Here is a 56599-nt window from a genome sequence, read left to right as displayed (position 1 = left end):
GCCGCCCAGCGTCGACCAGGTGCGACCGTGGAGTTCGACCGTGGCATCGATGGCCTCGGAGCGGGGAAGGCTGTGGCGCATGAGCGCATTCTCCGCGGGAGCATGGATGGCGTCGGGCGCGAAGTCCCAGAATTCGAGACGCACACCTGTCGCAGCACCATAGCGAAGACCGCCCTGGCCGGTCGTCCGCGGCCGGTACAGCCTGACGATGCGGGGATGCTCCAGCTCGGACAATCCCCCTTCGGCGACGAGGGTGGCGGGCTCTGAGCCGACGCGCGCATAGAACGGCTCCGTGGAGAACGCTGCAGACAACGCCGCAGCGATCGCGGAGACCTTTTCCCGGTCGACGGCGATCACGACACGATCGTCATCCCTGCGCACGAGGAGGTGCTGGATGGCTGCAGCGTCGAGGGCATCGTGGATGGCGACGAGGTCGGCGACTGTGGCATCCCTCGGCGAGAGCCTCTGGTTCAGCAGCGTGAAGCGACCCTTCCGCAGCACGACGTCGGGCCGGGCCAGAAGTCGGGCGTGTGCCCCTGAGTTCACGCCACGCAATGACATGCTCACTCCCCGCTCGCCACGGCGGCGGCTGAGGTACGCCGCCGCGTCGATGATCCGGCGCCAGAAGTGATCGCGTCACGAAGAAGGCTCGACAGCGCTTCCAGCTGGATGTTGGACTCGGCGGCGACGTCCTCGTCCGAACCGTCGAGTGCGCGCGCAGCGAGGCCCGCCTTGGAGTCGATGAGCTCTGCGATGCGTGCGTCGATGGTGTGCGCGGCGATGATCCGCCACGCCGTCACGGGCAGCTCCTGGCCGATCCGGTGCACGCGGTCGATCGCCTGCGTCTGCTCTGCGCTCGTCCAGCTGAGCTCAGCGAGCACCACATTGGATGCCGCCTGGAGGTTGAGTCCGACACCGGCGGCCGTCAGCGACGCGACTACCACCGACACCTCCGGGTCATTCGCGAATGAGTCGATCGCGGCCTGTCGGGCCTTCGGGCTCTGGTCTCCGCGGATCGAGACTGACGTGAGTCCCACCTTCGCGAAGTGCTCTTCCGCCTTGTCCATCACATCGATGTGCTTGGCGAAGAAGACCACCTTTCCGACCGAACGTGCGAGCTGGGCCGTGTAGTCGGCGGCCAGGGTCGCTTTGGCCTGCCCGATCCGACGGACCATGGTGAAGACATTTTCCCCGGTGCTCGAGCCTTTCGACTCGTCCAGTTCGGCGTGGGCCACAACGCGGATGAGGTCTGCGTCGCTGGCATCCGGCTTGAGGCTTCGCACTCGCTGGAATCGCTCCACGAGTCGCGCGGTCAGTGCGGCCTCGGCGGCACGGATGGACCGGCCGAGGTCGTCGTCGAGTTCGACGGGGATATCGGCGACGCGGCGTGCAGGAATGTCGGCCGCGACATCCACCTTCTTGCGGCGCACGATCCCCATCTCGACGACCGCGTGCCTGGCCTCGGAGAAGAAGCCCATATCCGCCGGGGTGAGGCCGGTGTCTTCGAGCTTGTCAATGAGCCTCGTGAGAGGCTTCTTGTCGTCGATCCAGCCCAGGAACTGCCAGATGGCGCGGAAGTCTTCGATGGAGTTGATCAGGGGCGTTCCGGTCAGCGCCATGAGCAGAGCTTTAGGGAAGCTGGAGCGGATACTCCGCGAGAGCCCGAGCACATGCTTGGACCGTTCTGACTTGAGGTTCTTGATGAAGTGGGCCTCATCGACGACCATGCCCTTGAACCCGAACCTGCCGAGCCAGCCGACGTGCCGGTCGAGGATCTCGTAGTTCACGATGACCACATCGCTGAACGCGTCGACGTCTTTGCCGTCACCGTGGACGACGGTCGCCGTGCGACCGGGCGTCCACAAGTCCACCTCGCGCGCCCAGTTCGTCTTCACGACGTTGGGCACGACGACCAGCAACGGATAGGAATTCGATGCCTCTGCCGCGAGCAGCGCCTGGGCCGTCTTGCCCAGCCCCGGCTCATCGGCGAGCAGGAAGGTGCGGTGGCCTGACCTCACCTCTTCGACGAATCGTGCCTGGTGCCGCATCATGTCGAGGTCTCCGCGAGTGCGCAGCGATGTCGCCTCAGGGAGATCCATCGTGGCGGCGCCACCACCGGCGCCGTACTCGAATGACCGGAACAACGGCTCGATGAGCTCCCAGTTGCCGAGCCTGTTCACGCGCGCGGGAGCGGTCGTCATGTTGCTGAAATCGGGGGCGAGGAACGGGTTGGACATCTGCATCTGGCGCACCGATGCTGGCACCACCTGCTTCTCGACCTGCTTGTCGACGGGTTTGGGTTCCGTGGCGATCACGAGCTCATCCGGGCTCAACTCGACACCCGCGGCGAGCAGCAGGTCGCGCCGCAATGCTTTCGCGGCGGCGGTGACGGGGGCATCGTCGCCCAGCATGATGATCAGGCTCGTGTCGCGTGCTGCGGTCTTCGCGAGAATTCCCGCGAGGCCATCCAGTCGCTTCTGCTCATTGGAACGTTCCGAGTCCGTCAGGGTCTTATCGGCCTTCACCCTCGCACGCTCTTCCCTGAGCAGGAGCGTCGCCACCTGGAACCTGGCGCGATTGGCCGGCTTCAGCGGGCCTTTCTGCACCGCGGTTTCGACTTCTCGCGCAGCCCTCGCAAGAACCGGGATGACACCGACATCATCGCCGGGGCGAGCACGACGACGCTGCTGGCCGCCAGACTGCTTCTGCCCCGTGTTCTGCTGCCCGCCACCCTGTCGTGAGGATCGCTGGCGCTTCTGGCGCTGGCCGGGTTCGGTCTGTCCCGAAGATGTCAATTCGTCTCCTGTGCAGGCACTGCCTGTGGGTTATTGCCTGGTGGTCTGAAACTGATGCAGTGGGCTGAGCCCCTGCATGTGCGACTCCCGCGAATCGAGCGATCCGACGACGGCGCCAACCGAGTGATCCAGACCCAGTCACGATGCGATTGGTGGGCCCGGCGGGCGATGCACCTATTCTACGCTTGTTTTGTCTGAAATCTTGATCAGGATGCCCGCGGCGATGAAAATCGCGGCGGCGACGAACTGTAATGCGAGCCACACGTCAGGCAGACCCAGGTCGATCGGAAGCACCGGATTCCACAGCACAGCGATCGGCGCGAGTCCGATGATCCACCACCACTGGCCGGACTGCCACGCGAAAACTGCCACGATCATGGCAAAGATACTCACGACGAACTGGATGATCGTGAACGTGTCGCTCGTGATGAGCGCGCTGCCGATGAGCAGTGCCAGCGCTCCGATCATGGCGGGAACGAGGGCCGTGCGGCGCGTCGTCGTCGGATATTGTGCGCTCACCTCACGATCCTACCGACCTCGCGGAAGGGTCGGCGATCCGGCCCGTTAGTCGCGCGCGTGGCATCTGGCTAGAGTCGGAACATGCCACACGAAGCAGCGATCGCGCGATTCCAGGCCCTGCTGCGCATTCCGACCATCTCGCGCATCGATGAGTCCGAGGTGGAGTGGGAGCACTTCGACGCCTTCGTGACCCAGTTGCAGGAGCTGTTCCCTCTCGTCCACCGCAAGCTCGACCGCGAGATCGTCGCTGGTCATTCCCTGCTCTTCCGCTGGCCGGGGCGCTCATCGACCGAACCCAGCGTCCTGATGGGTCACTACGACGTCGTCGCGGCCACCGACTTCGGCTGGAAGCATCCACCGTTCGCTGCCGAGCTGAGCGGTAAGGGTGAGGACCAGCTGATCTGGGGTCGCGGGACCATCGACGACAAGGGCGCCGTCGTCGCCATTCTCGAAGCCATCGAGGCGCAGATCGAGGCCGGACTGCAGCCAGCACAGGACATCTACCTCTGCTTCGGGCATGACGAGGAGACCAACGGGACCGGCGCTAAGGCCGTCGCCGACCTGCTCGACACTCGAGGCATCCGGCCTGCCCTCGTGCTCGATGAGGGCGGTGCGATCGTCGAAGGAGCCTTCCCCGGCGTGACCATGCCCGTTGCCGTGGTGGGGGTCACCGAGAAGGGGAGCACCACGCTGCACCTCATCGTCGACCAGCAGGGCGGACATGCCTCCACTCCCCCGAAACTGAGCGCAACAGCACGACTCGCTACGGCAATCGTCAGGCTCAACGGCAGGCCATTTCCTGCGTCCTTCAATCCGGTGACCATCGACATGTTCCGCACACTGGGCGTGCACGCGACAGGCTTCATCGGATTCCTGTTTCGGAATATACGGTTCACCAGGCCCATTCTGCTCCCCGTGTTCGGTCGGCAGGGCGACGAATCCAACGCCATGATCCGCACCACCCAGGCGGTGACGATGCTCGACGCCGGCCAGGCCGTCAATGCGCTGGCGGAGCGAGCCACGGCGACCGTGAACGTCAGGGTCGCCATCGGATCCACTGTCGATGACGTCGTCAGGCATGTCACGAAAGCGATCGCTGACGACACAGTGCGCGTCGAGGTGGTGACGGCGGGTGAGCCGTCACCCGTCTCGCTTGTCTCCGGCATCGCCTGGGAGCTCGTGCGGTCGACGATCGAGAAGGTCTACCCCGGCACGATCGTGACACCGTACGTGCAAAACGGAGCCACCGACAGCAGGCACTTTACCGGCATCAGCCGGGGCGTGTACCGGTTCACTCCGTTCGAACTCACCGCCGAACAGCGCGAAGCACTTCACGCGAAGAACGAACGGATGCACGTCGCGACCTACCTGCGGGGCATCGAGTTCTACAAGTCCCTCATCGCCTCGCTCTGAGAGCAGACTGGAGCGCGGCCTACCCCTGGTTGCGGATGATGGTGATCGGACGGCTCATGGGTGGCGCGTCGTCGAGTCGCTCGAGGCCGGGGCGTAGTTCGCCGAGCCACCGCTCGTAGCCTGCATGGTTGAGATGGAGCCTGTCGTCGGACAGCGTGGGATCGAGCTCGCCGTCTTCCTGTGCGAGAGCGGGCCAGAGGTCGAGGTACTGCACATTGACTGATGGCGCGAACTGGCGGAGGTGTCGGTTGGCATCCTGGATGCGGGCCGCGAACTCACGTCCCCGCGGCATGATCGACTGCAGCAGCATCCTGGCACCGGGAAGCGACCGACGCAGGGTGACGAGCACGAATTCGATGTTGCGCACGACGTGCTCCACCGATTTGCGCGTGGCGAAGTCATTGGTGCCGATCAGCAGCACGACTGCTTCAGGCTGAAGCGCAATCACATCGTCCAGCCTCGCGACGACGTCATCGGTCGTGTTTCCACCGATTCCGAGATTCTGCGTATCCCTCTCGGGAAACCATTCCGCCCACTTCCCATCCTGGGTGAGGCTGTCGCCCAGGAACACGATGCTGGGTCGTGATTCGATGAACATGTCGTCAGTCATGAGGTGAGTTCCGATCGGAAGCGGGTTTGTCCGCCTCACTTCCATCATGGTGCCTTGCGCCATCCGTTTCCAGTCGATACGCACTGTCGATGGCGGAGCGCAGCGGTATCGATGGCACAGCACCCGGTGTCAGTACGGAGAGGGATGCCGCCGCGCCGGCGAAGCGGAGCGAGTCTTCGAGGGTGGCGCCCTCAGCCAGTCTCGCCGCGAACGCCCCACAGAACGTGTCACCCGCGCCCGTGGCATCCACCGCCACGACACTTCTCGCCGGGATGCTGACATCGTCGACCCCGCGCTGGTGCAACACCGAGCCGGCCGCGCCGAGGGTCACGATCACCACTGGCGCGAGGCTACTGACGGCCGACTCACCCGAGAGGAAGGCAGCTTCATGTTCGTTGACGACGAGGATGTCGACATCGTCGAGAAGTTCGCGAGGCAGATCCATCACAGGCGCCGCATTCAGGATGACCGTGGTTCCGCCCGCCCGGCCTGCCCTCGCCGCCGCCGCCACGGTCTGCAGCGGGATTTCGAGCTGCATGACCAGCACGCCTGCGCCCCCGATCGCCTCGAGATCGGCTGGAGTGAGCCCCAGCAGCCCGGCATTCGCGCCGGCCTCGACGATGATGGTGTTCTCACCGTCAGGCGCGACCGCGATGAGGGCCGTGCCGGTCGGGTCGGCACTCGACCTCAGCAGCGAGACGTCAATCCCATCGTCCCTGAGCCCGTGGAGGGTGGTCTCGCCGAAGCCGTCGTCACCGATCGCGGCAATGAACGTCGTGGATGCACCGGCCCGAGCCGCGGCGACGGCCTGGTTCTGGCCCTTCCCTCCGCGGGCGATCGACAGCCCCGCCGACATCACGGTCTCGCCGGGTGCCGGAATCCGGGCGACGTGGAAGATCTGGTCGATGTTCGCGCTGCCGACCACGATCACGATGTTTCTGACGTCAGAGTCCGGAGTTGCGTTCACCGCCCTACGCTACCGCTCGCGTCCACGCTCGTTGCCCCGCTTGTAGTTGCCCGTGGATTTCGCAAGAACAAGCTGCTGTTCGTCGTCGGTTGATGCTGCATCGAGAGCACGCAGCACTCGAGACGCGGCAGCACCTCCCAGGGTCACCACGACGCGCCCACCACGACTGACCAGCAGCTCGCCCGCCTTCGTCTCACGAAAGCTGAATGGGTCATCCATCGGTTGTTTGCGGAGCCTGCGCCGCGGCTGCCGTGATCCTGTTCGCCATACCGCTGAAGATCACTCCGTGGAACGGGAGAATGGCCATCCAGTACAACCGCCCTCCGAGCCCTGTCGGGAAGAACACCGCTCGCTGCCGGTAGTGGCTTCCGCCGGCCCCGTCGTCGGTCGTGGTCATCTCGAGCCAGGCGAGGCCGGGCACCTTCATCTCGGCGCGCAGCCTGAGAAAACGACCGCGGTCGAGAGTTTCGACCCGCCAGAAGTCGAGGGCCTCACCCACGGCCAGGGTCGTCGCGTTTCGACGACCGCGGCGCAGGCCGACCCCACCGACGAGTTTGTCTGCCCAGCCGCGCAGCGCCCAGGCGAGGGGAAACGAATACCAGCCATTCTCTCCGCCGATGCCCTCGACGACCTCCCACAGCCGTTCGACCGGGGCTGCTGAATGCTGCTCGCGGAGGTCGACGTAGACGGTGTGACCCGACCACTCCGGGTCGCTCGGGATGAGGTTGCTCGGCGCGCCGGCGACCGTCGAGTTCTGCCAGCTCGTCTCGACCTCCCCATCGTTCATCTTCGCGAGTGCGAGACGCACCGCCGTGCGGTAGCCCGTCAGTCCACCCTCAGGATCGGGGATCACTGTGCGGATGTCTGACTCGCTGACCACGCAGTCGAACTGGAGCGATTCGATGATCGGCACGGCCAGCGCGCGCGGGATCGGCGTCACGAGATTCACCCACTGCGAGGCGAGCCAGGGGGTGAGCACGGGAAGACTGGCGATGGGGCGCTGATGGAGTCCGGCCTCGAGGGCATATCCATTCATCATCTGCCCGTAGCGCAGCACGTCGGGGCCCCCGATATCGAAGGTGCGATTGACCTCGCCAGGGACGACAGCGGCTTCGGTCAGGTAGTACAGCACGTCGCGAACGGCGATCGGCTGGATGAAGTTGCGCACCCACTTGGGTGCCGGCATATAGGGCAGCACCTCGGTGAGGTGACGGATCATCTCGAAGGACGCCGAGCCCGACCCGATGACGACTCCGGCCTGGAAGGCGATGGTCGGCACGCCGGATTCCAGCAGCACCCTCCCCACCTTCTCACGGCTGCGAAGGTGACGGCTGAGCGTATCGACCGGCACATCGGGATGCAGGCCACCCAGGTAGACGATGCGCTTCACTCCGGCGGCGGCAGCAGCATTCGCGACGGTGTTGGCGACAGCCATCTCCATGCTCTCGAAGTCACCGCGGATGCCCATGGCGTGCACGAGGTAGTAGAGCACGTCCACGCCCTCGACGGCACGCTCGACATCTCGGGAACGGGAGAGGTCACCCGTCACGACATCGACGTCAGCGGCCCAGGGCGCATCCCGCAACTTGAGCGGGTCGCGCACCAGCACCCTGACGTCATGGCCTGCCTCGGCGAGCCTGGGCGCGAGGCGCCCACCGATGTACCCGGTAGATCCTGTGACGAGGATTCGCATGGGTCCCAGTGTATGGATCCAGCCTGCGCGCAGGCTGGGCCTTGACAGGGTCTATCGCCGCGTCACGCTGGCCACAGTCGTCAGATCAACGACTTGGTGTGCCACACGGTTTTCGTCTCGGTGAAGGCCACGATGCGCTCGAGCGAGGGCGGCGGCGCGCCATCCTCGGGTGCGAGCACGCGCTTCAGCGTGTCTGCGGCGACGACCTGCAGGTCGACCCAGTCGAGCAGCCCTGCCCCGGCGAGGTCGATGGCGTTCACGTCGGCATGCCCAGCGAGCCATGGCGCGATCTCCGCCGGGGATCCCGTGAGGATATTCACGACTCCCCCGGGCACATCGCTCGTCGCGAGCACTTCGGACAGGCTCACCGCGGCGAGCGGCGCGGCCTCGCTGGCCACGACGACGACGGTATTGCCGGTGAGGATGGCCGGAGCGATGACGCTCGCGAGACCGAGCAGGGAGTTGCCGGACTGCGGCGCGATGATCGCGACCACACCGGTGGGCTCCGGTGTCGACAGGTTGAAGTACGGGCCGCTCACGGCATTGGCGTTGCCGGCGACCTGCACGTACTTGTCCGCCCAGCCCGCGTACCAGACCCAGGCATCGATGGCCGTGTCGACCTGGGTTGTCGCCGTAGCTTTCGTCAGGCCCTCGCTCGCGATGAGTTCGTCCACGAACTGGTCGCGGCGTCCTTCCAGCAGTTCGGCGATGCGGTACAGCACTTGCCCACGGTTGTATCCCGTGGCCGACGACCAGCCCGCGAAAGCCGAGCGAGCCGCCACGACGGCGTCCCTGGCATCCTTGCGGCTGGCCAGGGCGGCGTTGGCGAGAAACACGCCATCCTTCGTCGCGACCTCGTAGGTGCGGCCGCTCTCGCTGCGGGGGAACTTGCCGCCGATGTAGAGCTTGTACGTCTTGGGGACTGCGAGTCGGGTCACGACGTGGCCTTCTTCCTGCTCGACGAGCTGGTATTCGAAATCTCCTGTGGCGATGCCCAGCCGGCGCTCTCGAGGTATGCCGCGAGGCCATGGCGACCGCCTTCGCGACCGTATCCGCTCTCCTTGAAGCCACCGAAAGGGCTGGCGGGGTCGAAACGGTTGAAGGTATTGGCCCAGATCACTCCGGCGCGGAGGCCGTCGGCCACAGCCAGGATCTTCGACCCCTTATCGCTCCAGATTCCGGCAGAGAGGCCATATGGCGTGTTGTTCGCCTTCGCGATCGCCTCGGCTGGCGTGCGGAACGTCAGCACACTGAGAACGGGTCCGAAGACCTCCTCCCTCGCGATGGTCGACGAGGTGGAGACGTTGTCGAAGATCGTCGGGGCGAACCAGAATCCCTTTTCGGGGATGTCGCAGGGAGCCGTCCAGCGGTCGGCGCCCTCTTTCTCGCCGATGTCGCTCAGCTCACGGATTCGATCGAGCTGCTCGCGCGAGTTGATCGCGCCGATGTCGGTGTTCTTATCCAGGGGGTCACCGAGGCGAAGGGTCATCAGTCGGGACTTGAGCCGGTCGACGACCTCCTCGTGGATGTTCTCCTGCACGAGCAGCCGAGATCCGGCGCAGCAGACGTGGCCCTGGTTGAAGAAGATGCCGTTGACGATGCCCTCAATGGCCTGGTCGATGGGAGCATCGTCGAAGACGATGTTCGCGGCTTTGCCACCCAGTTCGAGCGTGACTTTCTTTCCCGTGCCCGCGACCGATTTCGCGATGGCCCTGCCGACGGCCGTGGAGCCGGTGAACGCGACCTTATTGACATCGGGGTGATTGACGAGGGCCTCGCCGGTGTCACCCGCGCCGGTGATGATGTTGACCACACCAGCCGGAAGATCGGCCTGCTGCAGGATTTCGGCGAAGATGAGCGCAGACAGGGGGGTCGTCTCAGCCGGCTTGATCACCACGGTGTTGCCCGCCGCGAGTGCTGGAGCTACTTTCCAGGCGAGCATCAGGAGAGGGAAGTTCCACGGGATGACCTGTGCGGCGACACCGAGCGATCGGGGATTGGGGCCGAGGCCCGCGTAGTCGAGCTTGTCGGCCCAGCCCGCGTAGTAGAAGAACCAGGCTGCGACCAGCGGGATGTCGACGTCTCGCGACTCCTTGATCGGCTTGCCGTTGTCGAGGCTCTCGGCGACGGCCAGTTCCCGGGCCCGCTCCTGCACGAGCCGCGCGATCCTGAACAGGTACTTGCCGCGGTCGGCCCCGGACAGCGTGCTCCACGTGCGAGTGTATGCCGAGCGGGCGGCAGCGACCGCGACATCCACGTCTGAAGAATCGGCGTTCGAGATCTCTGCGATCGTCTTCTCCGTCGCCGGGGAGATCGTCCTGAACGACTCACCATGCCCGTCGACGAATTCGCCATCGATGAACAGCCCGTAGCTCGGCTTGAGGTGCAGGATGCTTGTCGACTCCGGTGCCGGGGCGTAGTCGAGGAATCGGCTGGTCGTGGGTTTTTCCAGTTCGGTCATCGTCAGTCCATCGTCACGTAGTCGGGGCCGGAGTAGCGGCCGGTCGTCATTTTCTGTCGTTGCAACAGCACGTCGTTGAGCAGGCTCGACGCGCCGAACCTGAACAGGTGCGGGGTCAGCCATTCTTCGCCCACGGTCTCCGCGACCGTCACGAGATACTTGATCGCGTCCTTGGAGGTGCGGATGCCGCCGGCAGGCTTCACGCCGATGCGCTCCCCCGTCAGGCGGTGCCAGTCGCGCACGACCTCGAGCATGAGCAACGTGACAGGCAGGGTCGCCGCCGGCGACACCTTCCCCGTTGACGTCTTGATGAAGTCTCCGCCAGCGAGGATGGCGAGCCAGGATGCCCGGCGCACGTTGTCGTAGGTGTTCAGTTCACCCGTCTCGAGGATCACCTTGAGGTGGGCGAAGCTGCCGTCTGACCGCCGGCAGGCTTCCTTGACCGCCACGATCTGGTCGAAGACGAGGCCGAAGTTCCCCGAGAGGAAAGCTCCGCGGTCGATGACCATATCGATCTCGTCCGCTCCGGATGCGACGGCCTCAGAGGTATCGGCGATCTTGACCGCCAGCGAAGCGCGGCCGCTGGGGAAGGCCGTGGCGACGGCGGCGACGTTGATTCCGCTGTCAGTGCCGCCGGACCAGGCTCCACCGAGAGCGCTCACCGCGTGGGGAACCATGTCGCCGTACACGCAGACCGCCGCAACCCTGGGGGTTGTGGCATCCGAGGGGTCGGGGTTGACCGCTTTCGCGACGAGCGAGCGGACCTTCCCCGGGGTGTCAGCGCCCTCGAGAGTCGTCAGGTCGATGAGCTCGATGATCGTGTCGAGAGCCCAGGCCTTCGACGTGGTCTTGATGGATCGGGTGCCGAGTGCCGCGGCTCGCTGTTCGAGCCCGACAGCGTCGACACCGGCGAGCCCCTCGAGGTGGAGCCTGAGGCTCTTCTCGGTCAGATCTCCGCCGATCATGCTCAGCGCCCGCTCGGCTGGCGCCAGAGCTTTCGCCTGTATGGCCTGGGCGGGCAGGCCCTGCGTCGTTACATTCACCAAACGATTCTACCCATGAGGATGCCGGACTGAGCCCGGACCCTCCACGTCGACTCCGGTCTCGGCCTGATCGAGATACCCCGTCCACCTCGCGCCGTAGTCGCGATCCCAGTGCTGCCAGTCGACAGGATGCCCGTGCAGCAGGTCGCCGAGCTGGTCGAGGCTGATGAGCCAATCCGCCCTAACCCTCGCGGCGAAGGCCGATTCGATCGAAACCGTCACGCTGACCGTCAGTCGCGTGCTGGAGCCCCGGTTTCCGCCGGGGATCTCGTCGAGTCTCAGGTCGAGAATGGGCCCGGAGTTGCCGGCCACCCCGAGGTGCACGAGCCGCTCGAAGTCGACGATCCGCCCCTCGACGCTGATCGCCGGTCCCGGGGCGATTCCGCGGACGCTGTAGGTGCCCCCGATGTCGGGCTCGACCACCGCGTCACCCAGCCAGCCCTCCACGAGGTCGGCGTCGACAAGCGCGTCCCACACGATGCTCGGGGCGAATTCGTATCGCCGCTGGAGGTCGAGGCTCTGCATGCTCACTCGTTAAGCGTACGCCGCCGAGCCGGAGACGTCCTGAGCGACTGACGGCCGCACAATATGCTGTGTGGGTGAAATCTTCCCCCGACTCGCCCCGTCGACACGTGGGCCGACTCACCATAGACATCGTCGTCTCGGTCATCATCCTGGCGTTCGGGGCTGTGCTCGCGCTCACCGTCCTCACCTATGCCGGCCAGTTCGGCGGCCTGACAGCGGAGTGTGGGAACGGGCCGTTCACGGGCCTCGAGTGCAATTCCACGGCCCTGTCCATCGCGGTCTTCGTGCTGATCGCGGTCACCATCCTCAGCTACTTCCTGGCGATCGGAATGGTCATCGTGTCGCTGATCCGCAAGAAGGTCATCTTTCCGTGGCCGCTCGGAGGCGTCATCCTGATCATCGTCGCCTTTTACATCGCAGCCTGGGTGGCGGGAATGACAGTACCGACAGGAGCGGGTTCATGAGCGACGCAGTCTTCGCCCTCGGAGTAGACCTCGGCGGCACAAAGATCGAAGCAGCACTGGTGGACCCCGCAGGCACGGTGCTTGCCGGGAGTCGATTCAGGGCGCCCACGGGCGGCACATCGACGAGCGAGATGCTGGCAGCAAGCGCCGAGTCCGTCGTGCTGCAGGCCATTGCCACACTCCCGGATGGCGCGACCCTCGTCGGCGTCGGTATCGGCAGCGCCGGTCCGATCACGGTCGCCGAAGGCCGGGTATCGCCCCTGAACCTCCCGAATTGGCGCGAGTACCCGCTGCGCGACCAGGTCGCCGCCCTCGTGCCGGGAGTGCCGGTCGCCCTGCGCATGGATGGAGAGTGCATCGCGCTCGCCGAGCACTGGATCGGTGCAGGCCAGGGAGAGTCCAACCTCATGGGCATGGTGGTCTCGACGGGAATCGGCGGCGGACTGATCCTCGGTGGCAGGGCCATTGCCGGCCACACCGGCAACGCGGGACACATCGGCCACATCGAGGTCGGCGGTTTCGATGACGCGTGCCTGTGTGGAGGAACGGGGTGCGTCGAGGCTGTCGCCTCCGGCCCGAAGACCACGGCCTGGGCCCAGCGACAGGGATGGGTCGGCGCGACCGGCGAGGACCTCGCGGCGAGCTACGCGGCCGGGGATCCCATCGCGATTGCTGCTGTGGCGCGCTCGGGTCGCGCGATAGGCCAGGCGATCGCATCATCCACGGCTCTCGTCGATCTCGACCTCGTCGCCATCGGCGGCGGCTTCTCTCACGTCACACCCGACCTGTTCGACTACATCCGGGATGCCATCGCGCTGCGGGCACCGTTCCCGTTCGTCGCGAAAGTGCGCGTCATCCCGTCCGGGCTCTCGGGTGAAGGCCCCCTGATCGGTGCGGCCGCGCTGATACACCGGGCGGAGTTCGTCGCCTAGCGAACTGGAGGGTTCTGAACCTTCCGTGCGACGCCGAGCACCGACCTGACGGCGACCTCGTCGGCCTGCATCTGCACGATTAGCGCCGCTGTGCCGTCGAATTTACGCATGCCGCGAATGGTGTCGACGAAGGCGATCTCGGCAACCCTGCCATAGAGGTCGACGTCGGCATCGAGAGCATGGGCCTCGACCTGCTTCGCCGGCACACCCTCGAAGGTCGGGTTGTTCCCTATGGATACGGCAGACGGATAGCGCTCCCCGTCCACGGTCATCCAGGCCGCGTAGACGCCATCGGCCGGAACGAGCCCCTCCAGGGAGGGAGAGAGGTTGGCCGTCGGGTACCCGAGAGTGCGACCGCGTTGCGCGCCATGCACGACCGTGCCCCGGATGCGGTGCGGCGCTCCTAGCAGCTCTGCCGCCTCCGCGACGTTCCCCTCGAGGATGAGGTTGCGCACGGCGGTGGACGAGACTCGACGTGAGCCCTCTCGCGCCACGTCGTCGATCACCATGACGTCGATACTGTTGTCGCGCCCGAAGTCGACAAGCGTCTCGACTGTTCCTTCGCCGCGATGCCCGAAGCGGAAATCCGTTCCCACGAGCACCACGACGGCGTGGAGGGCTTCGACGAGGATCTGCTGCATGAATTGCGCAGCGGTCAGTTCGCTGAACTCGTGATCGAAGCGCACGAGGAGCGTGGCATCCACTCCCGCGGCGGCGAGGGATTCCAGCTTCTGCGCGTTGCTCGCCAGGGCCGGCGGACAGATCTCGGGGCGGAGCAGGCTCAGCGGATTGCGGTCGAAGGTCAGGACGGTGGAGGTGAGTCCGCGATCGTGGGCGAGGTCGAGCAATGCTGACACCACGGCACGATGCCCGAGATGCATTCCGTCGAACTTGCCGATCGTGACCGCGCTGGGCCCGAAGCCTTCGGGCACCCCGCTGACGGACGAGAAGGTCTGCATCTCAGCTCGCGGTGCTCTCGACGGCAGCAGCCGGGCGGCGGCGGTAGAGCCAGACCATGCCGAGGATGGGAAGCACGAGCGGGATGAACAGGTATCCACGACCGAAGAACGACCACACGGTGTCGGCGGGGAACAGCACGGGGTCGACGAGGCTCAAGGTGCCGACCGTCACCACGCCCACCAGCTCGAAGATGATCGTGATCCAGGCAATGCGGTACCAGGTGTCTCCGCGACGCAGCAGTGCCACCGTCGCGAGAATGTACACGAGCCCGGCGATACCGCTCAGCACATAGGCGATCGGGGCGACGTCGAACTTGCCGACGATCTGCACAAAGGAGCGCGCCGTCGCCGCGAGCGCGAGAATCGCGTACACGGCGATGAGGACTCGCCCTACACCGACCGCGCGAGAAGATCCGTTATTTGCCATATCGAGTCAACTTTAGGCGAAAGTCGAGCGGCTGCCCGGCTCACGCCACCTGCACGAACCAGATCTGGCCCATCCTGATCACCATGACCGCGACGGCGAGACAGGCGACGCCCAGAATCGCCGTGCTCCAGCGGTTGCGGTCGATGAGCGCCCAGAAGATCGCAGCGGGGGGAATGAGCGCAGCAGACACCAGGTACACCCAGAATTCGAGGCCGCTGCCGGTCGGGAGGTTGCCGGTAGCTGGCGCAATGAGGGAAATGACGACCTGGACGATCAGGAGGATCTCCACGAGGAGGGTGGCGCCCAGCGTGTAGTCATTCGGTTTCTTCCCGGCGAGACCGAGCACGAGGCAGAGAAGCCCCGCGACGACAGCCACCCCGGCCAGCACGTTGACGAACCACTCGATCATCCGCCCACCATATCCGTCGATTCCGAGGCGACTGCCGCCGTAGCGGGCAGGTCCGGCGGGAAGTTCACGAGAACGCGTGCCCTGCCGGCCACATTCTCCACAAGGCCGACGAGCCTGCCATCGGGAGACACCGCCGCGATCGGGCCGGCCGTCTCCACGGAGATGGCGATCCTCTTCCCGTGCGCCAGATCGACGGCCTCGGAGTCGGTGAGGTCGAGCCTGGTGAAGAGCGACGCGGCGACCGAGGCTGGGTCGAGCATGACCGCGGCGAGATCCTCGTCCAGGCTGGAGGCCGCTTCGACCGTGAAGGGTCCGATGCGCGTCCTGCGGAGCGCCGTGAGGTGCCCACCGACGCCGAGCGCTGCGCCCAGGTCGCGGGCGAGGGCGCGGATGTACGTGCCGGTCGAGCACCGCACCCGAACGTCGAGGTCGAGCCACTCCCCCCGGCGCGTCGACAGCACGTCGAAAGCGCTGACCGTGACCGGTCGCTCTGCCAACACCACGGCCTCGCCGGCCCTGGCCAGCGTGTACGCCCGCTTCCCGTCCACCTTGATGGCACTCACGGAGCTCGGTCGCTGGAGGATCTGCCCGGTGAGGGCCTGTACACCGGCCGCGAGCGCGGAGACGGTGACCGCGGCGAGGGCGGCGGCATCCACCGGCTCGTCGATCTCACCGTCGGCATCATCGGTGTTGGACGATGCGCCGAGTCTGATCGTGGCCGTGTACTCCTTGTCGAGTCCGACCACCCAGGTCAGCAGCCGAGTGGAGTTGTTGATCCCCAGGACCAGCAGGCCCGTCGCCATCGGATCGAGAGTGCCGGCGTGACCGATTTTGCGGGTGCCGATCGACTTACGGGCCCGCGCGACCACGTCATGGCTGGTGACGCCCTGCGGCTTGTCGACGAGAACGATGCCACTCGCTGGATTGCTGGGCGGTTTCACTCGTTCTCCGCGGCGTCACACATCACCCCATCAGGCTACAGTCCCGTTCCCCGCGCCCCGACTGCGCGCGGCCCGCATAGGATTCGAAGATGCGAGTAGCCGTGATCGGAGCCGGTGCCGTGGGTGGGGCCATCGCCGCGATGCTCGCCAGAGCGGGCCACGACGTGGAAGTTACGGCCCGCGGTGCGAACCTGGATTCGATCCGCAGCGGCGGCATCCGGCTCTCCGGCGCGTGGGGCGAATACACGGCGACCGTGCTCGCCAATGAGCTGGTGACCCGTGGGGCAGAACTCGTCATCGTCGCCACCAAGGCGAGAGATGCCGCCGATGCGATCTCCGAGAATGCGGCGATGCTGCGTGGTGTTCCAATCGTGGTCATCCAGAACGGTCTCGATGGCATGGCCACTGCCCGGTTGGCGTCGCCGCGCTCGGACATTGCCGGTGGCCTCGCGACCTTCGCGACCTCCTACCTCCTCCCGGGCGAGATCACCGTCACGACGGCCGGTCCCACCTACGTCGGGGTGGAAACCGGATTCAGCGACATCCCTGCGCGGTACGCGGCGAAGGTGCTCAACGAGGTGATGCCCACCTCCGTCGTTTCCAACTTCCCGGGTGCCCAGTGGACCAAACTCGTCATCAACCAGGTCAACGCCCTGCCGGCCATCACCGGGTGGAGCGTGCAGGAGGTCATCGCCCATCGCGGACTCAGGCGCGTCATGACGGCGAGCATGCGGGAGAACGTCAGGATCGGACTCGCGAGCCGCATCCTTTTCGAAAAGCTGCAGGGGCTGTCGCACCGAGGTCTCCGCCTCTTCGCGGCAGTGCCGCCCTGGATGGCGCAGGTGCTTCCGCTGCTCATGAGCAGGCGCATCGGGGCCACCCCGAATCCGGGTTCGACGCTGCAGAGCATCCGACGTGGCCAGCCCACCGAGATCGACTACCTCAACGGAGCCGTCGTGGCTGCAGCCCGCGCGCTCGGTCGCCGGGCTCCCGTCAATGAAGCGCTCGTGGGCCTGGTGCACGAGGTCGAGTCGGCCGGCGAATTCTTTACCGCCGCCGAGGTCGTCGAGCGCGTGCAGATCTAAGCGATCAACAACTGTCGGCGAAGATCCGACGCGGGCGTTCGACGTCCGAGTTATCCACGATCGCCGTCGCTCGAGTGCGGGGAGAAGCCTCGCCGAGATACAGTGCCCGGGCATCCTCGGACCTCGCGGGGACGGCCTCGTCCGCCGTGGCGCGATCCACCTCAAGCCACACCGAATAGTTCCAGAGCGCCCTGAGCTCCGGCCGGTTCAGAAAGATCCCGTCGACGATGAGAGTCGCATCCCTGGGGCCTGTCTTCCAGTCCATCTCGATCTGGGTGTTGCGCTCGTGGTCGAACGCGGCCGTGACGAAACCGGTGCTGCCGCCCATCCTGAACGGCTCGATCAGCACCCTGCGGAACAGGTCGTAGTCGAAGGAGTTCCGGTAGAAGCCCTCGGCCGAGTCCGCTCCACGCGCGTACCGGTCTTCGCGTGGTCGGTGGAAGTCATCGATGGATGCACGGAACACCGAATGCCCGTTGCGGCCCATCCGCGCCGCCAGGGCATCGGCGAACGTGGACGTGCCCGCGCCATCGATGCCGTCGACCGCGAGCAGCGTCCTGCCTCTCGCATAGTTGTGCAGGAACTCCTCACTCTGCGCATCGAGCAGCTCCCGTCGCGCCATCGCGAACGGATCGGGCATGATGCCGGCCGCGCGGAAGAGTGACGGGGAGGGCGGCGCTGGCGGCGGCGTGGGTACTGGTGTTGGCTCAGCCATGCCGCCCAGTCTAGGTTTGCCCAGTGGACATCGCCGAGACCGTTATCGCTAACAGGGTCGGGGAATGGTTCATCGAGAACCAGCGGGACCTTCCGTGGCGCCGCGAGGGATTCGGCGCCTGGGGCATCCTCGTGAGCGAGATCATGCTGCAGCAGACCCCGGTGGTGCGGGTCATCCCCCGCCTCGAGCAGTGGCTTGAACGCTGGCCCACCCCGGCCGCCCTTGCCGCGTCTCCCCCCGGTGACGCGGTGCGGGCGTGGGATCGGCTCGGCTACCCCCGACGCGCATTGCGGTTGCATGCCGCCGCGACGGCCATCACCGAGAACCATGGCGGCGTGGTTCCTTCGGATGTCGCGCAGCTTCTCGCCCTGCCCGGCATCGGCGACTACACCGCGCGGGCCGTCGCTGCGTTCGCGTTCGGGCTGCGGCATCCTGTCGTCGACACCAACGTGCGTCGCGTCATCGCCCGCGCCGTGCTCGGCCAGGGTGAAGCCGGGCCTGCATCGACCCGGCGGGATCTCGCCGCGATGGAGGCACTGCTCCCCCACGACGAGCCAGCCGCCCGGGTATTCAACGCGGGGATGATGGAGCTCGGCGCCCTGGTGTGCACTGCGCGGTCGCCACGCTGTGACGATTGCCCGCTGCTGGAACAGTGTGCGTGGCGGGGGGCCGGGTATCCGGCGTACGACGGCCCGCGGGGCGCCATCCAGGCGAAGTTCGAGGGCAGCGATCGCCAGGTGCGCGGGTTGATCCTGGCCGAACTTCGAGCAAGCGAGATCCCCGTCGCCCCCACCGAGATCGAGGCCCTGTGGCCGGATGCGACCCAGCGCGACCGGGCCCTGGCCAGCCTTGAAGCCGACGGTCTCGTGGTCACCGACGACTCCGGCGGATACCTGCTGCCCTGAACCGCCACGACCGCGGGATAGACGGATGACGTCGATCGGCGCACACTGGGATTCGTGCCAGAACTGCCCGAAGTCCATGCGCTCGTGACCGATCTCGGCTCGCGCCTCACCGGTCGCGTGGTCGAGAGGTTCGACCTGCTGTCGATCTCCGCTCTCAAGACATTCGATCCGCCCGTGTCCGCCCTCCACGGAAGCACCATCGGGCCGATCTCGCGGCACGGCAAGTACCTCGACTTCGCATTCGACCTCCCCCCGGGCGACAGGCTTCACCTGCTGGTGCACCTGGCACGGGCCGGCTGGATCCGCTGGCGGGATGCCGCCCCGAAACCCTCAGCCGCACCTGGGCGCGGACCTCTCGCCGCACGACTCGTACTCGATGACGGTTCGGGCTTCGACATCACGGAAGCCGGCACGAAGAAGTCGCTGGCGATCCACCTCGTCCGGGATGCGGCCGAGGTGCCTCGCGTCGCGAGCCTCGGCCCGGATCCGCTCGACCCCGGCTTCACCGAGAGCGAGTTCGCGGGCATCCTCGCCAGGGCCGGCCGATCGCAGATCAAGGGACTGCTGCGCAACCAGGCGATCATCGCGGGCATCGGCAACGCGTACTCCGACGAGATCCTCCATGTCGCGAAGATGTCGCCGTACACGCCCGCGAGCATGAAAGCCGAGCAGGTGTCCACGCTGTTCGCCGCGATGCAGTCCACGCTGAATGCTGCCATCGCGCGCGCCGACGGGCTGGCCGCCTCAGAACTGAAGCGGGAGAAGAAGTCGAACCTGCGTGTGCACGGCAGGGCCGGGGAGGCATGCCCGGTCTGCGGCGACGTCGTCAGGCAGGTGCGATTCGCCGACTCGAGCCTCGAATACTGCGCGACCTGCCAGACAAACGGCAAGCCGCTCGCCGATCGCGTGCTGTCGCGACTGCTGAAGTGAGTCGCGCGGCCCGACCGTTCAGGCGGCGTCAGGCCTTGTCGTCATCGTCATCGACGTCGTCCTCGACGATGACCCTCGGCTTGACGTAGGGATCCTCGTCGCCGGCGTAGACGGCAGTCTTTTTCTGGTTCTCGACCTCGGCGTCGCGCGCGGCCGCCTCGGCGAGCAGTGACTCGATGAGCGCCGCATTCTCGGGGATCCCATCCGGAATGAATTCGAGGCTCGGGGTCAGTCTCGCCGTGAGGTTCTTGCCCAGCTCACTGCGAAGCATTCCCGTCGCCGACTTGAGTGCAGCTGCACTGTCTGCGCGCTCCTCGTCGGAGCCGTAGACGGTGTAGAACACCGAGGCATGCTGCAGGTCTCCGGTCACTTTGACGTCGGTGATGGTGACGAATCCCATGCGCGGGTCTTTGATGCCACGCTCGAGGGTCTTGGCTACGATCACCTGGATGCGATCGGCCATCTTTGCGGCACGGGCTGCGTCAACCATGATTTCCTCTGTTCCTGCTTAACCAACGTGTACTACAACCAGCGTACGGGCGGGGAGGGATTCGTTCTCCGGGCCGCTGGCTGGGTCTGGCAGCGGCGCCACCCGAAGGGTGACGCCGCCGGAAGCGGCCCGGAGAACGAATCCCGGACCGCCTCACACCACGGGAAACTAGACCCGCGGCTTCTCCTTCATTTCGATCGTCTCGATCTCATCACCGATCTGGATGTCGTTGAACTTACCGAGGCCGATTCCAGCCTCGAAGTCCGCGCGGACCTCGGTGACGTCATCCTTGAAGCGACGCAGTGATTCGATGGCGAGATTGTCGCCGACGACCACACCGTCGCGGATGACCCGCGCCTTGGCGTTCCTGGTGATGATTCCGGAGCGGACGATGACACCGGCGACGTTTCCGAACTTGGAGGAACGGAACACCTCGCGGATCTCGGCGACACCGGACTGCACTTCTTCGAACTCGGGCTTGAGCATGCCCTTGAGCGAGTTCTCGATCTCTTCGAGTGCCGCGTAGATGACCGAGTAGAAACGCACATCCACACCTTCACGCTGCGCACGCTCGCGCGCCTTCGTGTCTGGTCGCACGTTGAACCCGATGATGATCGCGTTGTCGATGGTCGCGAGGTTGACGTCGCTCTCGGTGACAGCACCCACACCGCGGTGGATGATGCGCAGCTGCACGCTGTCGTCGACCTCGATCTTGAGCAGCGAGTCTTCCAGGGCCTCGACGGCACCTGACACGTCACCCTTGATGATGAGGTTGAGCGATTCGACCTTGCCGTCCTCGAGCGCCTTGGTGAAGTCTTCGAGGCTGATGCGCTTGCGGGCCTTGGCCAGCAGCGCGTTCCTCTCGACGGCTTCACGCTTCTCGGCGATCTGGCGGGCGGTGCGGTCTTCCTCGGTGACGAGGAAGGTGTCACCGGCGCGCGGAACACTCGAGAGGCCCTGAACCTGCACGGGGCGGGCAGGGAATGCTTCGAGCACGGGATCGCCGTTTTCGTCCATCATTGCTCGCACACGACCGTATGCGGTTCCGGCGACGATCGAGTCACCGACTCGCAGCGTTCCCGACTGGATGAGCACCGTAGCAACGGCACCGCGACCCTTGTCGAGCTTCGCCTCGATGGCGACACCGCGGGCATCCTTGTTCGGGTTCGAGCGCAGGTCGAGACCGGCGTCTGCCACGAGGAGGACTGCATCGAGCAGCGTGTCGATTCCGACGTTGTTGAGCGCGGAGACGTCGATGAACATCGTGTCTCCTCCGTACTCTTCAGCGACGAGACCGAACTCGGTGAGCTGCTGGCGCACCTTCGCGGGGTTTGCCCCCGGCTTGTCGATCTTGTTCACGGCGACCACGATCGGCACGCCTGCGGCCTGCGCGTGGTTGAGCGCTTCCACCGTCTGCGGCATGATGCCGTCGTCGGCAGCGACCACCAGGATCGCGAGGTCGGTGACCTGCGCGCCGCGGGCACGCATGGCGGTGAACGCCTCGTGACCGGGGGTGTCGATGAAGGTAATGGCGCGCTCGTAGCCCTCGTGTTCTGTCCAGACCTGGTAAGCACCGATGTGCTGCGTGATGCCACCGGCTTCACCTGCCACGACGTTCGCCTGGCGGATCGCGTCGAGCAGCTTGGTCTTACCGTGGTCGACGTGACCCATGACGGTCACGACAGGGGGACGGATCTCGAGGTCTTCGTCGGTTTCGTCTTCGAGTTCCTGGTCCAGGTCGAGGTCGAAGCCCGCGAGAAGCTCGCGATCCTCATCCTCGGGTGAGACCATCTCGATCTTGTAGTTGAGCTCACCGGCGAGGATCTCGAACGTTCCCTCATCGAGCGACTCTGTTGCCGTGGCCATCTGGCCGAGGTGGAACAGTGCCGTCACCAGCGCACCCGGCTGCACCGAGTATCCGGTTATCGTCTCCAGCTTGTCGGCCAGGTCTGAGATGGATGCTCCGCGACGCAGTCGGATGATCGTCTTGCCATCACCGCGAGGGACGCTGACGCCACCCAGCGACGGGGCTTCTCTCAGTTCGAATTCGGCGCGCTTCGTACGCTTCGACTTGCGAGCCTTGCTCTTGCCACCACCGCGACCGAACGCTCCAGCGGTTCCTCCGCCGGGCCCACGCCCACGACCACCGGCGCCACCTGCGGGCGGGCGGTTCGGGCCGAAGTTGTTCGCGGGGGCACCACCCGGTGCACCGCCGGGACGGAAACCGCCGGCACCGGCCGGACGGGGACCGCCGGGGCGCTGCTGGAAGTTGCCACCGGGGCCGCCGGGACGCTGGCCGAAGCCACCCGGGCGTGCTCCCTGGCCTGGGCCGCCCGGACGGGGTGCTCCTGGACGCGGAACTGCACCGGGTGTAGCGGTGCGGCCCATGCCCTGGTTGGAGGCGAAAGGATTGTTGCCCGGGCGCGGGATACCGGGACGTGACATGCCCTGGTTGGAAGCGAACGGGTTGTTTCCGGGTCGAGGCTGCCCGGGGCGCGGGATACCTGAGGGGCTCGGGGCCGCTGTGCCCGGCGTGGCGGGTGCGGTCGGAGCCGCCTGCCCTGCGGCCTTGTCGGCAGCCTGCGCCTGAGCCTGCTCGGCTGCATGCGCCTCGGCCTGGGCCTGGCGCTCAGCAACGGTCAACGGTGGCGCGGCGGGAGCCGGGGTGTCATGATCCGGCTCGACGACCGCGACGGGCGCGGGTGCCGGTGGGGTCGGGTTGACGGGCTTCGGAGCCGCCTTCGGGGCAGCTTTCGGAGCTTCGGCAACGGCCGGCTTCACGCCATCGGCCAGCAGCGCAGCCTTCAGCTTGCGAGCGACCGGAGGTTCGATGCTCGAGGATGGGCCCTTGACGAACTCGCCCATTTCTTTGAGTTTTGCGAGGGCGATCTTGCTGTCGATACCGAGCTCGGCAGCGACTTCGTGTACGCGTGGTTTGGCAGCCACAATTCTCCTGTCTGGGTCTGCACCCGGACAGGGGCAGACCTAATTACGGACGGAACTCATTTCGAGCCGCTCATTAGTTGTCCATAGGTCAATCAGCCTTTGGGTTGGGGAATCTCGGACGAGATCCCGACTGTTTTTTGCTTCACCAGTTCGGTGAGGTGCTGTGTATCCAGCGCCCTGGTCACCCGCAGCGCCCGACCGAAAGCCCTGCGTTTCGCAGCACTTTCGAGACATTCGCCGGTGGGGTGAATCCAGGCGCCTCGGCCAACAAGAGTTGCGGACGGATCCGGAACCACTTCATCATCTCGAGCGACGACCCTCAACAGCAGGGAAGCGTCAGCACGGATGCGGCAGCCGATGCATGTTCTTACAGCCACCATCTTACGCCCTCCGTCGCAGCCGCACACCGACGCGCACCGCTATACGCTAACCAGTATGACGAAAAGCCTCTACGCGGAGTTCACTGCCCTACCGGGCAAGGAGCAGCGAGTGAGCGAGATCCTGCAGATTCTTGCGGCACGGGTGCGCGAGGAAGAAGGCAACGTGGCCTTCCAGCCCTTCACGCACGCAACTGAGCCCCGCAGGTTTTTCGTGTTCGAAGAATACGTCGACGATCGAGCCTTCGAGACTCATATCTCCGCAGAGCATGGAACTCAGTTCAACGCGGAGCTCGCCACCCTCATCGAGGGCGACGGCTCCGACCTGACCTGGCTCGCCAGCATCGAGGGCTAATCCCGCGCGACCGCCAGGTCAGCGAGGGTGGGCGGATTGGCGCCGAAGCGTGACACGGTGATCGACGCGCACAGCGTGGCCCGCTCCACGATCTCCGTCATCGTGGCACGGTCGATCCGGCTGAGCTCCGCCCGGCGGGAGGCGCCGAGCAGGTTCCGCGAAGCGAGGCCGTCGATCAGTCCCGCCATGAATGAATCTCCCGCGCCGATGGTGTCGGCGACGGTCACGGTGAGAGACGGGACGTCGAACGAGTCAGACCGTGTCACGACTATCGATCCGCCAGACCCCTTCGTGATGATGACGAGCGACGGGCCGCTTTCGAGCCAGCGAGCGGCTGCGTCCCGTAGATCAGATCCGGGGTAGAGCCACTCGACATCTTCATCACTGGCCTTTACGACGTCGCTCACGGCGAGATGACGCTCGGTCGCCTCGACGGCCGCAGCGTGGTCGTGGAGGAACTGGGGCCGGATGTTCGGATCGAAACTGATCGACGCCGACTCCGTGGCCTTCGCCAGGATGTGCCTGACCGTTGCCGCGCCTGGCTCGAGAAATGCCCCGATAGAACCGAAATGGACGTGATCGAATCGCTGGGGGTCGAGACCGGCGACGTCGAGACTCCACTCGACGTCGAAGTCGTACTCGGCCGCCCCACTCGAATCGAGGGTGACAGTCGCCGACGACGTCGACTGCCCCTCCAGCAGTCCCGGCTCCAGCTCGACACCGGCATCGCGAAGGTGGCGCTCGATCGCCCGACCACGGTCGTCGGCCCCGAGGCGCGACGCGAAGACGACGGGGACGTCCAGCCGACCGAGCCCGAAACTCACGTTCATGGGGCTGCCACCGGGATGTTCACGCGAGTGTCCATCGCTCACCACGACATCGGTGAGAGCCTCACCCACGACCAGGACCGGTTTAATCATCCTCGACCTTAACCGCGCTGATACTTCCGGTGATAGTTCCGAGCAGTCGATCGGAGTTGAACTCAGAGGTCGGCGCATCCATGACGATCCTGCCCAGTCGCAACACGACGATCCGGTCGGTGACCTCCAGCACGTGCGGAAGCGTGTGAGAGATGAAGATCACTCCGAGCCCCTTGGCTTTGGCAGCCTTGATGACCTCGAGCACCTCTCCCGCCTGCCTCGCCCCCAGGTGGTTCGTCGGCTCATCCAGGATGATCACCTTGCGCGCCCACGAGACCGCGCGACCGATGGCAACGGCCTGGCGCTGACCACCTGAGAGCTGGGAGATCGATCGACTGGAAGCCGGCACCGCGATACCGACCCGCTCGAGATCCTCGTGTGCTTCCTTCGCCATGTTCTTCTTCGCGAGGAATCCCAGTTTCCCGAGGATGCCAGGGACGACGAGTTCACGGCCGAGGAACACGTTCTCGGAGACTGTGAGGTGCGGCGCGAGACCGGAATCCTGGTAAAGGGTTTCGATTCCGGCGTCGAGCGCCTCTCGAGGTGAACTCCAGTGGCGTTCTTCACCGTCGAGCAGGATGCGCCCTGAGTCCGGCTGGTGAGCACCCGACAGCACTTTGACCAGAGTGGATTTTCCCGCGCCGTTGTCGCCGACGAGGCCCACCACCTCGCCGGCGTGGAGCTTGAGGCTCGCACCGTCGAGGGCAACAACCGAACCGTAGTTCTTGGAGACGTTTTCGACTTCGTAGATCAGCTCGCCCGACATTACTTTCTTCCATTCCGATTCTGGAGCACCTGTGCTGACACCGCTGCCGCGATGAGAACTGCGACGACGACCTTTTTCCAGTCTGGAGCGACGCCGACCATGATGAGGCCGGACTGCACTGTGAAGAGGATCAGAGCGCCGAGGATGGTGCCCCAGATCCTGCCGATGCCGCCCATGAGGGATGCGCCACCGATGACGACCGCCGCGATGGCGTCGAGTTCACGGCCCGTACCCGACGATGGTGACCCCGCTCCGAGGCGGATGTATACGAACATCCCTGCCAGCCCGGCAAGTGCACCCGAGAGCGCGTACACCATCGTGAGGTGTCGCTTCACGTTGATGCCGGCTGCGGATGCTGCAAACGAGTTCGACCCGATCGCATAGGTATAGAGGCCGAAGCGTGATTTGTGCAGGAAGAGACCTGCGATAGCTATGACGACGATCACACCGAGAATGGCCCAGGAGAAGGGATTGGCCTTCGGATCCATCGCCGAGATCAGGGAGAAGTCGTTCGCGCTGCCGATCGGGGCACCAGAGGAGATGATGACCGAGAACCCGAGGCAGGCCCCCATCGTCGCGAGTGTTGCGATGAACGGGACGATCTTCAGCACATTGATGAGGAAGGCGTTCACGAGGCCGACGGCGAGACCGACGCCCACGGCGACGAGGCCGCCGACCAGAAGGCCGGGAGCGGCATCCGCTCCCTTGACCGTCTGGTCGAGGCCGAGACCATTCGCCATCGTCCATGCGGCGACCACTCCACTGAGCCCGACGATGGCCCCCACGGAGAGATCGATGCCGCCGCTGATGATGACGAAGGTCTGACCGACAGCGATAAGGGCGACCGAACCCCAGTCCGTGAGGATGTTGTTCGCCGTAGGAACGGAGAAGAACTTGGGCTCGAGGAGGGAGAAGATCCCTATCAGGATGATCATTACCCCGATGAGGATGGTCACCTGGTTGGTCGCAAGTCCGACGAGGTGGTCTCGCCGATCGTTCCGCGCCGTGGGCGCGGCCTTAACGCTGCCGGTCATGTGTTCTGTTCCTGCCTAGTTCGCTACGTAGGTGTACTTGGCGAGGTCGCCTGCAGAGGTGTTCTCGTCGAGCACCACGTTCGGGATGACGACCTCGGCCTCGGTGGGCGTCTTACCGTCACGGATGAACTCGACGATCGACTTGATCGCGAGTCGTGCTTCAGCGGCCGGGTCCTGTGCAACCAGGGCGGTGAAGATGCCTGACTTGATCTTGGCGACGTTGTCCGGGTACGCGTCGTAGCCGACGAGACCGATCGTGCCGGCGAGTCCCTTGGCCTCGAGCGCTGCAGCAGCACCCGAGCCGTTGGTGCCGTCGATGGCGAAGATGCCGTCGAGACCGGGGAACTTGGTCAACCAGTTGTTGACGTTGGTGGCGGCCTTCTCGGGGTTGGACTCGGAGTAAGCCACGTCGACGATCGAAATTCCGGGGTACTCGGCTTCGACCTGTGCGGTGAAGCCGTCGAGGCGACCGACGTTCGTGGTGGCAGTGGCGCTCGTGAGGCCGACGACGACCTCGTAGGAGCCGCCATCCTCGTAGCCGATCTTCGCGGCGAGTGCATCTGCTGCCTTCGCTCCACCGTCGGCGTTGTCACCGGTGATGAACGTGAGCACATCGCTCAGGTCGTCGACGCGAGTGTCGACATTCGCGACGATGACACCGGCAGCGACTGCCTTGTCGACGGATGCCTGCAGCGCCACCGGGTCGGTGGGGATCAGTACGAGTGCGGTGGGCTGGTTGGCCAGCACGGCATCGACGATCGGGATCTGGGTCTCGGCGGAGTAGTTGGACGGGTCGCCCTGCCACACGAGCGTGACACCCTGTGCCGCAGCCTCTTCTTCAGCGCCGACCTTCATGGCCTGGAAGAACGGGTCAGCCTCGGCACCCATGACGAATGCGATGGTGATCTCTTCGTCGGTAGCGCCTCCGCCAGCCGAGTCATCCGAGGTGGCAGAGCAGCCGGTCGCCACGAGGGCGAGGGCGGCGAATGCGCCGACAGCCCCGATGAGGCGGTGGGAATTCTTCATTGATTTCTCCTGTGTCAAGTCGAGCGAGGTTGATGCCTGACCGGAGTTGGACGTCATCGTCACGCTGCAGATATTGCTGGGGTGGGTGTTATGAATCTGTGCGAGAACGTTCTCGCAAAACCCCACTATAGTTACTTTCGCGACGCCGAACGCACACATATTTAGTAACGGTTAGGCCACGATCATCCAATGAAGGAAAAAATGCAGCGACCACCTGCGCCGACGATTGCCGACGTCGCTGAACGCGCCGGTGTGTCGCAGGCCACGGCATCACGGGCCCTCAGCAACTACGGCCGGGTCTCGAAAGCGACAGTGGAGAAAGTCCGTTCTGCCGCGGCAGAGATCGGATACCGCCCCAATGAACTCGCGCGGGCCATGCGTATCGGCAGCACCCGCACCATCGGCCTCGTCATCATCGCTGACTTCACCAACGCGTTCTTTGACCGTGCCACCAAAGCGATAGTCGATGCTGCGAGGGCTCACGACTACCAGGTTTTGATCACCAACACCGACGAAGACATCGACGTGGAACGGCAGGCCGTGCTCACGCTCCTCGACAAGCAGGTCGACGGACTGATCGTCGTCCCGTCCCTTGCGACCGAGCATCCGCACCTGGGGTCGACACATCTCGGTGGACGCCCCGTTGTACTCATCGACCGTCGGATCGACGAACTCTCCCTGACCTCGGTGACCACGGACGACGCTTCCGGAACCCGTGCAGCAGTGCTGGATGCCACGGCGAAAGGTCACAGGAAGCTCGGTTTCCTGATCTCTGCCGTCGGGGTTCCCGAGTTTACGACAGTCGCGCCCGCCGAGATGATCTCGACGGTGCGGGACCGCACCGACGGATATCGCACCGGAGCAATCGACGCCGAGATACCCGCCGCAGACCAGCTCTGGGTCTACTGCGCTGACGAGCCGATCTCATCGGAGGCCGCATTAGCCTACATGCTCGACAGCAACACGCCCCCGACCGTGATCTTCACCTCCAACAACGACATGGCTCTCGCCGTGCTTCAGGTAGCGGGCCAGCGGGGACTCGCCATCGGCCGGGACCTCTCCCTGGTCACGGTCGATGACAGCGTGTGGGCGGCCGCGATGGTGCCAGGAATCTCCGTTATCGCGCGACCCGTGGAAGAGCTCGGTTCCATTGCCGTCGAGCGCCTCGTCGAACAGATCGAGACACCTGGCCAGAAGATCGAGCATCTCGTGCTGCCGACCGAATACGTGAGCCGCAGCTCGGTCGCTACGCTCTAGTTGCGGCTCTCGATTCAATCCTCTTCGAGGATTGCCGCACCTATCGATCAATCCTCTTCGAGGATTGCCGCACCTATCGATCAATCCTCTTCGAGGATTGCCGCACCTATCGATCAATCCTCTTCGAGGATTGAATCTGGCTGGATGTCGATCCGCGCACCCGTCAGCTTGGCGGCCAGGCGGGCGTTCTGGCCTTCCTTGCCGATCGCGAGCGACAGCTGGTAGTCCGGAACGAGAGCACGCACGGCCTTGGTGGCCTGGTCGATGATGAAGGAACTCGTGACTTTCGCCGGCGAGAGCGCGTTGGCAACGAAGGTCGCGAGATTCTCCGAGTAGTCGACGATGTCGATCTTCTCGTTATTGAGCTCGTTGGTGACCGCGCGCACGCGCTGTCCCAGTTCGCCGATGCAGGCACCCTTGGCGTTGACGCCGGGCTCCATGGCACGCACCGCCATCTTGGTGCGATGTCCGGCCTCACGCGCGAGCGACGTGATCTCGACGATTCCGCTGGCGATCTCCGGCACTTCGAGCGCGAAGAGCTTGCGGACGAGCGCAGGATGCGTGCGGCTCACGGTGATCTGCGGGCCCTTCATCCCCTTGCTGACCGACGTCACGTAGACCCGGATCCGGCGACCGTGAGAGTAGTCCTCCCCCGGCACCTGCTCTTCGGGAGGCAGAATCGCCTCGATCGTTCCGAGGTCGACGTGGATCATGCGGGGGTTGGGTCCCTGCTGGATCACGCCGGCCACGATGTCGCCTTCGCGACCCTTGAATTCCCCGAGCACCTTGTCGTCGCCGATGTCGCGAAGGCGCTGGTTGATGACCTGCTTGGCGGCGAAAGCCGCGATTCGGCCGAAGTCTGTGGGATTGTCTTCGGCTTCACCGACGACGGCTCCCTCGTCATCCAGCTCGGGGACGAAGATGCTCACTTTGCCGGTCTTGCGGTCGAGGACGACCCTGGCGGTGGGTGCGGCGACTGTCTCTTTCGAGTCCGGCTCGTCGATGTGCTTGAGATAGGCCGTCAGGATGGCCTGTTCGATGATCTGCACGAGTTCCTCGAAAGGGATCTCGCGCTCGCGCTCCATGAGGCGCAGTACGCTCAGGTCGATGTCCACTGAGGGCCTCCGCTATTCAAATGTTGGTGTGATGAGCGCAGTCGCGCTGCACTGGACCAGTTTACCCGCGAGTCGGGCCGCTCCGTGACGTCGGGAATGAACTCAGACTCTCCTAAGCTTGACTCTTTGTGACTACCACCAGTGGCAAAGCGCCAACCACTACCGAAGCAACATCCGCCCCGCACTTCGACCGCACCACGGCTCGCAAGTCAGTCTGGGCCGCTCTTGTCGGCTCATCCCTCGAATCATTCGACTTCTACGTCTTCGCCTACTTCAGCGCCATCTTCGCCCCGGCCCTGTTCTTCCCCGAACTCGACCCTGCCGCCGGATTGCTCGGCTCGTTCGCCGTCATCGCCGTCGCTTTCATCGTGCGCCCCATCGGAGCCGTCATCTTCGGCAACCTGGGTGACCGCATCGGTCGCAAGCGCACGCTGCTGATCACCATCACGATGATGGGTATCGGCACCGGCCTGATCGGACTCCTCCCCGACTTCAGTACCATCGGCCTCGCGGCGCCACTGCTGCTGCTTGCCCTGCGCATCGTGCAGGGGCTGTCCCTGGGCGGTGAGTGGGGTGGAGGCATCCTGATCGCCGTCGAACATGCAGAACCGAAACGCCGCGGGCTGTATGCAGCGCTTCCTCAGCTCGGATCCCCGATCGGCACGATCCTCACCGGTGCGCTGCTGCTGATCCTGCCGCCGATTATCGGCGCCGACGAGATGCTCGCCTGGGGCTGGCGCATCCCGTTCCTGCTGGCTTTCCCGCTGCTCGCCGTATCGCTCTACCTTCGACTGGCCATCAACGAGACGCCGGTCTTCACGAGCCTCGTGGCGGAGAAGAAGCGCGAGCGCATCCCCGTGCTGACCGCGTTCCGCAAGTTCCCTGTCGCGATCGTGGTGGCCATCGGAGCAGCGATGCTCGGGATCGGGTCGTACTCGCTCATGAACACGTACACCATCGGGTACGGGATCAGTGTGCTCGGCTTCTCCTATCCCGATCTCGCGCTGGCCACCCTCATCGGCAGCCTCCTCCAGCTCGTCACCATCCCGCTGTTCGGAGTGCTGGCGAATCACATCGGACCGGCCCGCGTGGTGGTGATCGGCGCCATCGGCACCCTCGTGATCGCCTTCCCGATGTACTTCCTGCTGCAGTTCGCCACCTTCGAGATCCTCGTCGGCACGATGATCGTCGGAGGCATCCTCCCGACACTCGCGTGGGCTGGGCTCGGCGGGCTCATGGCCAACATCTTCAGCGGTCCGGTCAGGTACAGCGCGATGTCGATTGCCTACGCCGTCGCGGCCGCGCTATCCGGAATCATCCCCTTCGCCACTCAGGGCCTGTCGATTGCATCGGATGGCGCGTGGTGGCACCCCGGCGTCGTGCTCGCGATCATCTCGCTCATCACGCTGGTCTGCGCCGTCATCGCCTCGAGGTGGACGCGCGCGGTGGATGCGGATCCGATCCTGAACTGACTCGACGGTCGCGCCCGGCTCAGGCGAGGAATCTGCCCGGCCGAAACGGAAGGCGTGGCGCGCGGTAGGTCGCGCCACGCTCGCCGATCGTCGTGCTCGCACGCCCGAAGGTGACGCCTGCAATGTAGAGAAAGACGTCCATGGGGGTCTCGCGATCGGCATCGACCTGCCAGGTACCCACACCCCACTGTGTCGGCTGCGTTATGCCGTCGACCACGACCGTCGGGCGGATGCCGAAATGGAGCCTCAACCGCGGCCGTCGCAGTTCGATGGTGACGCGCCGACGGGACATGGGGCCAGACTACGTGCCCCCACGCTTCAGCTCTCGCGTGCTGAACGACAGCATTGTCCGCACTGAACCGGCACCGTCGTACATTAGTTCTACCAATTTTCCACAAGTTGCCCCTCTTTATCGCATCTATGTTCCACTGGCGCTAAAATCAGATATGGCCCAGAATTCCACTTCCAGTGACACGGTGATTGTGTTGCCGTCGGTGGTCGGGGTGGGGTCGTGTGCGGATGATGAGTTGTTCGCGTTGCAGGGTGAGCTCGCGGTGGCGCGTCGGCGGGTGGATGCCCGGGCCGCTGTTGTTGCGGCGGAGATCGCCCGGCGTTCCGATCGCGCCCTGGGCCAGCAGGGGCTCGCGGCGCGTGCGGGTGAGGCGTCGGCGGAGAAGCTGATCCAGAAACTCACCGGCGCGACCGCCTCTGAAGCGCGTGCGTTGACCTCGGCCGGTCGAGCCGTCGACTCTGTTGCGGGTGGTGGGTCGGCGTGGTTGTCGACTGTCGCCGGCGCGGTGACCTCCGGGGAGCTGTCGGTGGCCAGCGCGGCCGCGATCGCTAGCGGTCTCGGGGAACCATCTGCTGCGGTATCCAGCGGCGACCTGCTCGAGGTTGCCGCGGTGCTGGTCTCCCGCGCTGGCAGCGCGACTCCGGAAGACATCGCCAAAGCTGCTCGTCTCGCCCGCGCACGCCTGGATACCGACTCGGTGGCAGACCTCGAGGAGCACCGCCGCTCGCGCCGCACGCTGGCCTGGTTCGAGACCGGGGACGGGATGACCCGGCTGCAGGCGCTGCTGGATCCGGAATCCGCCGCGATCATCGTCGGCGCGTTGACGACGGCCCTGTCGCCGCGTCGCGGTGGGCCACGGTTTGTGGATCCGGCCGAGGTGCAACGCGCCCAGGACATGCTCGACGACCCCCGCAGCAACGAGCAACTCGCCGTCGACACCCTCGTGGACATCGTCCACCTCGCGACCCGCGCGGCCGGCTCCACCGCAGTGTTCGGCCAGAAGTCCCCGGCCGTCCGAGTGCACGTGCAGGCCGAAGCGTTAGAGACCGGCCGCGGGTTCGCCCACGTCGAAGGGCAGTCCGCCGTGGTCAGTATCAGTACCGCCGAACGACACATCTGCGTGAGCGGGATGCTGCCGATCCTGTTCGACGGAAACACCCCCATCGACGCCGGACGCACCCAGAGGCTCCACAGCCCCCGACAACGAGCGGCGATCGCCGCCCAATGGAACGGCTGCGCCTGGACCGACTGCCACCGGCCACCCCAATTCACCGAAGTGCACCACCTCGACGCCTACAACGGCAGCAACACCACCCTTGCCAACGGGATCAGCCTGTGCCGGTTCCACCACATGCAACTGCACGCCAACGGGTGGGTGATCAAGAAGCGAGACGACAACACATACTGGCTCACGCCACCACCCGGGCAACCCGGGCTGCCCGGACTATCCGGACTGCACGGCGAACCCATCGAACTGCACTCGAAGAGCCCACTCCAACACACCGGATAGGTCTGCCCAGCGGTCGGCGCGGGCGACGGCGCGAGAGCAAGCGAGCGGGATCAATGAGGCGCAGTCGCGCAGTTCGGCCGATGTCCCGAAGGACGATGCCGTCGACGCTGCCCGATAGAATTAGCGTGTCAGTCACATTCAGGCACCTCATCGCAACGACATTTAACGCTCGGCGATACAGACTCGGTGCCGCATATATCGAATTGGAGCACCACCGTGTCGTCTGCAATCCCCGAGAAGCCAGCACTCGAAGGCCTCGAAGAAAAATGGGCACCCCAGTGGGAAGCCAACGGCACCTACCAGTTCGATCGCGACGCAGCACTGGCCGCGGGTTCGGCGGAACTCTTTTCCGTCGACACTCCCCCGCCGACCGCGTCAGGTAGCCTGCACATCGGACACGTGTTCAGCTACACCCACATGGACCTGGTCACAAGGTTCCAGCGGATGCGCGGCAAGCACATCTTCTACCCCATGGGGTGGGACGACAACGGTCTTCCGACCGAACGCCGGGTGCAGAACTACTACGGAGTTCGCTGCGACCCCACACTCGCCTATGACCCCGACTTCACCCCGCCGCTGCAGGGTGGAGACAACGCCTCATCCAAGGCCGCAGACCAGCTGCCGATCTCGCGTCGCAACTTCATCGAACTGTGCGAGACCCTCACCGCCGAAGACGAGAAGCAATTCGAGGATCTGTGGCGCCAGCTCGGGCTGAGCGTCGACTGGAAGCTCACCTACCGCACCATCGGCCGCGAGGCGCAGCTGGCCGCTCAGCGTGCCTTCGTGCGCAACCTGGGTCGCGGCGAGGCGTACCAGGCCGAGGCTCCGACGCTGTGGGACATCACGTTCCGCACCGCGGTCGCCCAGGCCGAACTCGAAGACAAAGAGCAGCCCGCCGCCTACCACCGCCTCGCGTTCCACCGCCCCGCTTCTGATTCGCACAGTGGCGAAGACATCTTCATCGAGACGACCCGCCCCGAACTGCTCGCCGCCTGCGTGGCGCTGGTCGCGCATCCTGATGACGAGCGCTACCAGGCGTTGTTCGGATCGACCGTCACCACCCCCGTCTTCGGAGTGGAAGTGCCGGTCGTGTCCCACCACCTCGCCCAGAAGGACAAGGGCTCTGGCATCGCCATGATCTGCACCTTCGGTGACGTGACCGACGTGGTGTGGTGGCGTGAACTCGACCTGCCCAACCGCACGATCATCGGTGCGGACGGCCGCATCGTCGCCGATGCGCCGGAGGCCATCGAGTCGGATGCCGCCAAAGCCGCCTACGCGGAACTCGCCGGCAAGACGGTCTTCAGCGCCAAAGCGAAGATGGTCGAGCTGCTCAAGGCCAGCGGAGAGATGATCGGCGACCCACGCCCGATCACGCACTCCGTGAAGTTCTTCGAGAAGGGTGACAAGCCGCTCGAGATCATCTCCACACGCCAGTGGTACATCAAGAACGGTGCCCGCGATGCCGATCTGCGCGCCCGCCTCGTCGAAGCCGGCAAGCAGATCGGATTCACGCCGGACCATATGCGCGTGCGCTACGAGAACTGGGTCGGCGGCCTTACCGGCGACTGGCTCATCTCACGCCAGCGATTCTTCGGGGTACCGATCCCGGTCTGGTACCACCTCAACGCCGACGGCACCAAGGGCGAACCCATCGTGCCGTCGGAAGAACGACTGCCCGTCGACCCGTCGAGTGATGTGCCGGAGGGGTTCACCGAAGCCGACCGCGGCGTCACCTTCGTGGGCGAGCTCGACATCATGGACACCTGGGCGACCTCGTCCCTCACCCCGCAGATCGCCGGCGGCTGGGTGACGGATCCCGAGCTGTTCGACCTCGTGTTCCCCTATTCGCTCCGCAGCCAGGGCCAGGACATCATCCGCACCTGGCTGTTCTCGACCGTGCTGCGGGCCGAGCTCGAAGAGGGCACGGTGCCCTGGAAGAACGCGGGGATCTCGGGCTTCATCGTCGACCCTGACCGCAAGAAGATGTCGAAGTCCAAAGGCAATGTCGTGACGCCGAAAGGCATGCTCGACGATCACGGATCCGACGCGGTGCGCTACTGGGCAGCATCCAGCCGACTGGGCACCGACGCTGCATTCGACCCGCAGAATCCGAAGCAGATCAAGATCGGCCGCCGACTGGCCATCAAGGTGTTGAACGCCGCCAAGTTCGTGTATTCGTTCCCGGACGCCGCCGGAGCCGTCACCGTCCCCCTCGATGTCGACATGCTCGCCGAACTGAACTCGGTGATCGAGACCGCGACGAAGGCGCTCGACGAGTTCGACCACGCGAAGGCACTCGAGGTCACCGAGAAGTTCTTCTGGACCTTCTGTGACGACTACCTCGAACTCGTCAAGGAGCGCGCGTACGGTGCGGGAACTCCCGAGGCGCACGCCAGTGCCACCACGGCGCTGCGCACGGCCATCGACGTGCTCCTGCGACTGCTCGCTCCGTATCTGCCGTTCGCCACGGAAGAGGTGTGGAGCTGGACCCACGAGAATTCGGTGCACAATGCGACCTGGCCGACGACGTCGGACACCGCCGTGACAGCGGCTCCCACGGGCCTGCTGGGCTCGGTAAGTGCCGCGCTGATCGGTATCCGCCGCGCCAAAACCGATGCCAAGGCCTCGCAGAAGTCAGACGTGACGAGCGCGACGATCGCGGGCCCCGCGATGCTCGAACTCGCGATAGACGATCTTTCTGCCGTCGGCCGCATCGCCAGCGTAGAGTTCGTGGAATCAGAGTCGATCGAGGTGCGCGACATCGTGCTGGCCGAGGTCGCTGAGTAGCCGACGGAAGGCGTTCGATGACCGAGGTCCGAGACATCCACGAAGTCGACCGAGATGCGTGGCGCCGGCTGTTCGCCGACTATGGCGCGTTCTACACGACGCAGTTCAGCGCGGCGACGCTCGACGGCGTATGGGCGTGGCTGATGGATGCCGAGTCCGATGTCTGCGCGGTCGTCGCCGTCGACCAGGGCGAGGTCGTGGGTTTCGCGCACTACCGTCAGCTGCCCGACACGTTCACCGCCAGCACTGAGTGGTACCTCGACGACCTGTACGTGCAGCCGGAGTCCCGCGGTGCCGGCGCCGCGACAGCCCTGATCGACGCCGTAGCAGAGCGGGCCGCCTCAGATGGTGGAGGAACCCTGCGGTGGATCACCGCAGCGGATAACACCGCGGCTCAGTCTGTGTACGACAAGATCGCGACCCGCACGAGCTGGGTCACCTACGAGAAGCAGACCTGATGCAGTTGGGAACCCGCTGGGGCCTCGGCGACGAACCACCAGCGCGATTGGCCGAGAACGTGATCGCCGCGATCCGCGAGGTCGAGGCCGAGATCGGCGAGCGACAGGGCTGGCGCTGGACCCTGACATGGCTGGAAAGCCGACCCGTCGTGGAGCTCGACGACGGCACGACTATCCGCCAGGGGCACGACGGAACCGCGACCATCGAGCAGGTCGACTAGGAGCGTCACGCCGTTGCGATGATTTCCCCGTGGGGCATCGCGAGCCAGCCTTCCTCGGTGTCGGCCCACGTGCGCCATGCGCGACTGATGGCCTCGAGTTCAGTTCGTGTGGCGATGCCCTTGCCCATCGCGTCCGCCGCGAACGCCGACTGCAGCACCCTCGCTTCCCACATGCTCCCCCACCATTCGCGGTCGGTGGCGTCGGAGAAGTTCCAGATGGATGCCGTCGTCGCGATCTCGGTGAACCCGGCTTGCAGCGCCCAGGCTTTCAGGCGCCGGCCCGCGTCCGGCTCGCCACCGTTGCTGCGGTGCACCAGTTCGTAGACGCGCAACCATTCGTCGAGCCCGTGCGACTGCGGGTGGATGATCACCCCGGCGTAATCGACATCACGAGCCGCGACGAGCCCGCCCGGTTTCACCACACGACGCAGTTCCCTCAGCACAGCGACGGGGTCGGCAACGTGCTGGAGCGTCTGGTGGGCGTGGGCGATGTCGAACGTGTCATCCTCGAAGGGCAGCGAGTACGCGTCGCCCACGATGAACTCGAGGTTCGGGCGCTCGAACCCCCGTGCTGACGCGATGACCTCGGCCGAGGCATCCACCCCTACAACTCGACCGGGAGCCAGCGTGTCGGCGAACTCGACGGTGATCGTCCCGGGGCCACAGCCTACGTCGAGCAGCGACAGACCCGAAGTGAGCCGCGGCGCGAGGTACGCGGCCGAGTTGGCGATCGTGCGCCAGGTGTGCGATTTCAGCACGCTCTCGTGGTGACCGTGAGTGTATCTCTCCTGTGAGCTCATTGCCCGATCGTATTCCCGCTGCGGAGGCTGCGCCGAGCGCCGTCCCGTTGTGCGGGTGCCGCGAGCATTTCCGCGACGTTCTCAGAACTGAGCGGCGCACACTCGAGGGGCCCACAGTCGACGCTGCCCATAGGGTGGATGGATGACGAATCCCTTCTTCGAACCGAGCACCCTCCCCTTTGGGATGCCGCCCTTCGCCAGCATCCAGGACGCTGACTATCGGCCGGCTTTCGATAAGGGCATGGCCGACCAGCTCGCCGAGATCAGCGCGATCACGAGGCGACGCGACATGCCGACGTTCGAGAACACGATGATCCCACTGGAAAAGAGCGGCCAGCTGCTCGAGCGCGTCGCGACCGTCTTCTTCAACAAGACCTCTGCCGATGGCAACGAGTTCACGAGCGAACTCGAGGAGGAACTGGCGCCGCTGCTCTCGGCCCACGCAGACGCGATCCGGCTGGATGCCCAGCTCTACTGGCGCATAAAGACCCTGTTCGACCAGCTCGACACCCTCGAACTCGACGCGGAGTCGCGCTACCTCGTCGAGCGCTACTACGCGGAATACACCATCGCCGGTGCCGCTCTCGATGACGCAGAGAAAGAGATACTGCGCGACCTGAACCAGCGGCTGTCCTCCCTGAACGCGCGGTTCGAGAAGAACCTCCTCGCCGACACCAACGAACTCGCCGTCGTGATCGACGACGTCGCCGAGCTCGACGGCCTGGAGGCCGGTGAGATCTCTGCCGCGGCGGAGGCCGCGAGGGAGCGGGGGCTGGATGGCTACCTCATCACTCTCATCCTCCCCAGCGGCCAGCCCGTGCTCTCCGCACTGACCAACCGCGACGTCCGCGCCCGCGTCATGGCCGCATCGATGAAGCGCGGAAACCGAGGCGGCCAATGGGACAACTCGCAGCTCGTGCTCGACATCACGCGACTGCGCGCTGAACGCGCTGCACTGCTCGGCTTCGAATCGCACGCGGCGTGGGTGATCGCGGACGAAACTGCCAGGACGCCAGCCGCAGTCGCCGCAATGCTCGGAAGGCTCGCGCCACCTGCTGCGCGCAACGCGCTGGCGGAACAGGCCGAGCTCGAGGCCCTGGCCGGGCATCCGATCGAGGCCCACGACTGGGCGTTCTACAGCGAGAAAGTGCGGAAAGCGACCTACGACGTCGATACCGCCCAGATGCGGCCGTATTTCGAGGCCGAGCGCGTGCTGCAGGACGGCGTGTTCTTCGCCGCCACGAAGCTCTACGGCGTGACCTTCAGCGAACGTCCTGATATCACGGCGTACCACCCCGATGTGCGGGTCTTCGAGGTGACCAACGAGGACGGCACGGCGGTCGGGCTCTACACGCTCGACCTGTACACGCGCGACTCGAAGCGCGGCGGGGCCTGGATGAACTCGCTCAACTCGCAATCCGAGCTGATGGGGCATCCTGTCATCGTCACCAACAACCTCAATGTGCCCAAGCCGGCCGCAGGCGAGACCACGCTGCTGACCTACGACGAGGTCAACACGCTGTTCCACGAGTTCGGGCACGCGCTGCACGGACTGTTCGCGCGGGTAACGTATCCGCGGTTCTCAGGCACGAACACGTTCAGGGACTTCGTCGAGTTCCCGAGCCAGGTCAATGAGATGTGGATGCTCTGGCCCGAGGTTCTCGCGAATTACGCCGTGCACTACCAGACCGGCGAACCGATGCCGCAGGAGTTCGTCGACAAGGTCCAGGCGTCCTCGGCCTTCAACGAAGGATTCGCGACCTCCGAATACCTCGCGGCCGCGATACTCGACCAGGCCTGGCATGCCATCGCGGCGGATGCGGCGGTGGCCGATGTCGCCGAATTCGAGGCTGCAGCGCTTGCCGCCGCCGGGCTGGACAACGCGGCCGTTCCGACGCGTTACTCGAGCACCTACTTCCAGCACATCTTCGCGAACTCAGCGTATGACGCCGGCTATTACTCGTACATCTGGAGCGAAGTGCTCGACGCAGACACCGTCGACTGGTTCAGGGAGAACGGTGGCCTCACCCGTGACAACGGTGATCGCTTCCGGCAGAGGCTGCTCGGTGTCGGCGGATCCAAGGATCCCCTCGAGGCGTTCCGCGACTTCCGCGGTCGTGATGCCGAGATCCAGCCGCTGCTCGACCGCCGCGGACTGAACTAAGCGCCCAGCCCAACTAGCGGCCAGCGAGACTAGACGCCCAGCGAGACTGTCGCGCCGAGCTCGCGCAGGGTCCTGGTCTTCGATGAAAGGTCGGGGCCCTGCGGAGCGATGATCACTTCGTCAGCACCGGTTGCGGTGACGAGGTCGTCGATGCGACTGGTGACGAGGCCGAGATCCCCTACCGCCTGGTGGGAGTTGCGCTCGGCGACCCAGTCGAGTTCCGCGGTGCTCCATGGGTGGGCTTCCGCCTCCGCGAGTGAGGGGATGCGGTCAGGGCGGCCGCCCTGGCGCATCCGCAGGAACATGAGCGCGTTCGGCAGCGCGAGACGTTCGGCTTCTGCCGTTGAATCCGCGACGAGTGCAGAGACCGACACCATCGCGTGCGGCTCTTTCAGGATGACTGACGGGGTGAACGACGAGCGGTACATCTCGAAGGCGCGCAGGGTGTTCGGCCCACCGGCGAAGTGGTGCGCGAAGGTGAAGGGCAGGCCCATAAGCCCGGCGAGCCTCGCGCTGAAATCGCTCGAGCCCAGCAGCCACAGTTCCGGCGAATCGCCGAGGCCCGGGGTTGCCGTGATCCTGGATCCGATGCCGTTGTCGAGCGGTGGAATCGTTCCGAACCACGCAAGCAACTCGATCACCTGCTGGGGAAAGTCATCCACACTGTCGGGACCGGCACCGCGACGCAGGACCGACGACGTGAGCCCGTCACTTCCGGGGGCGCGACCGAGTCCGAGGTCGATGCGGTCGCCGTAGAGCGCGACGAGGGTTCCGAACTGTTCGGCGATGACGAGCGACGCGTGGTTGGGCAACATCACGCCTCCCGAACCCACCCGGATGGTTGATGTCGCTGCCGCGATCGCCGAGATCAGCACGGCCGGTGCCGAGGATGCCACCGCGGGCATGGCATGATGCTCCGCCACCCAGATCCGACGGTAGCCCGACTCTTCAGCGACCTTCGCCGTCTCGATGGTCTGGCGCAATGCTTCTGCATTGCTCATTCCGGAATAGACGGAAGCAAGGTCGAGCACGGAGAACGGGACTGTCATACCTCGGTCAACCGACCTGGCGCACGGGGCATTCCATCACCCCGCGGATCGACGCGTCCATCCCAGCCACGCCATGACCACACCGCCCACGAGCAGCCCCCAGAATGCCGAGCCGATTCCCCCGACGACGACTCCGGATGCCACGACCAGGAAGGTCAGGATCGCGGCCAGTCGATGCCTCGGGTCTTCCAGCGCATTGACGACGCTCGAGATCAGGGCTCCCATGACCGCAAGCCCCGCGACCGCCGTGATCAGGATCGAGGGCGCTGCCGCGACGAGCGCACCGGCCAGCCCCGCGCCGAGCCCGAGCGGGATGTACAGGATTCCGTTGGTGAGGGTCGCCACCCATCGTTTATCGCGGTCGGGATGCGATTCAGGCCCGGCCATGATCGCCGCCGTGATCGCGCCGAGATTCATCGCGTGGCCGCCGAACAGGTTGGCTGCGCCCGATCCGATCCCGGAGGCCACGAGTGCGAACCTCGGCGGCGCGACGTAACCGTTGGTCGACATCACCACGAAGCCGGGCACATTCTGCCCCGCCATCGTGACGACGAAGAGCGGCAGGCCGACGCTCAGCACGATGAACGGATCAAAGGTCGGCGCAACGAAGACGAGTTGCGACACCGATGCCGTCGTCACCCAGTCGGTGCCTGCGGCGATCACGATCGAGACGATCGCCACGACCATAGCCGCCGGCACCGCCCACCTGGGCGCCAGCCTGTAGAGCACGAGCCAGACGATCACGATCGGGGCGGCGAGCAGCGGAAGGGTCGCCACGGCCTGAATCGGCGCCAGGCAGATCGGCAGCAGCACTCCTGCGAGCATGGCACTCGCGAGGGGCCTGGGAATACTCGTGATCGCCCGCCCCAGCGCCGGCCACAGCCCGCACAAGACGATGAGCACCGCGCAGACCAGGAAGGCCCCGACCGCATCCGAAAATCTGATGCCCTCTGACGCCGTGGCAAGCAGCACCGCGGCGCCGGGCGTCGACCATGCGAAAGCGAGCGGGATGCGCAGCCACAGCGCCGCGACGATATTGACGATCGCGATCGCAAGGCAGACCGCGAAGAGACCGGAGGATGCCTCGGCCGGGGATGCTCCCACTGCTATGAGCCCGGCGATCACGAGGGCGAATGAGCTCGCAAAGCCGGAAATCGCGGCGACGAATCCCGCGGAGATGGGGTGGAAAATGGCGGAACCCTCCTGAGCGAATCCCCAGCTTAGGGTGTCGGAAGGTTGTCCGTCTGACGGCGCACAGGCGGTCTTTAGGCCGACTTCTCCGCGCGGATCGCCTTGCGGGGAACGATCGTCGGCGCCGCGTTTTCGAGCACCGCAGCCTTGGTCACGATCACTCGAGCGACGTTGTCTTCAGAGGGCACGTCGAACATAATCGGCCCGAGCACCTCTTCCATGATGGCGCGGAGACCGCGAGCACCGGTCTGGCGCAGCACTGCAAGGTCGGCGATGGCTTCGAGCGCATCGGGTTCGAAGTCGAGCTCGACGCCGTCGATCTCGAACATGCGCTGGTACTGCCGGATCAGGGCGTTCTTCGGTCGGGTCAGGATGTCCATGAGCGCGACTTGGTCGAGCTGCGTGACAGTCGTGACTACGGGAAGTCGACCGATGAACTCGGGGATTAGACCGAACTTGTGGAGGTCTTCCGGCAGCACTTCGCCGAAGAGGTTCACGTCGTCGCCCTTGGTGTGCAGGGGGGCGCCGAAGCCGATGCCCTTCTTGCCCGCGCGCTGGGAGATGATCTCTTCGAGGCCAGCGAATGCTCCGGCGACGATGAACAACACGTTCGTCGTGTCGACCTGGATGAACTCCTGGTGAGGATGTTTGCGGCCGCCCTGCGGCGGAACCGAAGCGACAGTGCCCTCGAGGATCTTGAGCAGCGCCTGCTGCACGCCTTCTCCCGAGACATCCCTTGTGATGGAGGGGTTCTCGGCTTTGCGGGCGATCTTGTCGATCTCGTCGATGTAGATGATGCCGGTCTCTGCGCGCTTGACGTCGTAGTCTGCGGCCTGGATGAGCTTGAGGAGGATGTTTTCCACGTCCTCACCCACATAGCCGGCCTCGGTGAGGGCGGTGGCATCGGCGACCGCGAACGGCACGTTCAATCGTTTCGCCAGAGTCTGGGCGAGGTAGGTCTTGCCGCAACCGGTCGGACCGATGAGCAGGATGTTGGACTTCGCGATCTCGACATCGTCGATGATGTCTGCCGACGCGATCGTGTTGCGGGCGCGGATGCGCTTGTAGTGGTTATAGACGGCAACAGACAGCGCACGCTTGGCCGCCTCCTGGCCGATGACGTACTCCTCGAGGAAGGAATAGATCTCGCGCGGCTTGGGCAGGTCGAATTCGCTCGAGACCTCTTCGCCAGCCTCGGCGAGTCGCTCTTCGATGATCTCGTTGCACAGCTCGACGCATTCGTCGCAGATGTACACGCCCGGCCCGGCGATGAGCTGCTGCACCTGCTTCTGGCTTTTGCCGCAGAATGAGCATTTGAGAAGGTCTGCGCTTTCCCCGATACGGGCCATGCGAAAGTTCCTCTCCTCACATACGGCACCCGAAAAACGGGCCTTTTACTGAGCCTAACCGGTTCCGGTGACACTCTCGGGCATGAGCTACGGAATGAGACGGCGCGCCGCCATCCCCGCAGGATATGGCACGATTGTCTACACGAAGTAGAAATCGGAGCACCGGTGGGTTCGAGATGGGCGCGGGTTGCGCGCGGCACAAGTGCGGCGGGCTGTGCGACGTTCGTCGCCGCGCTGTCGCACACTCTGGCTGGTGACGCGGCTCCGAGCCTGATGGCCATCGTCACCACGCTCGTGATGTCCGCGGCGATCTGCACACTGTTCGCCGGGCGGACCCTCTCCCCGTGGCGGCTGGCCGCATCCATCGCCCTCAGCCAGGCACTGTTCCACGGAATTTTCAGCGCGCTCGGGATGCCGGTGGCCGCAGCCCACGCTCACACCGGGCTCGTTGCACCTCCGACAACGCCCGCGCTCACCCATCTTCACGCCGGCGGCGCCATGTGGATAGCCCATGCCGTGGCCGCGCTCGTCACCATCGTCGCGTTCCTCTATGCGGAGCGCGCGTTCTGGGGCATCTCCGACACCGCCCGGCTGTTCTTCGCGAGGCTGTTCGCCGCGATCGTTCCGGTCGCGACCACACCCCGCCCCACGGGAATCCGTGCGGTTCGCCGGTATGTTGCCCTTGACCTCTCAGTTCTGCTCTCGACGATGCGACACCGTGGACCGCCGGAGTTGGCTGCCGCCTAGGCAGTCATACCGCACCATCCACTTGTGTCATCGCCGGCTCCAAGCCGCGAGAATCGTCAGGAAAGAACAACCATCATGAACCGTAGAACCACGTCCGCTATTGCCATCACCGCCGGTCTCGCACTTGCTGTTGCAGCACCGCTTGCCGCAAGCGCCCATGTGTCGGTCGATCCGACGCAGGCCGTCGCGGGATCGTATGCCGTGATCACCCTCACGGTGCCCAACGAATCCGAGACGGCGGGCACCACCAGAGTCGAGGTCTCGCTCCCCACCGACACTCCTTTCACGAGCGTCAGGTATGTGCCGGTCGCCGGATGGACGGCCGAACTCGTAACAGAGACACTGCCGGAGCCCGTCACCATCGGTGAGAGCTCGATCACCGAGGCCGTCACGTCGGTCGTCTGGACGGCAGACGCCGGCTCGGAGATCGTCGCGGGTCAGCTGCAACTGTTCCCCCTGTCGGTCGGACCGGTGCCGGACACCGGGTCGGTCGTGCTGCCCACGGACCAGACCTACAGCGACGGCAGTGTCGTGAGCTGGAGTGAGACGGTCGAGGACGCCGAATACCCCGCTCCCGTGCTCTACATCAACGACGCGCCCGCAGAGGACCACCACGGTGGCGCTGCGGGAGACGAGGGCCACGACGAGGATGCCGCTGTGACCGCCGGGGCTGACGCAACCGCCTCCACCTCCGACGACGCGGCATCCATCGATGTTCTGGCACGAGTGCTCGGCATCGGTGGGCTCATAGTGGGCGTCGTCGGGCTCGTGCTCGCGTTCTCGATGCGCCGCCCGGCTGCGAAGTAATGCGGTCCACACGAACAGGTGTATTCACCGGGTTCAGGGCTGTGGGGGCACTAACCGTCGCTACTGCCCTGGTGCTGGCCATGGCCGCTCCGGCATCCGCCCACAACTATCTGGTGGCATCCACACCCGAGGAGAACAGCACGATCACCGAGGTTCCCGAAAGCTTCTCGGTCACGACCAACGAGGCGCTGCTGGACCTGTCGGGAGACGGCTCGGGATTCGCCATCGAGGTCACTGATACCGAGGGCCTCTACTACGGCGACGGCTGCGTCTCGATCGTCGACTCGACCGTAGCTGTCGGGTCCTCACTCGGCGATGCGGGCGAGTACCGGATGCTCTGGCAGCTGGTCTCCGCCGACGGCCACACGGTCTCGGGAGAGGTCGACTTCACCTGGGCACCCTCCACGGATGCCGTGACCTCGCCAGGCGCGGCGACCGCGCCGGACTGTGGGGGCGAAGGCATCGCGGCACCGCCGGAAGCCACCACGGCTCCGGTCGTCCGCGGCGACGCCAACCTCGCCGATGTGCTGTGGATCGGCGGTGCGATCGCGGCGGTGCTCGTCGCCGGCGCCGCGACGCTGTTCGTGTCGACGAGGCGCCGCAAGGACTGAGCGCCGCACCAACGACGGAAGGGCCGCCCCATCGGGACGGCCCTTCTGCGTTATGAGCGAAAATACTTAGCCCGCGGTCAACGCCGGCAGGTTCTTGCGGCTCGTGAGCACCTGGTCGATGAGACCGTACTCCATCGCCTCGGCCGCGCTGAGGATCTTGTCGCGGTCGATGTCCTTGTTGATCTGCTCCGGTGTGCGGTTCGAGTGGAACGAGAGGGTCTCCTCGAGCCACCCGCGCATGCGCAGGATCTCGCGTGCCTGGATCTCGATGTCAGACGCCTGGCTCGCGCCCTCTGAACCACCGCTGGGCTGGTGGATGAGGATGCGCGCGTTCGGCAGGGCCAGTCGCTTGCCCTTCGTTCCACCGGCCGTGATGACGGCGGCAGCGGATGCCGCCTGCCCGAGCACCACGGTCTGGATGTGGGGACGGATGTACTGCATGGTGTCGTAGATCGCCGTCATCGCGGTGAACGATCCACCGGGTGAGTTGATGTACATCACGATGTCGCGATCCGGGTCCTGGCTCTCGAGAACGAGCAACTGGGCCATGACGTCGTCGGCCGAAGCGTCGTCGATCTGCACACCGAGGAAGATGATGCGGTCTTCGAAGAGCTTCGCGTACGGGTCCTGGCGCTTGTAGCCATACGCCGTGCGCTCTTCGAACGTCGGCAGAATGTAGCGGTCGTTGGGCGTGGGCCTGGCCATGCCCGAACCGGGGAGGTTGAAGTTATCCATGATCAGTCCTTTTCGCCTGTTGCTGCCAGATTGGAGACAGCCTCGTCTGTTCCGCCGCCGCCGACGACGTCTGAAGCGAATTCGCGGAGGTGATCCACGAATCCGTACTCGAGTGCCTGCTGAGCCGTGAACCAGTTGTCACGGTCGTTGTCGATGAGCACCTGCTCGATCGACTTGCCGGTCTGCTCGGCGGTGAGCTCGGCCATCCTCTTCTTCATGTCGAGGATGACGCCAGCCTGGGTCTGGATGTCGGCTGAGGTTCCGCCGAAACCACCCGACGGCTGGTGCAACAGCACTCGCGCGTTCGGCGTGATGTAGCGCTTGCCCTTGGTACCGGACGAGAGCAGGAACTGCCCCATCGAGGCCGCGAGGCCGATTCCCACGGTGACGATGTCGTTCGGCACGAACTTCATCGTGTCGTAGATCGCCATGCCCGCGGTGATCGAACCACCGGGCGAGTTGATGTACAGGAAGATGTCTCGCTTCGGGTCCTCCGCTGCAAGCAGCAGGATCTTCGCGCAGATCTCGTTGGCGTTTTCGTCACGCACCTCTGAGCCAAGCCAGATGATGCGGTCCTTGAGGAGTTGGTCGAAGATGCTTGAGACCAATGCCGGTTGGGCCATTGTGTGCGCTCCGTCTGTTTCTAATCGGTGTTGTGATGTCGCTTGGTTCGAATCTACTGGAGCGCGTCAGCCCAGATGGCGGTGTTCGCCGTGGGCAGATAGCGGAGCGTCGCGCGCCCTCCCCCGCACCCTTCGGAAATTCAGGAACTCGGGAGTGGTGGATGCCGCGGCAGCGGGTATTCGGACTGTCCTGCGCCGACATTCCTGAATTTCCGAAAGGTGGCCGGAACGACGAAGGGCCCGCCACCGAGGTGACGGGCCCTGTCGAAGTTGGACTATTTGTGGTCGTGACCGAAGTGCTCGTGGCCGGCCTTACGACCGTGCGAGTCCTTCTGGTCGTGACCGTGGTCGTCACTGGAACCGTCGAGGTCTGCGGCGGTGATCTCGTCAGAATCATCGTTCTCGTCGCCGAGAGCCGACGCGGTGAACGGAGACACGTCGATCTCCTTGCCCTTCGAGTCGACGACCTTTGCCTTGCCGAGCACGACAGCGAGAGCCTTGACGCGGGCGACTTCGGCGATCATTCCGGGGATCTGGCCGTTCTGCTGCAGCACCTGGATGAACTCGCCGGGCTCCATGCCGTACTGCTGGGCACCCTGGATGAGGTAGTTGGTGAGCTCGTTCTGGCTGACCTTGACATCCTCGGCCTCGACGATCGAGTCGAGCAGGATCTGCGTGCGGAACGTCTTCTCGCTCGACTCGGTGACCTCGGCGCGGTGCTCGGCGTCGTCGAGACGGTTCTCGTTCTCGAGGTGGCGGTGCACCTCGTCTTCGACCAGCTTCGGGGGGACGGGGATCTCGACCGACTTGAGCAGCTCGTCGACGATCTGGTCGCGGGCCTGTGCGCCCTGGCCGAAGACCTTCGACTTGGCGACCTGCTCCTTGATGTCTGCCTTCAACTCCTTGATGGTGTCGAACTGGCTGGCGATCTGGGCGAAGTCGTCATCGGCCTCGGGAAGCTCGCGCTCCTTCACGGCGAGCAGCGAGACGGTGATGAGGGCGGTCTCGCCCTCGTGGTCACCGCCGAGCAGGGTCGACTCGAAAGTGGTGGTCTCGTCGGCACTGAGGCTGTCGAGCGCTTCGTCGATGCCCTCGATGAGCTCGCCGGATCCGACCTCGTACGAGATGCTCGTCGCGGAGTCGACCTCGTTGTCACCGATCTTCGCGACCAGGTCGAGCTGGGCGAAGTCGCCCTTCTTGGCCGGGCGGTCGACGGTCACGAGGGTTCCGAAGCGGCTGCGCAGGGCATCCAGCTCGTCCTTGACATCGTCGGCCGTGACCTTGGCCTCGTCGACGGTCAGGGTGAGGCCGTCGAGCGACGGGAGGTCGAACTCGGGGCGCACGTCGACCTCGATGACGATCTCGAGGTCACCGCTGAAGTCCTTGACCTCGGGCCAGGTCTTGACGTCTGCCTCCGGGCGACCGAGCACGCGGATCTTCTCGTCGGTAACGGCCTGGCGGAAGAACTTGTCAAGGCTCTCGCTCACGGCGTGATTCAGGATCTCTTCGCGGCCCACGCGCTGGTCGAGCAGCTGCTGCGGGATCTTGCCCTTGCGGAAGCCGGGGATGTTGACCTGTGAGCCGATGTGCTCGTAGGCATGCGCGATGCTCGGCTTGAGCTCGTCGGGGGTCACTGCGATGTTCAGCTTGACGCGGGTGGCGGTGAGCTTCTCAACCGTGGTCTTCACGTTGTGGTTCTCCTGTAGATCGTGGGGGGAAGTGCTGTCGGGGCGACAGGATTCGAACCTGCGGCCTCTCGGTCCCAAACCGAGCGCTCTACCAAGCTGAGCTACGCCCCGGACGTCGGCCACCCTCGAGTCGTATCTGAAACGAAAATGGCCTCGGCAAGTCTAGCGCGCTGAGCGCGGCACAACCGCCTACTCCGCTGCGAGCACGATCACCCTGTCACCCGGGCCGAATGTCACGCGGTCGGTCTTCAGCGGGTTGACGTGCACGCCGTACGCTTGCGCGCTGTTGCGCGCCTGTGACCCGATGCGGTAGCCGATCGCGGTCTGACCACGACGACGGGCTGCCTCAAGCACAGTGTAGAAGTCGACGCTCATCCCCGCAGTGATGTAGTTCTCGGCGGGGTTGAGGTAGACCTCGCTCCCCGCACTGCTGAACAGGGTGCCGAACACGTCCATGAGAAGTCGGTTCTCCGACACCTGCGACAGCAACAGGCTGATCAATTTGTCGCTCACGATGAAATCGTCGGCGTTGGTGACCTCGGCGAGCTCGCGATTGCGGTCATCCAGCATCTCGCTCACGATGTTCAGGTCTGCGTCGGTGCTGTCTTCTATGGCCCGAAGCTGCAGCAGGGTGATGAGCGTCCTGCTGTCTGCTCGTTGCGCGTCGAGAGCGTCACGATAGGCCAGCACGATGATGTGGTCGTATCCGTCGACCCGAAGGGCGTCGAGCGCCGTCCGGCTGGAGGCGTCGCCCCGCGTGAAGGTCACAACGAGATTGTCGAACGAGCCGAAGAGTGGAGTGTCGACGTCGGCGAGTACGGTGACGGTCGAGCCTGCTGCCACGTATTCATCGAGTTCACGGAGCATGCCGGGCAGTCCCGCGTTGTACCCGAGCACAAGAGTGCGTTCCGGCCGAGGAGGCTCAGGATGCACGGCGCTGAGTGCCGACTCATCGACGGAACCTGCAGGCGCCAAAGCAATGGTGCTGTCGTCTTCCGCGATGACGATCAGGCTGTCACCGAATTCGTAGATCGTGTCTGGCGTCGGGTTGAGATTCACGATCCCCCCTTTGACGATGCCCATGACCGACGAGGTCGCAAACGCGAACTGGGTATCGGAATACGACATCCCGTGGAGTGTCGGCTGCTCAGTGAAGTAGATCTCGTCACCATCGAAGTCGAGGAGCTCGGAGTACACGACGCTCAACCCGCTTTGCCGACAGCTCTGCACGGTGATGCGTCCGATGAGGTCGGCACCGAGGATCCAGTGAGCTTCGTCTTTACCGACGAGCCTCGCAGCTTCGAGGTTCGATGCCTGTTCGATCTCGCCGACTATGTGGTAGCTGCCTTCGCGGCGGCGCGGATTGTTGGTGATGGCGAGCGCGGTCTTGATGACATCGGAATCGGGGTCGGAGCTACCGTCGGGAGCAAGGAGGATGATGCTCCTGGCTGTGTGTGGATTACTGATTTCGAGATCGCCGAGATCCATCGGGTCTCCCGTGCGGCAGATGATCTTCGTCGTGCCTGTCGCGCCCAGCTTGGCGAAGATCTCGTCCTCCATCTCGACCTTGTCCCTGTCGGCAAGAATCACGATGGACGCTTTCTTGCGCGACTCGTTGGCGATCACGATCTCGGACAGGATCGGAAAAATCTTGCTGCTCCAGCCCAGGATCAGGGTGTGGTCGGTCTCGAGCACTCGCGAGCGGCCCTTTCGCAGGTCCTCGACCTTGGAATCGAACGCACCGGAAATGATGCCGATCAGGCTTGCCACGATGATGAGGCCGCCGACAGTGATGATGAGCATCAGAATGCGGAACAACCATCCCGTGTCTCCTCCCATGGTTCCCGGGTCCAGGGTGCGCATCAGGTTGCCCCAGAGCGTGTCGGCCGGATTCGTCGTCGGGTCGTCGTTGGGGTAGATGCCGAACAGGGTGAACAACGACACCAGACCGAACACCACGAGCACGAGCACGACCGTGGCGAGGCCGAGCAGCGCGATCAGAGCGACAGGGCCACGAGACATCCACTGGTCGAACCAGTACCGAAAACGCTCGCGAACCGTGGGCTTGTTCATGGATTCTCCTGCTGGGAAAGGTGCAGTGTGCGCACGCACGGACGACTGGCACGGACGACTGGCACAGTCGTCTGGCACAAGAGTGGCACGGCAGGGGGCGACCACCAGCGGGAAACAGACACCCAGTTCAGGGGTGGGTGGACGGCACCACTCGTTCGGTCAGGTACACTTGTCCACGGCTCTTCGGTCGCAGTGCGGCCGGAATCCGGGGATGTAGCTTAATGGTAAAGCCTCAGTCTTCCAAACTGATGACCGGAGTTCGATTCTCCGTATCCCCTCCATATCGTTGATCTCCACACGGAGTCAGCCCACGACGGGCTTGCCGCTATCCCACCTCAACTCGAGCACGTTCATGCCTCGGTACGAGTACGCGGCATCCCAGGAATGAAACACGATCCGGTCCGTGCCGTCTGGCGCAATGACGATGTCCTGACCGCCGGGACCGAGGTACTGCTGGTCCGTCAGGTCAGTAGTCAGGAGCGGCCCGGCGGCTTTCCTGTATGGCCCGGTCAGGGACGGGGCGGTCGCGTACCCCGTGGCGTACTGGTCTCCCCCGTAGTCGTTCGCGGAATAGAACAACACGTACTCGCCGTCGTGTCGCACGATCACCGGCGCCTCGATGAGAGTGCCCTCCCATGGCTCAGTCGTCGTCAGCAGCTTCACCGGATCCCCCGCCAACGAGAGCCCGTCGGCAGTGAGCGGCGACAGTTGAAGCCAGGTGTCGAGTTCGCAGCAGTTACCGTCGTTCTTCCACACGAGGTAGGGCGCTCCATCCGAGTCGACGAAGCTTGCCGCGTCGATGGCCCCACCCTCGTCCAACGGGCAGATCAGGGGCGTCGGCGAATCCGAAACGAACGGCCCGTCGGCGGCATCCGACACCGCGACTCCTATGCATTGTCGACCCGACGATGCATCCGTCGCTGTGAAGTACAACGCGAACCGGCCATCCGGCAACACCGCGACATCGGGTGCCCAGGTGCGGCCGGTATCGGCCCACTCGGGCAGGTCGGGGAACACATCATCGGATGCCACGTCCCAGGTCTCCAGGTCGGTCGATGTGGCGAACTGCACGTTTACTGCCCTCGAGTTCGTGGCATATGCATAGTAAACACCGTCCACCTCGATCACATCGGGGTCCGGAAAATCCTGGTCGATCACGAACTGGGCAGGATCAGTCGCACCGTCGTCCGCTGCGTCTGACGAAGCGGCGGAGCATCCCGCAAGCAGGATTGCGGCAACCGCACCCAGAGACGCCACGCCCAACCCCCGACGTGAGCTCATCCCTTCACCCCCGAGTTGGCCACGGATTCGACGATCTGCTTCTGCGCGATGGCGAACAGGATGAGGACGGGCACCGACGCGATCACGGCACCGGCCATCACGATGCTGAAGTGCGTCGAATACGTGCCCTGCAGTTGTGACAGCCCCGGCTGCAGCGTCAGATTCTCGGGGCTGAGCAGCACGTAGATCGGCCAGAGAAAGTCATTCCAGTTCCCGAGAAAGCTCAGGATGGCCAGGGTCGCGAGAGCCGGTCGCGCCAGGGGCAGGATGATCTGACTGAAGATCCTGAAGTCCCCGGCACCGTCGATGCGCGCTGCCTCCTCGAACTCCAGCGGCAGGTTGATGAAAAATTGACGCAGGAAGAAGATGCCGAATGCACCGGCCGCACCGGGAATCGTGATCGCCCAGATGGTGTCGAGCCAACCGAAGTTCTGCACGATCAGATAGTTCGGGATCAGGAAGATCACCGGCGGTACCAGCAGGGTGCCGATGATGACGCCGAACACGATCTTCTTTCCGCGGAACTCCAGCCGTGCAAGCGCGTACGCGCCGAGTGAGGCCGTGACGAGGATGATCACCGTCTGCAGGCTGGCGGCCAGGAAACTGTTGAGCAGCCACAGGAAGATGGGCTGCTGCCCTCCGGCGAGCGTGCTGTATGCCTCGGTCGAGGCTGGATCCGGCACGATGGAGTATGGATTCGAGATCACATCGCCGTCGGTCTTGAACGAGGTGATGAAGACCCACACGAGAGGCAGGATGATCGCGAGTGCCACGAAGATCAGCACGGCATAGATTCCCGCCGTCCTGGCCGCCACGCCTCGAGGTCGTCGCCTGGTTATCGTCATCGAAGACATACCTACCCTGACTTCTCGCGCTGGACGCGGAAATTGATCACGCTGATGATGGCGAGGATGGCGAACAGGATGTAACTCATCGCCGCGGCCGGCGCCATGTTGTCCTGCGACAGGCCCTGGTCTGAGATGTACATGATCGCGGTGCGGGTGGCATTGGCCGGCCCGCCCTTGGTGAGCAGGTACGACTGGCCGAACATGTTGGCAGACGCGAGGATCGTCGTGGTGCTGACAAACAGCATGACGGGACGCAGGCCAGGCAGGGTGACGCTCCAGAACTTCCTGAACACTCCGGCGCCGTCGAGCGACGCAGCTTCATAGAGATCCGGATTGATGGATTTCAAGCCAGCCAGCAGGATGACGGCGTTGAAGCCGAGGGTCCACCACACCGTGACAAGCACGAGCGACACCCAGGCCCACGGCACATCGACGGTCCAGGGGATGTTGTCCGGGAGACCGATCAACCCCAGGATGTGGTTCAACATGCCGGACTGGGTGTCGAGCAGGTACTTCCAGATGACGCCGATGACGGCAACGCCCAGCACGTACGGCGCAAAGAAGATCGCCCTGAACGCCGAGCCACCGCGGATGTTGTTGTTCAGCAGGATGGCGGTCAGCATCGGAATGATGAGCAGGCACGGCACACTCAGCACTGTGAAGATGCCGGTCGCGCCCATACTCTGCCAGAAGTCGCTGAAGGTGATCGATCCGGGGGTGACGAGATCGATGTAGTTCTTCAGTCCGACGAAATTCTGCTCATCTTTGTAGGGGCTCCAGTCCGTGACGCTGATCCACAGGCCGAAAATCGCCGGCGTGACCACGAAAATCGTGAAGAGCGCCAGGAATGGGGCGAGGAACAGGTAAGCGATACCCGTTCGCCGCCGAACTCCCGACGTCCCGACGAGTGAACGCCGGGACGTCGGGATGACGGGAGCGAGACTAGTCACCGTATTTTGCCGCGTTCTGCTCGAGGATCGCGTCAGCCTGCCTGGCTGCATCGTCGAGAGCCGCCTGCGGCGACTTCTTCCCGGTCAACGCTTCGTTGAGGGCGGTCGTGATCAGTGCGTTCGCGGCGGTGATCCCGGGAGCGCTTGTCTCGTAATGCGCATACGGAAGTGAGTCGAGGAACGGCTTGAGGTTCGGGTACGTCTCGATGAGGGCTGGGTCATTGCGCACGTCGTTGGCGGCGGGAAGCTCGCCGGTCTCAGCCCACCCTGCCGAGTTCTCGTTCATCCACTTCACAAAAGTGGCTGCAGCAGCCGTCTTGTCCTGGTTCTGGCCCTTGTTATTCAGGAACATCCAGTGGGTCGAGCTCGACCAGACGGCCTTCTCTGTTCCGATCTGCGGCACCGGGGCAACGGTCCAGTCGATCTGGTTGAACGACTCGTTGGTCGTCTGCCACACGCCGTTCCAGTTGTATGCCGTCTCACTCGACAACAGCCCCTTGATGTTGCCATCCTGGGCGACGTTCGGCGGGCTGTAGCCCTGATCGATGAGGTCGGTCATGTGGGTGAGCGCTTGAACACCGGCATCCGAGTTGAACGTCGATTTCGTGACGTCGTCGTTGTAGAGGTCGCCCCCGAACTGCCACACCAGCGACTGGAACTCGAAGGTGCCCGTGAACACGTAACCGTCGACCCATTCGCCCGCGATGCCAGCGCCCTTGAGAGTCTCGAGCGCCGCCATGTAGCTCTCTTTATCAGTGGGCACTACGGCGGGGTCGATACCGGCAGAGCGGAGTACATCGTTGTTGACGTACAGCCCTAGCGGGGTGACGCTCCACGGGATGCCGTACTGGTCACCCTGATAGGCGCCGGCCTCCATGAGGCCTTCGGGGAAATCGTCAGCCGAGTAACCGAGTGCATCGACGATGTCGTCGGCCCCGAGCAGCAGGCCCTGGGCAGCGTAGGTGGCGATGTCATCCCCGTGACCGACGGCGACATCGGGACCCTTCCCCGCCTTCACCGCGAGCGGCATCTTCTTGGCGATGTCTCCCCACTCCTGCGGAACGTTCTTCACCTCGATGTTGTCGTGCTCCGAGTTGAACTTCTCGATGAGCTTGGGCACGAGCACGGGAGCCGCGCCGCCCGTCCAACCGTTCCAGAACGTGATCGAGACTTTCGGTCCGGCGTAGTCTTCGCCAGGAACTGCGCCTGAACCCGAGCCGCCAGCCGAGCCCGCGCAACCGGCGAGGACGATTCCGACGCCGAGTGCCAGCGTGGCCGCGATCGCCCTGCGTGCGATGCCCTTATTCATCCGTACTCTCCTTTGAGTTGGTCGCTGCTGCGACATATCTGGGTGCATCACTCGGCGCCGTCACGGCTGTGACGCGATGTTCCGAGAGAGTTCTTCAAATTTACAGCGCTAGAAGTCTGGAGGTCAAGTCTGCAATCTTTCCTGCGGTGGAATGGAACGTGGTCACGCGCGATAGTCTCGGATATCGTCGGCGCAGACCCGAATACTGCGGCTGACCACCAGCGATGGAGGAAGAATGGCCGGAGTCCGACTGCAGGATGTCGCTGAGCGCGCGGGCGTCTCGATGAAGACCGTCTCCAATGTGGTGCACCACCATCCCCATGTGTCCGCCTCCATGCGCGAAAGAGTGCAACGGGCAATCGATGAGCTCGGATACCGCCCCAACGCGCTCGGCCGCCAATTGGCGACGGGTCGCACCGGACTGCTCGCCCTGGCCTTTGCCGACGTGCGTCTGCCGTACTTTTCCGAGCTCGCCAACCTCGTCTCGCGTATCGCCGAGACCACGGGCACCGGGTACCGGCTGCTGCTCGAAGAGACCGAGGGAACCCTGGAGGGGGAACGCGCCGTCCTGTCGACCAGCGAGGCGGGGCTGGTGGACGGGATGTTGTTCCAACCCGCTCAGATCTCGGCCAGGGAGATCGCCGAACGACACGGTGATCTTCCGATAGTGCTGCTCGGAGAGGGTTCAGCACCGCTCACCATGGACAAAGTGATGATCGACAACGTCGCAGCTGCAGCAGCGGCCACACGGCATATCGCGGCGCTCGGACGTAAACGTATTGCGTTCCTCGGGCACGAAGCCCAGGCCCTGTCGTCGACATCCAGACTGCGGATCCTCGGCTATCAGGAGGGGCTCGAGCAATCGGGGCTCGTCGCCGAACCCGCGATGCTGATCGCGAGTGATGCGGTCTCGCCGACCGCATCGGCCCGGTCGCTCGGGGCGGCGCTCGACTCCGGACTGAGAATAGATGGACTGGTGTGCCGCGACGATCTTGCTGCCATGGGGGCTTTGCGCGCCCTTCACGAGCGCGGAATCAGCATCCCCGACGACGTCGCGGTCGTGGGCTGGGACAACATCGCGTTCACCGAGACCACATTCCCCAGCCTCACGACGGTTGCGCCGAATCTCGATCAACTCGCCCGGGTCGCCCTCGACATGCTGGTTGAACGCATCGCTGGCTTCGACGGGCTCGGTCGACACCGGGTCGTGGATTTCGAGCTCGTGGTGCGCGAGAGTGCTCCCGCTCCACTCCTCGCCTCGCCGCCGCTCGACGATGCCGAGTTTACAGCGCGGTAAATTGCCTGCATGATATGGGTATGAGCAGCGACGCCTACGACCATGACCCTGTCGACTTCAGGGCCAGCATCCAGGACGGGCGATATCCAAGACCGCAGCTGGTGCGGCCCGACTGGTGTGACCTGCAAGGACCATGGGGATTCGCGTTCGACGATCACGACGAAGGCCTCGACGCCAGATGGTTCGTCGACAACGTGTTCGACCGCACGATAGTCGTCCCGTTCCCGTTTGAGTCCGAGGCGTCGGGCATCCACG

The 56599-nt window shown here is 64.8% G+C and carries 56 protein-coding genes and 2 tRNA genes (2 of these 58 only partly in view); 20 read left to right on the top strand and 38 right to left on the bottom strand.

Features of this window, described 5'->3' with window-relative positions:
• The 3 genes from IWX81_RS01455 to IWX81_RS01445 all read right to left on the bottom strand — a co-directional run.
• A protein-coding gene (locus IWX81_RS01455) for a stealth family protein (protein ID WP_199279503.1) crosses the window boundary here: on the bottom strand, positions 1–561 show its start. Its footprint begins 1029 nt before the window's first position; the window shows 561 of its 1590 coding nt (coding positions 1–561); the start codon lies at positions 559–561; its stop codon lies beyond the left edge, outside the window.
• Positions 562–563: 2 nt separating this feature from the next.
• Positions 564–2795 carry a DEAD/DEAH box helicase gene (locus IWX81_RS01450; protein WP_199279502.1) on the bottom strand — a complete coding sequence of 744 codons (2232 nt, stop codon included), beginning with the start codon at positions 2793–2795 and terminating at the stop codon, positions 564–566.
• Positions 2796–2969: 174 nt separating this feature from the next.
• A complete protein-coding gene (locus IWX81_RS01445) occupies positions 2970–3314 on the bottom strand; it encodes a DUF6804 family protein (protein ID WP_334592602.1) in 345 nt (114 codons plus the stop codon).
• 81 nt (positions 3315–3395) lie between these two features.
• On the opposite strand from IWX81_RS01445, the gene IWX81_RS01440 reads away from it, so the two are divergent.
• Positions 3396–4727, top strand: a complete 1332-nt coding sequence (locus tag IWX81_RS01440) for a M20/M25/M40 family metallo-hydrolase (protein WP_199279501.1) — start codon at positions 3396–3398, stop codon at positions 4725–4727.
• Between the two features lie 19 nt (positions 4728–4746).
• Here the strand turns inward: IWX81_RS01440 and IWX81_RS01435 are convergent, their stop codons facing one another.
• From IWX81_RS01435 to IWX81_RS01400, 8 genes are all read right to left on the bottom strand, one after another.
• Positions 4747–5337 carry a GDSL-type esterase/lipase family protein gene (locus IWX81_RS01435; protein ID WP_199279500.1) on the bottom strand — a complete coding sequence of 197 codons (591 nt, stop codon included), beginning with the start codon at positions 5335–5337 and terminating at the stop codon, positions 4747–4749.
• Entirely contained in the window at positions 5330–6304 is a 975-nt protein-coding gene (locus IWX81_RS01430; RefSeq protein ID WP_199279499.1) for a ribokinase, read from the bottom strand. The genes IWX81_RS01435 and IWX81_RS01430 overlap by 8 nt, the downstream gene beginning before the upstream one ends.
• Before the next feature lie 9 nt (positions 6305–6313).
• Positions 6314–6523 carry a hypothetical protein gene (locus IWX81_RS01425; RefSeq protein ID WP_199279498.1) on the bottom strand — a complete coding sequence of 70 codons (210 nt, stop codon included), beginning with the start codon at positions 6521–6523 and terminating at the stop codon, positions 6314–6316.
• Positions 6516–7997 (bottom strand): SDR family oxidoreductase, encoded by a 1482-nt coding sequence (locus tag IWX81_RS01420; protein WP_199279497.1) that lies wholly within the window; start codon positions 7995–7997, stop codon positions 6516–6518. Before IWX81_RS01420 ends, IWX81_RS01425 begins: the two co-directional genes overlap by 8 nt.
• Before the next feature lie 80 nt (positions 7998–8077).
• A complete protein-coding gene (locus IWX81_RS01415; protein ID WP_199279496.1) occupies positions 8078–8935 on the bottom strand; it encodes an aldehyde dehydrogenase family protein in 858 nt (285 codons plus the stop codon).
• On the bottom strand, positions 8932–10458 hold the full coding sequence (locus IWX81_RS01410) for an aldehyde dehydrogenase family protein (RefSeq protein WP_199279495.1): 1527 nt from the start codon (positions 10456–10458) through the stop codon (positions 8932–8934). Before IWX81_RS01410 ends, IWX81_RS01415 begins: the two co-directional genes overlap by 4 nt.
• Positions 10459–10460: 2 nt before the next feature.
• Positions 10461–11423 (bottom strand): deoxyribose-phosphate aldolase, encoded by a 963-nt coding sequence (gene deoC, locus IWX81_RS01405; protein WP_199280379.1) that lies wholly within the window; start codon positions 11421–11423, stop codon positions 10461–10463.
• Between the two features lie 87 nt (positions 11424–11510).
• Positions 11511–12032 carry a hypothetical protein gene (locus IWX81_RS01400; protein WP_199279494.1) on the bottom strand — a complete coding sequence of 174 codons (522 nt, stop codon included), beginning with the start codon at positions 12030–12032 and terminating at the stop codon, positions 11511–11513.
• A gap of 68 nt (positions 12033–12100) precedes the next feature.
• On the opposite strand from IWX81_RS01400, the gene IWX81_RS01395 reads away from it, so the two are divergent.
• Positions 12101–12490 carry a hypothetical protein gene (locus IWX81_RS01395; protein ID WP_199279493.1) on the top strand — a complete coding sequence of 130 codons (390 nt, stop codon included), beginning with the start codon at positions 12101–12103 and terminating at the stop codon, positions 12488–12490.
• Complete coding sequence (locus IWX81_RS01390) at positions 12487–13422, top strand: ROK family protein (RefSeq protein ID WP_199279492.1); 936 nt, start codon at positions 12487–12489, stop codon at positions 13420–13422. The genes IWX81_RS01395 and IWX81_RS01390 overlap by 4 nt, the downstream gene beginning before the upstream one ends.
• Here the strand turns inward: IWX81_RS01390 and IWX81_RS01385 are convergent.
• From IWX81_RS01385 to truB, 4 genes are read right to left on the bottom strand one after another with little or no spacing between them, the layout of a single operon-like run.
• Positions 13419–14381 carry a bifunctional riboflavin kinase/FAD synthetase gene (locus IWX81_RS01385; RefSeq protein ID WP_199279491.1) on the bottom strand — a complete coding sequence of 321 codons (963 nt, stop codon included), beginning with the start codon at positions 14379–14381 and terminating at the stop codon, positions 13419–13421. The genes IWX81_RS01390 and IWX81_RS01385 overlap by 4 nt on opposite strands.
• 1 nt (position 14382) lies before the next feature.
• Positions 14383–14808: a hypothetical protein gene (locus IWX81_RS01380; protein ID WP_199279490.1), complete on the bottom strand. Its 426-nt coding sequence runs from the start codon at positions 14806–14808 to the stop codon at positions 14383–14385.
• Between the two features lie 40 nt (positions 14809–14848).
• Positions 14849–15217 (bottom strand): hypothetical protein, encoded by a 369-nt coding sequence (locus IWX81_RS01375; RefSeq protein ID WP_199279489.1) that lies wholly within the window; start codon positions 15215–15217, stop codon positions 14849–14851.
• Positions 15214–16158 carry a tRNA pseudouridine(55) synthase TruB gene (gene truB, locus IWX81_RS01370; RefSeq protein WP_199279488.1) on the bottom strand — a complete coding sequence of 315 codons (945 nt, stop codon included), beginning with the start codon at positions 16156–16158 and terminating at the stop codon, positions 15214–15216. The genes IWX81_RS01375 and truB overlap by 4 nt, the downstream gene beginning before the upstream one ends.
• A gap of 89 nt (positions 16159–16247) precedes the next feature.
• On the opposite strand from truB, the gene IWX81_RS01365 reads away from it, so the two are divergent.
• A complete protein-coding gene (locus IWX81_RS01365) occupies positions 16248–17243 on the top strand; it encodes a ketopantoate reductase family protein (protein WP_199279487.1) in 996 nt (331 codons plus the stop codon).
• Between the two features lie 4 nt (positions 17244–17247).
• Here the strand turns inward: IWX81_RS01365 and IWX81_RS01360 are convergent, their stop codons facing one another.
• Positions 17248–17958, bottom strand: a complete 711-nt coding sequence (locus tag IWX81_RS01360; RefSeq protein ID WP_199279486.1) for a uridine kinase — start codon at positions 17956–17958, stop codon at positions 17248–17250.
• Positions 17959–17987: 29 nt separating this feature from the next.
• On the opposite strand from IWX81_RS01360, the gene IWX81_RS01355 reads away from it, so the two are divergent.
• Both IWX81_RS01355 and IWX81_RS01350 read left to right on the top strand, forming a co-directional pair.
• Positions 17988–18863, top strand: a complete 876-nt coding sequence (locus IWX81_RS01355; protein ID WP_334593308.1) for an A/G-specific adenine glycosylase — start codon at positions 17988–17990, stop codon at positions 18861–18863.
• A gap of 54 nt (positions 18864–18917) precedes the next feature.
• Positions 18918–19793 carry an Fpg/Nei family DNA glycosylase gene (locus tag IWX81_RS01350; protein ID WP_199279485.1) on the top strand — a complete coding sequence of 292 codons (876 nt, stop codon included), beginning with the start codon at positions 18918–18920 and terminating at the stop codon, positions 19791–19793.
• A gap of 28 nt (positions 19794–19821) precedes the next feature.
• Here IWX81_RS01350 and rbfA read toward each other — a convergent pair whose 3' ends face one another.
• From rbfA to IWX81_RS01335, 3 genes are all read right to left on the bottom strand, one after another.
• Positions 19822–20283, bottom strand: a complete 462-nt coding sequence (rbfA, locus tag IWX81_RS01345) for a 30S ribosome-binding factor RbfA (protein WP_199279484.1) — start codon at positions 20281–20283, stop codon at positions 19822–19824.
• Positions 20284–20451: 168 nt separating this feature from the next.
• Positions 20452–23229: a translation initiation factor IF-2 gene (gene infB / locus IWX81_RS01340; RefSeq protein WP_199279483.1), complete on the bottom strand. Its 2778-nt coding sequence runs from the start codon at positions 23227–23229 to the stop codon at positions 20452–20454.
• Positions 23230–23321: 92 nt separating this feature from the next.
• Positions 23322–23609 (bottom strand): YlxR family protein, encoded by a 288-nt coding sequence (locus tag IWX81_RS01335; protein ID WP_199279482.1) that lies wholly within the window; start codon positions 23607–23609, stop codon positions 23322–23324.
• A gap of 55 nt (positions 23610–23664) precedes the next feature.
• Between IWX81_RS01335 and IWX81_RS01330 the strand changes: the two genes are divergently transcribed.
• Positions 23665–23961, top strand: a complete 297-nt coding sequence (locus IWX81_RS01330) for a putative quinol monooxygenase (RefSeq protein WP_199279481.1) — start codon at positions 23665–23667, stop codon at positions 23959–23961.
• On the opposite strand, the gene IWX81_RS01325 is transcribed toward IWX81_RS01330, so the two are convergent.
• The 4 genes from IWX81_RS01325 to IWX81_RS01310 are packed head-to-tail and all read right to left on the bottom strand — an operon-like array spanning position 23958 to position 27707.
• Entirely contained in the window at positions 23958–24881 is a 924-nt protein-coding gene (locus tag IWX81_RS01325; protein ID WP_199279480.1) for a carbohydrate kinase family protein, read from the bottom strand. The genes IWX81_RS01330 and IWX81_RS01325 overlap by 4 nt on opposite strands.
• Positions 24874–25647 carry an ATP-binding cassette domain-containing protein gene (locus IWX81_RS01320; RefSeq protein WP_199279479.1) on the bottom strand — a complete coding sequence of 258 codons (774 nt, stop codon included), beginning with the start codon at positions 25645–25647 and terminating at the stop codon, positions 24874–24876. The genes IWX81_RS01325 and IWX81_RS01320 overlap by 8 nt, the downstream gene beginning before the upstream one ends.
• The gene (locus IWX81_RS01315; RefSeq protein ID WP_199279478.1) at positions 25647–26681 is read right to left on the bottom strand and encodes an ABC transporter permease; all 1035 of its coding nucleotides are present in this window, start codon (positions 26679–26681) and stop codon (positions 25647–25649) included. The genes IWX81_RS01320 and IWX81_RS01315 overlap by 1 nt, the downstream gene beginning before the upstream one ends.
• A 15-nt stretch (positions 26682–26696) precedes the next feature.
• The gene (locus IWX81_RS01310; RefSeq protein WP_199279477.1) at positions 26697–27707 is read right to left on the bottom strand and encodes a substrate-binding domain-containing protein; all 1011 of its coding nucleotides are present in this window, start codon (positions 27705–27707) and stop codon (positions 26697–26699) included.
• 201 nt (positions 27708–27908) lie between these two features.
• Between IWX81_RS01310 and IWX81_RS01305 the strand changes: the two genes are divergently transcribed.
• A complete protein-coding gene (locus IWX81_RS01305) occupies positions 27909–28964 on the top strand; it encodes a LacI family DNA-binding transcriptional regulator (RefSeq protein WP_199279476.1) in 1056 nt (351 codons plus the stop codon).
• Positions 28965–29077: 113 nt separating this feature from the next.
• Here the strand turns inward: IWX81_RS01305 and nusA are convergent, their stop codons facing one another.
• Positions 29078–30079, bottom strand: a complete 1002-nt coding sequence (gene nusA, locus IWX81_RS01300) for a transcription termination factor NusA (protein ID WP_199279475.1) — start codon at positions 30077–30079, stop codon at positions 29078–29080.
• 128 nt (positions 30080–30207) lie between these two features.
• Between nusA and IWX81_RS01295 the strand changes: the two genes are divergently transcribed.
• Entirely contained in the window at positions 30208–31551 is a 1344-nt protein-coding gene (locus tag IWX81_RS01295; RefSeq protein WP_199279474.1) for an MFS transporter, read from the top strand.
• A 19-nt stretch (positions 31552–31570) separates the two neighbouring features.
• Here the strand turns inward: IWX81_RS01295 and IWX81_RS01290 are convergent, their stop codons facing one another.
• The gene (locus tag IWX81_RS01290) at positions 31571–31843 is read right to left on the bottom strand and encodes a hypothetical protein (protein WP_199279473.1); all 273 of its coding nucleotides are present in this window, start codon (positions 31841–31843) and stop codon (positions 31571–31573) included.
• Between the two features lie 154 nt (positions 31844–31997).
• On the opposite strand from IWX81_RS01290, the gene IWX81_RS01285 reads away from it, so the two are divergent.
• The 4 genes from IWX81_RS01285 (at position 31998) to IWX81_RS01270 (ending at position 36822) form a co-directional block, all read left to right on the top strand.
• On the top strand, positions 31998–33353 hold the full coding sequence (locus IWX81_RS01285) for an HNH endonuclease signature motif containing protein (protein ID WP_199279472.1): 1356 nt from the start codon (positions 31998–32000) through the stop codon (positions 33351–33353).
• A 216-nt stretch (positions 33354–33569) separates the two neighbouring features.
• Complete coding sequence (gene valS, locus IWX81_RS01280; RefSeq protein ID WP_334592577.1) at positions 33570–36143, top strand: valine--tRNA ligase; 2574 nt, start codon at positions 33570–33572, stop codon at positions 36141–36143.
• A gap of 17 nt (positions 36144–36160) precedes the next feature.
• A complete protein-coding gene (locus IWX81_RS01275; protein ID WP_199279471.1) occupies positions 36161–36601 on the top strand; it encodes a GNAT family N-acetyltransferase in 441 nt (146 codons plus the stop codon).
• A complete protein-coding gene (locus tag IWX81_RS01270; protein WP_199279470.1) occupies positions 36601–36822 on the top strand; it encodes a hypothetical protein in 222 nt (73 codons plus the stop codon). Before IWX81_RS01275 ends, IWX81_RS01270 begins: the two co-directional genes overlap by 1 nt.
• A 5-nt stretch (positions 36823–36827) precedes the next feature.
• Here the strand turns inward: IWX81_RS01270 and IWX81_RS01265 are convergent, their stop codons facing one another.
• Positions 36828–37622, bottom strand: coding sequence for a methyltransferase domain-containing protein (locus IWX81_RS01265; RefSeq protein WP_199279469.1), 795 nt, complete (start codon positions 37620–37622; stop codon positions 36828–36830).
• 142 nt (positions 37623–37764) lie between these two features.
• On the opposite strand from IWX81_RS01265, the gene IWX81_RS01260 reads away from it, so the two are divergent.
• Positions 37765–39786, top strand: a complete 2022-nt coding sequence (locus IWX81_RS01260; RefSeq protein WP_199279468.1) for a M3 family metallopeptidase — start codon at positions 37765–37767, stop codon at positions 39784–39786.
• Between the two features lie 29 nt (positions 39787–39815).
• Here IWX81_RS01260 and IWX81_RS01255 read toward each other — a convergent pair whose 3' ends face one another.
• From IWX81_RS01255 to clpX, 3 genes are all read right to left on the bottom strand, one after another.
• Entirely contained in the window at positions 39816–40835 is a 1020-nt protein-coding gene (locus tag IWX81_RS01255; protein WP_334592573.1) for an LLM class flavin-dependent oxidoreductase, read from the bottom strand.
• A gap of 36 nt (positions 40836–40871) precedes the next feature.
• Complete coding sequence (locus tag IWX81_RS01250; RefSeq protein WP_334593306.1) at positions 40872–42014, bottom strand: benzoate/H(+) symporter BenE family transporter; 1143 nt, start codon at positions 42012–42014, stop codon at positions 40872–40874.
• 86 nt (positions 42015–42100) lie between these two features.
• The gene (gene clpX / locus IWX81_RS01245) at positions 42101–43375 is read right to left on the bottom strand and encodes an ATP-dependent Clp protease ATP-binding subunit ClpX (protein ID WP_199279466.1); all 1275 of its coding nucleotides are present in this window, start codon (positions 43373–43375) and stop codon (positions 42101–42103) included.
• A 165-nt stretch (positions 43376–43540) separates the two neighbouring features.
• On the opposite strand from clpX, the gene IWX81_RS01240 reads away from it, so the two are divergent.
• The 3 genes from IWX81_RS01240 to IWX81_RS01230 all read left to right on the top strand — a co-directional run bounded on the left by IWX81_RS01240 (position 43541) and on the right by IWX81_RS01230 (position 45540).
• Positions 43541–44122, top strand: a complete 582-nt coding sequence (locus tag IWX81_RS01240; RefSeq protein WP_199279465.1) for a hypothetical protein — start codon at positions 43541–43543, stop codon at positions 44120–44122.
• A 75-nt stretch (positions 44123–44197) separates the two neighbouring features.
• The gene (locus IWX81_RS01235; RefSeq protein WP_199279464.1) at positions 44198–44929 is read left to right on the top strand and encodes a YcnI family copper-binding membrane protein; all 732 of its coding nucleotides are present in this window, start codon (positions 44198–44200) and stop codon (positions 44927–44929) included.
• Between the two features lie 41 nt (positions 44930–44970).
• Positions 44971–45540, top strand: a complete 570-nt coding sequence (locus IWX81_RS01230; protein ID WP_334592570.1) for a copper resistance CopC family protein — start codon at positions 44971–44973, stop codon at positions 45538–45540.
• 66 nt (positions 45541–45606) lie between these two features.
• On the opposite strand, the gene IWX81_RS01225 is transcribed toward IWX81_RS01230, so the two are convergent.
• The 5 genes from IWX81_RS01225 to IWX81_RS01205 all read right to left on the bottom strand — a co-directional run bounded on the left by IWX81_RS01225 (position 45607) and on the right by IWX81_RS01205 (position 50659).
• On the bottom strand, positions 45607–46275 hold the full coding sequence (locus IWX81_RS01225) for an ATP-dependent Clp protease proteolytic subunit (protein ID WP_199279462.1): 669 nt from the start codon (positions 46273–46275) through the stop codon (positions 45607–45609).
• 2 nt (positions 46276–46277) lie between these two features.
• The gene (locus IWX81_RS01220) at positions 46278–46898 is read right to left on the bottom strand and encodes an ATP-dependent Clp protease proteolytic subunit (RefSeq protein ID WP_199279461.1); all 621 of its coding nucleotides are present in this window, start codon (positions 46896–46898) and stop codon (positions 46278–46280) included.
• A 275-nt stretch (positions 46899–47173) separates the two neighbouring features.
• A complete protein-coding gene (gene tig, locus IWX81_RS01215; protein WP_199279460.1) occupies positions 47174–48586 on the bottom strand; it encodes a trigger factor in 1413 nt (470 codons plus the stop codon).
• Between the two features lie 37 nt (positions 48587–48623).
• Positions 48624–48697, bottom strand: a tRNA-Pro gene (locus IWX81_RS01210).
• A 78-nt stretch (positions 48698–48775) separates the two neighbouring features.
• Positions 48776–50659: a CASTOR/POLLUX-related putative ion channel gene (locus IWX81_RS01205; protein ID WP_199279459.1), complete on the bottom strand. Its 1884-nt coding sequence runs from the start codon at positions 50657–50659 to the stop codon at positions 48776–48778.
• 207 nt (positions 50660–50866) lie between these two features.
• On the opposite strand from IWX81_RS01205, the gene IWX81_RS01200 reads away from it, so the two are divergent.
• Positions 50867–50940 (top strand) — tRNA-Gly (locus IWX81_RS01200).
• 22 nt (positions 50941–50962) lie between these two features.
• On the opposite strand, the gene IWX81_RS01195 is transcribed toward IWX81_RS01200, so the two are convergent.
• From IWX81_RS01195 to IWX81_RS01180, 4 genes are read right to left on the bottom strand one after another with little or no spacing between them, the layout of a single operon-like run.
• Positions 50963–51940 carry a glycoside hydrolase family 43 protein gene (locus tag IWX81_RS01195; RefSeq protein ID WP_199279458.1) on the bottom strand — a complete coding sequence of 326 codons (978 nt, stop codon included), beginning with the start codon at positions 51938–51940 and terminating at the stop codon, positions 50963–50965.
• Complete coding sequence (locus IWX81_RS01190) at positions 51937–52785, bottom strand: carbohydrate ABC transporter permease (protein WP_334592565.1); 849 nt, start codon at positions 52783–52785, stop codon at positions 51937–51939. The genes IWX81_RS01195 and IWX81_RS01190 overlap by 4 nt, the downstream gene beginning before the upstream one ends.
• A gap of 11 nt (positions 52786–52796) precedes the next feature.
• The gene (locus tag IWX81_RS01185; RefSeq protein WP_334592563.1) at positions 52797–53738 is read right to left on the bottom strand and encodes a carbohydrate ABC transporter permease; all 942 of its coding nucleotides are present in this window, start codon (positions 53736–53738) and stop codon (positions 52797–52799) included.
• Positions 53731–55047 (bottom strand): ABC transporter substrate-binding protein, encoded by a 1317-nt coding sequence (locus IWX81_RS01180; RefSeq protein WP_199279455.1) that lies wholly within the window; start codon positions 55045–55047, stop codon positions 53731–53733. The genes IWX81_RS01185 and IWX81_RS01180 overlap by 8 nt, the downstream gene beginning before the upstream one ends.
• 235 nt (positions 55048–55282) lie before the next feature.
• On the opposite strand from IWX81_RS01180, the gene IWX81_RS01175 reads away from it, so the two are divergent.
• Together IWX81_RS01175 and IWX81_RS01170 are read left to right on the top strand one after the other, a co-directional pair.
• The gene (locus IWX81_RS01175; protein ID WP_199279454.1) at positions 55283–56344 is read left to right on the top strand and encodes a LacI family DNA-binding transcriptional regulator; all 1062 of its coding nucleotides are present in this window, start codon (positions 55283–55285) and stop codon (positions 56342–56344) included.
• A 20-nt stretch (positions 56345–56364) separates the two neighbouring features.
• On the top strand, positions 56365–56599 hold the beginning of the coding sequence (locus IWX81_RS01170; RefSeq protein ID WP_199279453.1) for a glycoside hydrolase family 2 protein. The gene runs 1619 nt beyond the window's last position; only the first 235 of its 1854 coding nucleotides appear in the window; its start codon is at positions 56365–56367; the stop codon falls past the right edge of the window.

The sequence above is a fragment of the Salinibacterium sp. CAN_S4 genome, assembly GCF_015752305.1.
In the GTDB taxonomy this organism is placed as follows: domain Bacteria; phylum Actinomycetota; class Actinomycetes; order Actinomycetales; family Microbacteriaceae; genus Rhodoglobus.
This window is presented reverse-complemented; position numbering and strand designations above follow the sequence as displayed.

Excerpts from the sequence above, each read along its gene's own strand:
- IWX81_RS01440 (WP_199279501.1), top strand. The coding sequence starts at position 3,396 with ATGCCACACGAAGCAGCGATCGCGCGATTCCAGGCCCTGCTGCGCATT.
- IWX81_RS01435 (WP_199279500.1), bottom strand. The coding sequence starts at position 5,337 with ATGACTGACGACATGTTCATCGAATCACGACCCAGCATCGTGTTCCTG.
- IWX81_RS01425 (WP_199279498.1), bottom strand. The coding sequence starts at position 6,523 with ATGGATGACCCATTCAGCTTTCGTGAGACGAAGGCGGGCGAGCTGCTG.
- IWX81_RS01420 (WP_199279497.1), bottom strand. The coding sequence starts at position 7,997 with ATGCGAATCCTCGTCACAGGATCTACCGGGTACATCGGTGGGCGCCTC.
- IWX81_RS01410 (WP_199279495.1), bottom strand. The coding sequence starts at position 10,458 with ATGACCGAACTGGAAAAACCCACGACCAGCCGATTCCTCGACTACGCC.
- deoC (WP_199280379.1), bottom strand. The coding sequence starts at position 11,423 with ATGATCGGCGGAGATCTGACCGAGAAGAGCCTCAGGCTCCACCTCGAG.
- IWX81_RS01390 (WP_199279492.1), top strand. The coding sequence starts at position 12,487 with ATGAGCGACGCAGTCTTCGCCCTCGGAGTAGACCTCGGCGGCACAAAG.
- IWX81_RS01385 (WP_199279491.1), bottom strand. The coding sequence starts at position 14,381 with ATGCAGACCTTCTCGTCCGTCAGCGGGGTGCCCGAAGGCTTCGGGCCC.
- IWX81_RS01380 (WP_199279490.1), bottom strand. The coding sequence starts at position 14,808 with ATGGCAAATAACGGATCTTCTCGCGCGGTCGGTGTAGGGCGAGTCCTC.
- IWX81_RS01375 (WP_199279489.1), bottom strand. The coding sequence starts at position 15,217 with ATGATCGAGTGGTTCGTCAACGTGCTGGCCGGGGTGGCTGTCGTCGCG.
- IWX81_RS01365 (WP_199279487.1), top strand. The coding sequence starts at position 16,248 with ATGCGAGTAGCCGTGATCGGAGCCGGTGCCGTGGGTGGGGCCATCGCC.
- IWX81_RS01360 (WP_199279486.1), bottom strand. The coding sequence starts at position 17,958 with ATGGCTGAGCCAACACCAGTACCCACGCCGCCGCCAGCGCCGCCCTCC.
- rbfA (WP_199279484.1), bottom strand. The coding sequence starts at position 20,283 with ATGGTTGACGCAGCCCGTGCCGCAAAGATGGCCGATCGCATCCAGGTG.
- IWX81_RS01335 (WP_199279482.1), bottom strand. The coding sequence starts at position 23,609 with ATGGTGGCTGTAAGAACATGCATCGGCTGCCGCATCCGTGCTGACGCT.
- IWX81_RS01330 (WP_199279481.1), top strand. The coding sequence starts at position 23,665 with ATGACGAAAAGCCTCTACGCGGAGTTCACTGCCCTACCGGGCAAGGAG.
- IWX81_RS01325 (WP_199279480.1), bottom strand. The coding sequence starts at position 24,881 with ATGATTAAACCGGTCCTGGTCGTGGGTGAGGCTCTCACCGATGTCGTG.
- IWX81_RS01320 (WP_199279479.1), bottom strand. The coding sequence starts at position 25,647 with ATGTCGGGCGAGCTGATCTACGAAGTCGAAAACGTCTCCAAGAACTAC.
- IWX81_RS01315 (WP_199279478.1), bottom strand. The coding sequence starts at position 26,681 with ATGACCGGCAGCGTTAAGGCCGCGCCCACGGCGCGGAACGATCGGCGA.
- IWX81_RS01310 (WP_199279477.1), bottom strand. The coding sequence starts at position 27,707 with ATGAAGAATTCCCACCGCCTCATCGGGGCTGTCGGCGCATTCGCCGCC.
- IWX81_RS01305 (WP_199279476.1), top strand. The coding sequence starts at position 27,909 with ATGCAGCGACCACCTGCGCCGACGATTGCCGACGTCGCTGAACGCGCC.
- IWX81_RS01290 (WP_199279473.1), bottom strand. The coding sequence starts at position 31,843 with ATGTCCCGTCGGCGCGTCACCATCGAACTGCGACGGCCGCGGTTGAGG.
- IWX81_RS01285 (WP_199279472.1), top strand. The coding sequence starts at position 31,998 with ATGGCCCAGAATTCCACTTCCAGTGACACGGTGATTGTGTTGCCGTCG.
- IWX81_RS01275 (WP_199279471.1), top strand. The coding sequence starts at position 36,161 with ATGACCGAGGTCCGAGACATCCACGAAGTCGACCGAGATGCGTGGCGC.
- IWX81_RS01270 (WP_199279470.1), top strand. The coding sequence starts at position 36,601 with ATGCAGTTGGGAACCCGCTGGGGCCTCGGCGACGAACCACCAGCGCGA.
- IWX81_RS01265 (WP_199279469.1), bottom strand. The coding sequence starts at position 37,622 with ATGAGCTCACAGGAGAGATACACTCACGGTCACCACGAGAGCGTGCTG.
- IWX81_RS01260 (WP_199279468.1), top strand. The coding sequence starts at position 37,765 with ATGACGAATCCCTTCTTCGAACCGAGCACCCTCCCCTTTGGGATGCCG.
- IWX81_RS01255 (WP_334592573.1), bottom strand. The coding sequence starts at position 40,835 with ATGACAGTCCCGTTCTCCGTGCTCGACCTTGCTTCCGTCTATTCCGGA.
- clpX (WP_199279466.1), bottom strand. The coding sequence starts at position 43,375 with ATGGCCCGTATCGGGGAAAGCGCAGACCTTCTCAAATGCTCATTCTGC.
- IWX81_RS01235 (WP_199279464.1), top strand. The coding sequence starts at position 44,198 with ATGAACCGTAGAACCACGTCCGCTATTGCCATCACCGCCGGTCTCGCA.
- IWX81_RS01225 (WP_199279462.1), bottom strand. The coding sequence starts at position 46,275 with ATGGATAACTTCAACCTCCCCGGTTCGGGCATGGCCAGGCCCACGCCC.
- IWX81_RS01220 (WP_199279461.1), bottom strand. The coding sequence starts at position 46,898 with ATGGCCCAACCGGCATTGGTCTCAAGCATCTTCGACCAACTCCTCAAG.
- IWX81_RS01205 (WP_199279459.1), bottom strand. The coding sequence starts at position 50,659 with ATGAACAAGCCCACGGTTCGCGAGCGTTTTCGGTACTGGTTCGACCAG.
- IWX81_RS01195 (WP_199279458.1), bottom strand. The coding sequence starts at position 51,940 with ATGAGCTCACGTCGGGGGTTGGGCGTGGCGTCTCTGGGTGCGGTTGCC.
- IWX81_RS01190 (WP_334592565.1), bottom strand. The coding sequence starts at position 52,785 with ATGACGATAACCAGGCGACGACCTCGAGGCGTGGCGGCCAGGACGGCG.
- IWX81_RS01180 (WP_199279455.1), bottom strand. The coding sequence starts at position 55,047 with ATGAATAAGGGCATCGCACGCAGGGCGATCGCGGCCACGCTGGCACTC.
- IWX81_RS01175 (WP_199279454.1), top strand. The coding sequence starts at position 55,283 with ATGGCCGGAGTCCGACTGCAGGATGTCGCTGAGCGCGCGGGCGTCTCG.